The organism is Bacillus manliponensis (assembly GCF_000712595.1).
GTDB classification, from domain to species: Bacteria; Bacillota; Bacilli; order Bacillales; family Bacillaceae_G; genus Bacillus_A; species Bacillus_A manliponensis.
The window spans coordinates 1-57,671 of record NZ_JOTN01000002.1 but is presented as its reverse complement, the minus strand read 5'-3'; the positions used below and the strand labels follow the sequence as shown (position 1 = coordinate 57,671).

50 protein-coding genes, 1 pseudogene and 1 riboswitch (1 of these 52 running past the window's edge) are annotated in these 57,671 nt (G+C 37.0%); all 51 genes and pseudogenes read left to right on the top strand.

Annotated elements, in window-relative coordinates; genetic code table 11:
• Positions 1–1,584, top strand: the 3' end of a protein-coding gene (locus BAMA_RS02190) for a PolC-type DNA polymerase III (protein ID WP_034635700.1). 2,721 nt of this gene lie to the left of the window's left edge; the window shows 1,584 of its 4,305 coding nt (coding positions 2,722–4,305); the start codon falls outside the window, past its left edge; the stop codon is at positions 1,582–1,584.
• Between the two features lie 327 nt (positions 1,585–1,911).
• Positions 1,912–2,382 carry a ribosome maturation factor RimP gene (rimP, locus tag BAMA_RS02185; RefSeq protein ID WP_034635699.1) on the top strand — a complete coding sequence of 157 codons (471 nt, stop codon included), beginning with the start codon at positions 1,912–1,914 and terminating at the stop codon, positions 2,380–2,382.
• A 17-nt stretch (positions 2,383–2,399) separates the two neighbouring features.
• Positions 2,400–3,503, top strand: a complete 1,104-nt coding sequence (gene nusA, locus BAMA_RS02180; RefSeq protein ID WP_034635698.1) for a transcription termination factor NusA — start codon at positions 2,400–2,402, stop codon at positions 3,501–3,503.
• 11 nt (positions 3,504–3,514) lie between these two features.
• Positions 3,515–3,787 (top strand): RNase P modulator RnpM, encoded by a 273-nt coding sequence (gene rnpM / locus BAMA_RS02175; RefSeq protein WP_034635697.1) that lies wholly within the window; start codon positions 3,515–3,517, stop codon positions 3,785–3,787.
• Positions 3,788–4,099, top strand: coding sequence for a YlxQ family RNA-binding protein (locus tag BAMA_RS02170; RefSeq protein ID WP_034635696.1), 312 nt, complete (start codon positions 3,788–3,790; stop codon positions 4,097–4,099).
• A gap of 4 nt (positions 4,100–4,103) precedes the next feature.
• A complete protein-coding gene (infB, locus tag BAMA_RS02165; RefSeq protein ID WP_034635695.1) occupies positions 4,104–6,170 on the top strand; it encodes a translation initiation factor IF-2 in 2,067 nt (688 codons plus the stop codon).
• Positions 6,167–6,448 carry a DUF503 domain-containing protein gene (locus BAMA_RS02160; RefSeq protein ID WP_034635694.1) on the top strand — a complete coding sequence of 94 codons (282 nt, stop codon included), beginning with the start codon at positions 6,167–6,169 and terminating at the stop codon, positions 6,446–6,448. Before infB ends, BAMA_RS02160 begins: the two co-directional genes overlap by 4 nt.
• Before the next feature lie 13 nt (positions 6,449–6,461).
• Positions 6,462–6,818, top strand: a complete 357-nt coding sequence (gene rbfA, locus BAMA_RS02155) for a 30S ribosome-binding factor RbfA (protein ID WP_034635693.1) — start codon at positions 6,462–6,464, stop codon at positions 6,816–6,818.
• 78 nt (positions 6,819–6,896) lie between these two features.
• Positions 6,897–7,820, top strand: coding sequence for a tRNA pseudouridine(55) synthase TruB (gene truB, locus BAMA_RS02150; RefSeq protein ID WP_034635692.1), 924 nt, complete (start codon positions 6,897–6,899; stop codon positions 7,818–7,820).
• Positions 7,821–7,863: 43 nt separating this feature from the next.
• Positions 7,864–8,835 carry a bifunctional riboflavin kinase/FAD synthetase gene (ribF, locus tag BAMA_RS02145; protein WP_034635691.1) on the top strand — a complete coding sequence of 324 codons (972 nt, stop codon included), beginning with the start codon at positions 7,864–7,866 and terminating at the stop codon, positions 8,833–8,835.
• A gap of 99 nt (positions 8,836–8,934) precedes the next feature.
• A complete protein-coding gene (gene rpsO / locus BAMA_RS02140; RefSeq protein ID WP_034635690.1) occupies positions 8,935–9,204 on the top strand; it encodes a 30S ribosomal protein S15 in 270 nt (89 codons plus the stop codon).
• Positions 9,205–9,362: 158 nt separating this feature from the next.
• Entirely contained in the window at positions 9,363–11,507 is a 2,145-nt protein-coding gene (pnp, locus tag BAMA_RS02135; protein ID WP_034635689.1) for a polyribonucleotide nucleotidyltransferase, read from the top strand.
• 161 nt (positions 11,508–11,668) lie between these two features.
• Positions 11,669–12,565, top strand: coding sequence for a polysaccharide deacetylase family protein (locus BAMA_RS02130; protein WP_034635688.1), 897 nt, complete (start codon positions 11,669–11,671; stop codon positions 12,563–12,565).
• An 86-nt stretch (positions 12,566–12,651) separates the two neighbouring features.
• Positions 12,652–13,896, top strand: a complete 1,245-nt coding sequence (locus BAMA_RS02125; RefSeq protein ID WP_034635687.1) for a M16 family metallopeptidase — start codon at positions 12,652–12,654, stop codon at positions 13,894–13,896.
• A 301-nt stretch (positions 13,897–14,197) separates the two neighbouring features.
• Positions 14,198–15,100, top strand: coding sequence for a dipicolinic acid synthetase subunit A (dpaA, locus tag BAMA_RS02120; RefSeq protein WP_034635686.1), 903 nt, complete (start codon positions 14,198–14,200; stop codon positions 15,098–15,100).
• The gene (locus tag BAMA_RS02115; RefSeq protein ID WP_034635685.1) at positions 15,097–15,696 is read left to right on the top strand and encodes a dipicolinate synthase subunit B; all 600 of its coding nucleotides are present in this window, start codon (positions 15,097–15,099) and stop codon (positions 15,694–15,696) included. Before dpaA ends, BAMA_RS02115 begins: the two co-directional genes overlap by 4 nt.
• A gap of 150 nt (positions 15,697–15,846) precedes the next feature.
• Positions 15,847–16,893: an aspartate-semialdehyde dehydrogenase gene (gene asd / locus BAMA_RS02110; protein ID WP_034635684.1), complete on the top strand. Its 1,047-nt coding sequence runs from the start codon at positions 15,847–15,849 to the stop codon at positions 16,891–16,893.
• A gap of 22 nt (positions 16,894–16,915) precedes the next feature.
• Positions 16,916–18,148 carry an aspartate kinase gene (gene dapG, locus BAMA_RS02105; protein WP_034635683.1) on the top strand — a complete coding sequence of 411 codons (1,233 nt, stop codon included), beginning with the start codon at positions 16,916–16,918 and terminating at the stop codon, positions 18,146–18,148.
• 11 nt (positions 18,149–18,159) lie between these two features.
• Positions 18,160–19,038 carry a 4-hydroxy-tetrahydrodipicolinate synthase gene (gene dapA / locus BAMA_RS02100; protein ID WP_034635682.1) on the top strand — a complete coding sequence of 293 codons (879 nt, stop codon included), beginning with the start codon at positions 18,160–18,162 and terminating at the stop codon, positions 19,036–19,038.
• A 481-nt stretch (positions 19,039–19,519) separates the two neighbouring features.
• Complete coding sequence (locus tag BAMA_RS02095) at positions 19,520–21,190, top strand: ribonuclease J (protein WP_034635681.1); 1,671 nt, start codon at positions 19,520–19,522, stop codon at positions 21,188–21,190.
• A 120-nt stretch (positions 21,191–21,310) separates the two neighbouring features.
• Positions 21,311–22,033, top strand: a complete 723-nt coding sequence (locus tag BAMA_RS02090; RefSeq protein WP_415782850.1) for a ClpP family protease — start codon at positions 21,311–21,313, stop codon at positions 22,031–22,033.
• Entirely contained in the window at positions 22,030–22,257 is a 228-nt protein-coding gene (locus tag BAMA_RS02085) for a YlzJ-like family protein (protein ID WP_034635679.1), read from the top strand. The genes BAMA_RS02090 and BAMA_RS02085 overlap by 4 nt, the downstream gene beginning before the upstream one ends.
• Before the next feature lie 205 nt (positions 22,258–22,462).
• Positions 22,463–24,838: a DNA translocase FtsK gene (locus BAMA_RS02080; protein WP_034635678.1), complete on the top strand. Its 2,376-nt coding sequence runs from the start codon at positions 22,463–22,465 to the stop codon at positions 24,836–24,838.
• Positions 24,839–25,057: 219 nt separating this feature from the next.
• Positions 25,058–25,159: riboswitch (purine riboswitch) on the top strand.
• A gap of 236 nt (positions 25,160–25,395) precedes the next feature.
• A complete protein-coding gene (locus tag BAMA_RS02075) occupies positions 25,396–26,121 on the top strand; it encodes a GntR family transcriptional regulator (protein ID WP_034635677.1) in 726 nt (241 codons plus the stop codon).
• Between the two features lie 87 nt (positions 26,122–26,208).
• Positions 26,209–27,282 carry a BMP family lipoprotein gene (locus BAMA_RS02070; RefSeq protein ID WP_034636207.1) on the top strand — a complete coding sequence of 358 codons (1,074 nt, stop codon included), beginning with the start codon at positions 26,209–26,211 and terminating at the stop codon, positions 27,280–27,282.
• A 77-nt stretch (positions 27,283–27,359) separates the two neighbouring features.
• Positions 27,360–28,892 (top strand): ABC transporter ATP-binding protein, encoded by a 1,533-nt coding sequence (locus BAMA_RS02065; RefSeq protein WP_034635676.1) that lies wholly within the window; start codon positions 27,360–27,362, stop codon positions 28,890–28,892.
• Positions 28,885–29,943, top strand: coding sequence for an ABC transporter permease (locus tag BAMA_RS02060; protein ID WP_034635675.1), 1,059 nt, complete (start codon positions 28,885–28,887; stop codon positions 29,941–29,943). Before BAMA_RS02065 ends, BAMA_RS02060 begins: the two co-directional genes overlap by 8 nt.
• Positions 29,944–30,903, top strand: coding sequence for an ABC transporter permease (locus tag BAMA_RS02055; RefSeq protein ID WP_034635674.1), 960 nt, complete (start codon positions 29,944–29,946; stop codon positions 30,901–30,903).
• A 195-nt stretch (positions 30,904–31,098) separates the two neighbouring features.
• The gene (gene yfmF / locus BAMA_RS02050; RefSeq protein WP_034635673.1) at positions 31,099–32,373 is read left to right on the top strand and encodes an EF-P 5-aminopentanol modification-associated protein YfmF; all 1,275 of its coding nucleotides are present in this window, start codon (positions 31,099–31,101) and stop codon (positions 32,371–32,373) included.
• A gap of 1 nt (position 32,374) precedes the next feature.
• Positions 32,375–33,661 (top strand): EF-P 5-aminopentanol modification-associated protein YfmH, encoded by a 1,287-nt coding sequence (gene yfmH, locus BAMA_RS02045; protein WP_034635672.1) that lies wholly within the window; start codon positions 32,375–32,377, stop codon positions 33,659–33,661.
• Between the two features lie 21 nt (positions 33,662–33,682).
• Positions 33,683–34,396: an elongation factor P 5-aminopentanone reductase gene (gene ymfI, locus BAMA_RS02040; RefSeq protein WP_034635671.1), complete on the top strand. Its 714-nt coding sequence runs from the start codon at positions 33,683–33,685 to the stop codon at positions 34,394–34,396.
• Positions 34,397–34,496: 100 nt separating this feature from the next.
• Positions 34,497–34,745 carry a DUF3243 domain-containing protein gene (locus BAMA_RS02035; RefSeq protein WP_034635670.1) on the top strand — a complete coding sequence of 83 codons (249 nt, stop codon included), beginning with the start codon at positions 34,497–34,499 and terminating at the stop codon, positions 34,743–34,745.
• A 137-nt stretch (positions 34,746–34,882) separates the two neighbouring features.
• Positions 34,883–35,668, top strand: a complete 786-nt coding sequence (locus BAMA_RS02030; RefSeq protein WP_034636204.1) for a DUF3388 domain-containing protein — start codon at positions 34,883–34,885, stop codon at positions 35,666–35,668.
• Positions 35,669–35,689: 21 nt separating this feature from the next.
• On the top strand, positions 35,690–36,685 hold the full coding sequence (locus BAMA_RS02025; RefSeq protein WP_034635669.1) for a helix-turn-helix domain-containing protein: 996 nt from the start codon (positions 35,690–35,692) through the stop codon (positions 36,683–36,685).
• A 63-nt stretch (positions 36,686–36,748) separates the two neighbouring features.
• Complete coding sequence (pgsA, locus tag BAMA_RS02020; RefSeq protein WP_034635668.1) at positions 36,749–37,327, top strand: CDP-diacylglycerol--glycerol-3-phosphate 3-phosphatidyltransferase; 579 nt, start codon at positions 36,749–36,751, stop codon at positions 37,325–37,327.
• Positions 37,328–37,348: 21 nt separating this feature from the next.
• Complete coding sequence (locus tag BAMA_RS02015) at positions 37,349–38,587, top strand: competence/damage-inducible protein A (RefSeq protein ID WP_034635665.1); 1,239 nt, start codon at positions 37,349–37,351, stop codon at positions 38,585–38,587.
• Between the two features lie 149 nt (positions 38,588–38,736).
• On the top strand, positions 38,737–39,762 hold the full coding sequence (gene recA, locus BAMA_RS02010) for a recombinase RecA (protein WP_034635663.1): 1,026 nt from the start codon (positions 38,737–38,739) through the stop codon (positions 39,760–39,762).
• A gap of 311 nt (positions 39,763–40,073) precedes the next feature.
• Positions 40,074–41,636: a ribonuclease Y gene (gene rny / locus BAMA_RS02005; RefSeq protein ID WP_034635662.1), complete on the top strand. Its 1,563-nt coding sequence runs from the start codon at positions 40,074–40,076 to the stop codon at positions 41,634–41,636.
• A 135-nt stretch (positions 41,637–41,771) separates the two neighbouring features.
• Positions 41,772–42,566 carry a TIGR00282 family metallophosphoesterase gene (locus tag BAMA_RS02000; RefSeq protein WP_034635660.1) on the top strand — a complete coding sequence of 265 codons (795 nt, stop codon included), beginning with the start codon at positions 41,772–41,774 and terminating at the stop codon, positions 42,564–42,566.
• Positions 42,567–42,715: 149 nt separating this feature from the next.
• Positions 42,716–42,976, top strand: a complete 261-nt coding sequence (spoVS, locus tag BAMA_RS01995) for a stage V sporulation protein SpoVS (RefSeq protein WP_034635659.1) — start codon at positions 42,716–42,718, stop codon at positions 42,974–42,976.
• Between the two features lie 21 nt (positions 42,977–42,997).
• Positions 42,998–43,960, top strand: coding sequence for a dipeptidase (locus tag BAMA_RS01990; protein WP_200874660.1), 963 nt, complete (start codon positions 42,998–43,000; stop codon positions 43,958–43,960).
• Positions 43,961–44,215: 255 nt separating this feature from the next.
• Entirely contained in the window at positions 44,216–45,973 is a 1,758-nt protein-coding gene (locus BAMA_RS01985; RefSeq protein ID WP_034635657.1) for a 2-oxoacid:acceptor oxidoreductase subunit alpha, read from the top strand.
• Positions 45,960–46,826 carry a 2-oxoacid:ferredoxin oxidoreductase subunit beta gene (locus BAMA_RS01980; protein WP_034635656.1) on the top strand — a complete coding sequence of 289 codons (867 nt, stop codon included), beginning with the start codon at positions 45,960–45,962 and terminating at the stop codon, positions 46,824–46,826. Before BAMA_RS01985 ends, BAMA_RS01980 begins: the two co-directional genes overlap by 14 nt.
• A gap of 350 nt (positions 46,827–47,176) precedes the next feature.
• Positions 47,177–48,706: a tRNA (N6-isopentenyl adenosine(37)-C2)-methylthiotransferase MiaB gene (gene miaB / locus BAMA_RS01975; RefSeq protein ID WP_034635654.1), complete on the top strand. Its 1,530-nt coding sequence runs from the start codon at positions 47,177–47,179 to the stop codon at positions 48,704–48,706.
• Positions 48,707–48,709: 3 nt separating this feature from the next.
• On the top strand, positions 48,710–49,141 hold the full coding sequence (locus tag BAMA_RS01970; protein WP_034635652.1) for a YlbF/YmcA family competence regulator: 432 nt from the start codon (positions 48,710–48,712) through the stop codon (positions 49,139–49,141).
• Positions 49,142–49,311: 170 nt separating this feature from the next.
• Positions 49,312–49,854, top strand: a complete 543-nt coding sequence (gene cotE / locus BAMA_RS01965; RefSeq protein WP_034635650.1) for an outer spore coat protein CotE — start codon at positions 49,312–49,314, stop codon at positions 49,852–49,854.
• Between the two features lie 468 nt (positions 49,855–50,322).
• Complete coding sequence (mutS, locus tag BAMA_RS01960) at positions 50,323–52,980, top strand: DNA mismatch repair protein MutS (protein WP_034635649.1); 2,658 nt, start codon at positions 50,323–50,325, stop codon at positions 52,978–52,980.
• Between the two features lie 4 nt (positions 52,981–52,984).
• Entirely contained in the window at positions 52,985–54,940 is a 1,956-nt protein-coding gene (gene mutL / locus BAMA_RS01955; protein ID WP_034635648.1) for a DNA mismatch repair endonuclease MutL, read from the top strand.
• A gap of 152 nt (positions 54,941–55,092) precedes the next feature.
• Positions 55,093–55,863 carry a class I SAM-dependent methyltransferase gene (locus BAMA_RS01950; protein WP_034635647.1) on the top strand — a complete coding sequence of 257 codons (771 nt, stop codon included), beginning with the start codon at positions 55,093–55,095 and terminating at the stop codon, positions 55,861–55,863.
• A 133-nt stretch (positions 55,864–55,996) separates the two neighbouring features.
• Positions 55,997–56,275, top strand: coding sequence for a restriction endonuclease (locus tag BAMA_RS25600; RefSeq protein WP_084157851.1), 279 nt, complete (start codon positions 55,997–55,999; stop codon positions 56,273–56,275).
• 356 nt (positions 56,276–56,631) lie between these two features.
• Positions 56,632–57,671, top strand: a pseudogene (locus BAMA_RS01945) (hypothetical protein); the annotation flags it as partial.

Sequence of the window (57,671 nt, the reverse complement as noted above, 5' to 3'; positions counted from 1 at the left end):
GTTTGTCCAATTTGTAAACAGTCAGAGTTCTTTAATGATGGATCGGTTGGTTCTGGATTCGATTTACCGGATAAAGACTGCCCGACCTGTCATGTTGCTTATAAAAAAGACGGACATGATATTCCGTTTGAAACGTTCCTTGGATTTAAAGGGGATAAGGTACCGGATATCGATTTGAACTTCTCCGGAGAATATCAACCGCGTGCACATAACTATACGAAAGTGCTGTTTGGTGAAGAGTATGTATATCGTGCTGGAACAATTGGTACAGTTGCAGAAAAAACAGCGTATGGATATGTGAAAGGATATGCATCTGATCATAACTTAACGATACGAGGCGCGGAAGTGGATCGTCTTGTAGCAGGTTGTACTGGTGTAAAACGTACAACCGGTCAGCATCCAGGTGGAATTATCGTTGTGCCAGATTACATGGATGTATTTGATTTTACCCCTATTCAGTTTCCCGCAGATTCTTTAGGAGCTGAATGGAAAACGACACACTTTGATTTCCATTCTATTCATGATAATTTATTAAAGCTTGATATACTCGGACATGATGATCCGACCGTTATTCGTATGCTTCAAGATTTGAGTGGAGTTGATCCGAAGACAATTCCGACTGATGATCCAGAAGTAATGAAAATCTTTTCAGGACCAGAATCACTTGGTGTAACAGAAGAACAAATTAACTGTAAAACAGGTACGCTAGGTATCCCGGAGTTTGGGACGAAATTCGTTCGTCAAATGTTAGAAGAAACAAAGCCGACTACATTCTCGGAACTTGTCCAAATTTCAGGATTATCTCACGGTACAGACGTATGGCTTGGAAATGCAAATGAACTCATTTATAACGGTACATGTACGTTAAGTGAAGTTATCGGTTGTCGTGATGACATAATGGTTTACTTAATTTATCAAGGATTAGAACCGTCGCTTGCGTTCAAAATTATGGAGTCTGTTCGTAAAGGTAAAGGTGTTCCTGAAGAATGGGAAGAAGAAATGCGTAAAAACAATGTACCTGGTTGGTATATTGATTCATGTAAGAAAATTAAGTATATGTTCCCGAAGGCACACGCCGCTGCATATGTATTAATGGCCGTTCGTATTGCTTATTTTAAAGTCCATTTTGCGTTGTTGTTCTACGCAGCGTACTTCACGGTTCGTGCTGATGATTTCGATTTAGAATCAATGGTAAAAGGATCGGCGACAATTCGTGTGAAAATTGATGAGATTGCACAAAAAGGGTTGGATGCTTCGCCAAAAGAGAAGAGTTTATTAACGGTGTTAGAAATGTCTCTTGAGATGTGTGAACGAGGTTATTCCTTCCAAAAGGTGGATTTATACCGATCTAGTGCAACGGAGTTTATTATTGATGGAGATACGCTTATTCCGCCATTTAACGCAGTACCTGGACTTGGAACAAATGCGGCTATCAGTATTGTTGAAGCACGTGAAAATGGTGAGTTTTTATCAAAAGAGGACTTACAGCAACGTAGTAAAGTTTCAAAGACAATTATTGAGTATTTAGATAGTCAAGGTTGTTTAGGAGACTTACCTGATCAAAACCAGTTATCACTGTTTTAGAGGACAGTAAAAGTCTTTGCAAAACAATGTTTGCTATGCTATACTAATAAGCGAGATAACCATGTCATGTATATTTTTTGAAAAAAAGAGTGGGGAAACCCACTCTTTCGTGTTACTATCTACGTTTCTGCGTCTCAAATTTATGTAGACGCTTCTGTCGTATATACATATTTTGTTACAAGTTTTACTTCTTAAATTTGGTAATACTAAGACAGATATTCCCTGCTATATGGCAGGGGCTTTTGTTAGCTAACGAGAAAGAATAATGAAGAAATGATTAAAACATATTCTTTCAAATGGTACATGGCGGCAGAAAGGAGGCTGTTTATGGATAAGAAAGTTACAGAAATTGTTGAAGCACTTGCGCAGCCAATTGTCGAAGAATTAAATCTCGAACTAGTTGATGTGGAATATGTAAAAGAAGGAAAAGACTGGTTCTTACGCATATTTATCGACTCTGAGAAAGGTGTAGACATTGAAGAGTGTGGTGCAGTAAGTGAACGTCTAAGCGAAGTTTTAGATAAAGAGGATCCAATTCCTCATCTTTACTTTTTGGATGTTTCGTCCCCAGGGGCAGAGCGTCCTTTAAAGAAAGAAAAAGACTTTGAACAAGCAATAGATAAGCAAGTTGCACTGAAAACATATGAGCCGATTGATGGTGAAAAGATGTTTGAAGGAAAACTACTCGCATACGATGGAACAACAATTACATTATTATTAACAATTAAAACGCGTAAAAAAGAAATCCAAATTCCAATGGATAAAGTTGCAAATGCGCGACTTGCAGTTACGTTTTAGTAAGAAGGGGGATCTTCATGAGCACTGAATTGCTAGATGCTTTGCTCGTATTAGAACAAGAAAAAGGTATTAGCAAAGATATTATTATTGATGCGATTGAAGCAGCTTTAATCTCTGCTTATAAACGCAATTTTAACCAGGCACAAAACGTACGTGTTAGCTTTAACCCTGAAGTAGGCTCAATTCAAGTGTTAGCACGTAAAGACGTTGTTGAAAATGTGTTTGACCCACGTCTTGAAATTTCTGTTGAAGAAGCAAGACAAATTCATCCGAACTATCAAGAAGGCGATGTACTAGAAATTGAAGTAACGCCAAAAGACTTTGGACGCATTGCTGCACAAACTGCAAAACAGGTTGTGACGCAACGTGTGCGTGAAGCAGAGCGAGGCATTATTTATTCTGAGTTTAGTGACCGTGAAGAGGACATCATGGTGGGAATCGTACAACGTCAAGATGCACGCTTCATTTACGTAAGCTTAGGGAAAGTAGAAGCGCTTTTACCTGTAAGTGAGCAAATGCCAAATGAGCAGTACAAACCACATGATCGTATTCGCGTCTTTATTACAAAGGTAGAAAAGACAACAAAAGGGCCACAAATTTACGTATCTCGTACACATCCGGGCCTTTTAAAACGTCTATTTGAAATGGAAGTTCCTGAAATTTATGATGGAACTGTAGAGATTCGTTCTGTGGCACGTGAAGCTGGAGATCGTTCAAAAATCTCTGTATATGCTGAAAACATTGATGTTGATCCAGTTGGCTCTTGTGTAGGCCCGAAAGGACAACGTGTACAACGTATTGTTGATGAGCTAAAAGGTGAGAAGATTGACATTGTAAACTGGTCTAATGATCCAGTGGAATATGTAGCAAATGCACTTAGTCCATCACAAGTTGTAAAAGTTCTTGTAAATGAAGAAGAAAAAGCAACAACTGTTATTGTTCCAGATCACCAACTTTCATTAGCAATTGGTAAGCGTGGACAAAACGCACGCCTTGCAGCGAAATTAACAGGCTGGAAAATTGATATTAAAAGCGAGTCTGATGCGAACCAACTAGGACTTTTAGCAGAAGAAGAAGATAACATGATCGCATTCGATTCAGTTGAAGACGAAATCGAATAGAGGTGATGATTGTGAGCAATCGAAAAGTTCCGTTACGAAAATGTATTGCGACGCAAGAGATGAAATCAAAACGCGAGCTCATTCGCATTGTTCGTTCCAAAGAGGGCGAAGTGTCCATTGATGTAACAGGAAAAAAATCAGGACGCGGTGCATATTTGTCGAGAGATAAAGAATGCATTTTACAAGCGCAAAAGAAAAACGTTTTGGAACATCACTTAAAGGCGAAAATTGATGACTCCCTTTACGAAGAGCTACTTGAACTTGTAGAGAAGGAGTCGAAGTAAGTGTCCAATTGGAAATCGTTTTTAGGACTAGCAAATCGAGCACGAAAGATTACATCGGGTGAAGAACTCGTATTAAAAGAAGTTCGAAGTGGCAAGGCAAAACTTGTGTTACTTGCAGAAGACGCCTCAGCAAATACAACGAAGCGTATTACAGACAAGACTACCTACTACAACGTACCAATGAGAAAAGTCGAAAATCGACAACAGTTAGGGCATGCGATTGGGAGAGAAGAACGCGTCGTTGTAGCGGTGTTAGATGACGGTTTTGCGAAAAAGCTGCAAAGCATGCTCGATACAACTTACCGGGGGTGAAGGTATGAGTAAAATTCGAGTATACGAATATGCGAAGAATCAAAACGTATCTAGTAAAGAGATTATTACAAAACTAAAAGAAATGAATATCGAGGTTTCTAATCATATGGCGATGTTAGATGATGAAGTAGTAAACAAATTAGATAGTCAATATAATGAAAGCACAGAAAAAACTTCTGTTGCAGATGAGTTTGAAGTAGAAGAAAAAGTTGTACGCAGTAAAAAGAATAGTAATAAAAAGAAAAAGAAAGGCAAAGGAAATCAAGACAAACGTCAAGATAACTTTGCTGGAAGACAACAAGCTCCTGCTGTAGAAACTCCAGATAAAATTACATTTGTTGGATCTCTTACAGTAAGTGAACTTGCAAAAAAACTTGGCAAAGAGCCATCAGAAATTATTAAAAAGCTCTTCATGCTAGGTATTATGGCAACAATTAACCAAGACTTAGATAAAGATACAATCGAGTTAATTGCTGGTGATTATGGTATTGAAGTAGAAGAAGAAATTGTTGTTAGTGAAACAGAGTTTGAAACATTCATGGATGAGCAAGAAAGTGAAGAAAACTTACAAGAGCGTCCAGCAGTTGTTACAATTATGGGTCACGTTGACCATGGTAAAACGACGTTACTTGACTCTATTCGTAACTCAAAAGTAACTGCAGGAGAAGCGGGTGGAATCACGCAGCATATTGGTGCATACCAAGTTGATGTAGCTGATAAAAAGATTACATTCTTAGATACACCTGGTCACGCAGCATTTACAACAATGCGTGCTCGTGGTGCTCAAGTTACAGATATTACAATTCTTGTTGTAGCGGCTGATGACGGTGTTATGCCACAAACAGTAGAGGCAATTAGCCATGCGAAAGCGGCAGGCGTACCAATTATCGTTGCTGTAAACAAAATGGACAAACCGTCAGCAAATCCAGACCGTGTAATGCAAGAGTTAACAGAATACGAACTAGTACCAGAAGCATGGGGCGGAGATACAATCTTTGTACCGATTTCAGCAATTAAAGGCGAAGGTATCGATAACTTACTAGAGATGATTATTCTTGTAAGTGAGGTAGAAGAATTTAAAGCAAATCCAGATCGTTATGCAACTGGTACTGTAATTGAAGCTCAGCTTGATAAAGGTAAAGGAACAATTGCAACATTACTTGTTCAAAACGGTACGTTACGTGTTGGTGATCCAATTGTTGTTGGAACATCATATGGACGTGTTCGTGCAATGGTAAATGACATTGGACGCCGCGTAAAAGTGGCTGGACCTTCTACACCAGTTGAAATCACTGGTTTAAATGAAGTACCACAAGCTGGAGATCGTTTCATGGCATTTGCTGATGAGAAGAAAGCTCGTCAAATTGGTGAATCTCGTGCGCAGGAAGCATTACTTGCACAGCGTGGTGAGAAGTCTAAATTAAGCCTTGAAGATTTATTCCAACAAATTAAAGAAGGCGACGTAAAAGAGATTAACTTAATTGTGAAAGCAGACGTACAAGGTTCTGTAGAAGCAATGGCTGCGTCACTTCGTAAAATTGATGTTGAAGGCGTAAAAGTGAAAATTATCCATACAGGCGTAGGTGCAATCACAGAGTCTGATATTATTTTAGCTTCTGCATCGAATGCAATTGTAATTGGATTTAACGTGCGTCCAGATGTGAATGCGAAGCGTACAGCAGAAGTAGAAAATGTTGATGTTCGTCTGCATCGTATCATTTACAAAGTAATTGAAGAGATTGAAGCGGCAATGCAAGGTATGCTTGATCCTGAATTCGAAGAAAAAGTAATCGGCCAAGCTGAAGTTCGTCAAACATTTAAAGTTTCAAAAGTTGGAACAATTGCAGGATGTTACGTAACTGATGGTAAAATCACACGCGACAGCGGCGTGCGTATTATCCGTGATGGTGTTGTAGTCTTCGAAGGTCAACTTGATACGTTAAAGCGTTTTAAAGATGATGTGAAAGAAGTTGCACAAAACTACGAGTGTGGTATTACAATCGAGAGATATAATGATCTTAAAGAGGGAGACGTTATTGAAGCTTACGTTATGGAAGAAGTGAAGCGATGATTGTCGCTTCGCTCTCCTGCGAATGCATCATATACGATGTACACTCTTTAAAAGAAAAACGAGCAATTTTACAGCGCGTGTTAACTCGCTTAAAACAAAGGTACAATGTAGCTGTTAGTGAAGTTGGTCACCAGGACTTATGGCAACGCGCTGAAATTGCAATCGTTTCTGTATCCTCAAATCGTGTCGTATGTGAGAAAGAAATGAATCGTGTGCTAGAATACATAGACTCTTTTCCTGAAATTGAACGTACGATCACACGACTGGAATGGTATTGAATGAGGTGATAGTATGAAACAACGTGCAAACCGTGTGGGTGAGCAAATGAAAAAAGAATTAGGCGACATTATTAGTCGTAAAATTAAAGACCCACGTGTTGGTTTTGTTACAGTAACAGATGTAAGAGTAAGTGGAGACTTACAACTTGCAACAGTATATATTTCTGTTTTAGGAGACGAAGAGCAGAAAGAAAATACGTTAAAAGGGTTAGCGAAGGCAAAAGGATTTATCCGTTCTGAAATCGGACAGCGTATCCGCCTTCGTAAAACACCAGAAATCTCGTTTGAGTTTGATGAGTCTATCGGGTATGGACACAGAATTGATACTCTGTTACATCAAATAAATAAAGAAAGCAAAAGCGAGGAATAATGGATAGACAATTGTCTATCCATTTTTTTCAGGTATGAGAGGATTTTTACATAGTAAGAAATTGATGAGGTGAATAAGATGGAAGGTGTATTACTTTTACATAAACCAAAAGGGATGACTTCACATGATTGTGTGTTTAAATTGCGAAAAATACTAAAGGAAAAGCGCATCGGTCATACAGGAACATTAGATCCAGATGTAACAGGTGTATTGCCAATTTGCGTAGGGCGTGCAACAAAAATTGCTCAATTTTTAACGAGTGAAACGAAAACATATGAAGGTGAAGTTACACTTGGTTTTTCAACGACAACAGAAGACTCTTCTGGTGAGGTTGTTGACAAAAGAACTGTAGATCGTACGATTACACGTGAAGAGATTGAAAAAGTATTTGCCGAATTAACTGGAACGATTGAGCAAGTTCCACCAATGTATTCAGCTGTAAAAATAAACGGTAAAAAGTTATATGAATATGCGAGAGCGGGAATTGAAGTAGAGCGCCCTGTTCGTACAATTACAGTTCAAGAGTTTGCTTTATTAGATAATCGTGAAACGTATGAAGGAGAAACGATTTCATTTCGTTTCCGCGTAACGTGTAGTAAAGGAACATATGTAAGAACATTAGCGGTGATGATTGGTGAAAAGTTAGGATTTCCTGCACATATGTCTCATTTAGTGCGAACAGCGTCGGGAGAATTTCTGTTGAATGATTGCATATCATTTGAAGAAGTTGAACAAAACATGCAAAATGGAACAGTACAGTCTATTTTAATTTCAATTGATGAAGCATTAGGACAGTTTCCAAAAATCGTTGTAAGTGAAGAGCAAGCAGAAAAAGTAAAAAATGGTATGTTTTTACCGAATACAGAAAATTTGACGGCACCTTTTATTATGGTGTTTAATGAAAAGAATCGTTGCTTAGCAATTTATGAACATCACCCAAAACGTCCTGGTATGCTAAAACCGATGAAAGTACTTGTGAATAATCAAGAATTGAAGCTATAATGAATAATTAGAAGCATTATTACAGAAAAAGGTGAATTCAAGCATGAAAGTCATTCATTTAACGCATCCCCACGGACTAAATAAAATAGAATTAGCGCCTACTGTAATGGCATTAGGTTACTTTGATGGTATTCATGTAGGGCATCAACGTGTCATTCAAACTGCAAAACAAATAGCAGATGAACAAGGATATAAGAGTGCTGTTATGACGTTTCATCCGCATCCGTCTGTTGTACTTGGAAAGAAAGAAGCGCATGTAAAGTATATTACTCCTTTACGTATAAAGGAGAAAGTTATTGCGAACTTAGGAATTGATACGTTATATGTTGTGAAATTTGATCTAACATTAGCAAATTTATTACCACAGCAATTTGTAGATGATTATATTATTGGTTTGCATGTAAAACATGTTGTTGCAGGCTTTGACTATTCATATGGACGTTTAGGAAAAGGAACGATGGAAACTTTGCCATTTCATGCAAGAGGGGAGTTTACACAAACTGTGATTGAAAAAGTACAATTTCAAGAGGAGAAGGTAAGTTCCACTTTATTACGTAAACATATCCGTAATGGAGAAATGGAACAAATTCCGTCTGTTTTAGGAAGGTTTTATACAGTGGAAGGTATAGTTGTTCACGGGGATAAACGAGGGCGTCAAATCGGATTCCCAACAGCAAATGTTGCTTTGCAAGATGAGTATTTATTGCCGCCTACTGGTGTATATGCAGTGAAAATGAAGGTGAATAACGAGTGGTATGAAGGTGTATGTAATATTGGATATAAACCGACCTTTAAAGAAAATGAAAAACAACTTTCTATTGAAGTCCACTTATTTGCATTCCAGCGTGATATATATGATGAGCTTGTTGAAATTGAATGGCATATGCGTATTCGAGAAGAGAAGAAGTTTAATGGTATTGACGAATTAGTTACTCAAATTACGAAAGATAAAAAAACAGCAGAAGATTATTTCAATCAAGCAAAGAATGTACTTGCTTTTTCTAATGAAAAGTAGTATTCTATGTTATGTACTTTATAACAACCATTGCTTGGCATTGCGACTCACCGACGCTTGCTAGGTAATTGGGGTTTATTATTTAGGAGGTGAAATAGGATGGCTTTAACACAAGAGCGTAAAAATGAGATTATTGCACAATTTAGAACTCACGAGGCTGATACTGGTTCTCCAGAGGTTCAAATTGCTGTCCTAACAGAGCAAATTAACACTCTAAACGAGCACTTACGTACTCACAAGAAAGATCATCATTCACGTCGCGGTCTTTTAAAGATGGTTGGTAAACGTCGTAACTTACTTACTTACCTTCGTAACAAAGACATCACACGCTACCGTGAAGTAATCACTAAGCTTGGATTACGTCGATAGTCAAAAAAGCGGGAATATTCCCGCTTTTTTGTTAGGTAAAAATATATCTTCTCTTGATAGCTCTCATATATTTTGGGAATACTGAGGGAAGAGTATAATGATATAATCATCCGTTTACATAGAAGAATGATATATTTTAAATTGAGAGGGGTACTTAAATGACTCAAGAAAAGCAAGTCTTCTCGATAGATTTAGCTGGTCGCCAGCTTACAGTTGAAACAGGTCAGCTTGCAAAGCAAGCGAACGGAGCAGTATTAGTAAGATACGGCGATACGGCAGTTCTATCTACAGCAACTGCATCGAAAGAAGCGAAAGATGTAGATTTTTTCCCGTTAACAGTAAACTACGAAGAGCGTTTATATGCAGTAGGTAAAATCCCAGGCGGTTTTATTAAGCGTGAAGGACGCCCAAGTGAAAAAGCAATTTTGGCAAGCCGTTTAATCGATCGTCCAATTCGTCCGCTGTTTGCTGATGGATTCCGTAACGAAGTACAAGTTGTGAGTATCGTGATGAGCGTTGATCAAAACTGCTCTTCAGAGATGGCAGCAATGCTTGGCTCTTCATTAGCGTTATCGATTTCAGATATTCCATTTGAAGGTCCAATTGCTGGTGCAACAGTTGGACGTATCGATGGCGAGTTTATTATTAACCCGACAGTTGAACAACAAGAAAAGAGTGATATTCACCTTGTTGTTGCTGGTACGAAAGATGCAATTAACATGGTAGAAGCAGGAGCAGATCAAGTACCTGAAGAAACGATGTTAGAAGCAATTATGTTTGGTCATGAAGAGATTAAGCGTTTAATTGCATTCCAAGAGGAAATTGTACAAGCTGTTGGTAAAGAAAAAGCAGACATTCAATTATATGAAGTGGATGTAACGTTAAACAAAGAAGTACGTGAAATGGCAGAAGTGGATATGCACGCTGCAATTCAAGTTCATGAGAAACATGCTCGTGAAGATGCAATTAATGAAGTGAAAAAGCGTGTTATTGCACATTATGAAGAAAAAGAAGCAGATGCATCAACATTAGGACAAGTAAAAGAAATATTATCTAAAATTGTAAAAGAAGAAGTACGTCGTCTTATTACAGTTGAAAAAGTTCGCCCTGATGGACGTAAGAGTGATGAAATTCGTCCTTTAGCGTCAGAGGTAGGATTGTTACCTCGTACGCATGGATCTGGACTATTTACACGTGGACAAACACAAGCGCTTAGCATTTGTACTTTAGGTGCATTAGGTGATGTGCAAATTTTAGATGGCTTAGGTGTGGAAGAATCGAAACGTTTCATGCATCATTACAATTTCCCATCCTTTAGTGTAGGGGAAACAAGACCGATGCGTGGACCAGGCCGTCGTGAAATTGGTCACGGTGCATTAGGAGAGCGTGCTCTTGAGCCTGTTATTCCAGCTGAAACAGACTTCCCATATACAGTTCGTCTTGTATCTGAAGTATTAGAATCAAATGGTTCAACTTCACAAGCAAGTATTTGTGCAAGTACATTAGCGATGATGGATGCAGGGGTACCGCTTAAAGCGCCAGTTGCGGGTATTGCAATGGGACTTGTAAAATCTAATGAACATTACACAATCTTAACAGATATTCAAGGTATGGAAGATCACTTAGGTGATATGGACTTTAAAGTAGCAGGTACAGCTAAAGGTGTAACGGCATTACAAATGGATATTAAAATTGAAGGTCTATCTCGTGAAATTTTAGAAGAAGCTCTTCAACAAGCAAAAGTTGGTCGTATGCACATTTTAGAACATATGCTATCTGTTATTGCTGAGCCACGTACAGAGTTATCTGAATATGCTCCGAAAATTATCACAATGACAATTAATCCGGATAAGATTCGCGATGTAATTGGACCAAGTGGTAAACAAATTAACAAGATTATTGAAGAGACGGGCGTAAAAATCGATATCGAACAAGACGGTACAGTGTTCATTTCATCTATTAACCAAGAAATGAACGAAAAGGCGAAGAAGATTATCGAAGATATCGTTCGTGAAGTTCAAGTAGATGAAATTTATGTAGGAAAAGTAAAACGAATTGAAAAGTTCGGTGCTTTCGTTGAGTTATTTAGTGGTAAAGATGGTCTAGTTCATATTTCTGAACTTGCGCTTGAGCGAGTAGGAAAAGTAGAAGATGTTGTGAAGATTGGTGACGAAATTGAAGTAAAAGTTATCGAAATCGATAAGCAAGGTCGTGTAAACTTATCTCGTAAAGTATTACTAAAAGCTGAGCAAGAAAAAGAAGCAGCAAAAGCTGAAGCAAAACAGGAAGCAACACAAGAATAATAAAAGAACTGACATATACGTCTGTATGAAAACCTTGGGATTCCCCGAGGTTTTTTTATATGGGATAATGTATAGTTTTAACGAGAACGTTCAAATTAACTATGATAAGGAGAAATTAAGATTTTTTGTTATTTATGAGTTATAACAGGAGGATTTTTTATATGAAAAGGCGTATAGTCTTGCTATTAGTTCTTTTATTATCAATAACTTCTTTTTTCTATGTAGTAAATGCGAAAGATGTACTATATGAGGAAATTCGTGAAAAGTCGAAGTCCTACACAATTGCTCCGAAAAATGCTGTGATAGACAGAGTGTGGAAGGCAGTACCGGGTTATAATGGGAAAGAAGTAGATGTGAAAATGTCGTACATGAATATGAAAAAGAGAGGGGTGTTTAACGAAAATCTTCTTGTATATAAGGAAGTCTCACCGAAAGTCCATTTGAAAGACTTACCACCAGCACCAATCTATAGAGGAAATGCAAATAAAAAAATGGTTGCGCTTACAATTAATGTTGCATGGGGGAACGAATATCTCCCGCGTATGTTAGAAACGTTACATAAACATAATGTAACAGCCACGTTTTTTCTTGAAGGGCGCTGGGTGAAAGAAAATGTAAGGTTCGCTAAAATGATTGTTGATGCAAAACAAGAAGTGGGGAATCATTCCTATACACATCCTGATATGAAAACTTTATCTGTAGGTTCCATTCATGAACAACTTCAAAAAACGAATGAAATCATTGAAGCTGCAACAAATAAAAAAGTAAAATGGTTTGCTCCCCCAAGCGGTAGTTTTCGTGATGATGTAGTGGATATAGCATCTAAATTACAGATGCGAACAATTATGTGGACTGTAGATACAATTGATTGGCAAAGACCTGAACCATCCGTAATCATCGAGCGTGTAATGGGAAAAGTGCACCCGGGCGCTATTATATTAATGCATCCAACCGCACCTACTGCTGAATCGTTACATACTCTTATCACGAAGTTGAAAGAACAAGGTTATGAGGTTGGGAGTGTATCTGCTTTAATGGATGAAAAGCGTTTGGATTAAATCATTTACATGACATTCATTCTTAAACTTGTTATGATTAAATAATAGAAATTATTATATATAAATTGGCATTAGGAGGAAAGTTTTTGATTAAAAAATATACTTGTAAAAATGGTGTGCGAATTGTAACAGAACATATTCCGACAGTTCGTTCTGTCGCCATTGGAATATGGATTCATGCTGGATCAAGAAATGAAAATGAAAAAAATAATGGTATTTCTCACTTTTTAGAGCACATGTTCTTCAAAGGAACGAAAACACGTAGCGCAAGGGAAATTGCAGAGTCATTTGATAGTATTGGTGGTCAAGTAAATGCTTTCACATCGAAAGAATATACATGCTATTATGCAAAAGTATTAGATGAGCACGCTAATTATGCGCTTGATGTTTTAGCGGATATGTTCTTTAATTCTACATTTGTTGAAGAAGAATTAAAGAAAGAAAAAAATGTTGTATTTGAAGAAATTAAAATGTATGAAGATACGCCGGATGATATTGTACATGATATGTTGACGAAAGCAACGTATGAGACGCATCCACTTGGTTATCCGATTTTAGGAACGGAGCAAACACTTGAAACCTTTACAGGCGATACACTTCGTCAATATATAAAAGATCATTATACACCGGAAAATATCGTTGTTTCGATTGCTGGAAATATTGATGAAATGTTTGTCCAAACAGTAGAGAAATATTTTGGAAATTACGAAGGAACAACAAATCGTGAACAAGTACATAGCCCAATCTTCCATCCAAACAAAGTTGCTCGTAAGAAAGAAACGGAACAAGCGCATCTTTGTCTAGGTTTTCAAGGATTACAAATGGGTAACAAGGACATTTATAACTTAATCGTATTAAACAATGTATTAGGTGGTAGTATGAGTAGTCGTTTATTCCAAGAAGTACGTGAACAACGCGGTTTAGCATATTCTGTTTTCTCCTACCATTCTTCTTATGAAGATACGGGGATGTTAACAATTTATGGTGGTACAGGAAGTCAGCAATTAGACACACTGTATGAAACAATTCAACAAACGTTACAATCATTAAAAGATACGGGTATTACAGAAAAAGAGCTTATGAATAGTAAAGAACAATTAAAAGGAAATTTAATGTTAAGTTTAGAAAGTACAAATAGCCGTATGAGTCGTAACGGTAAAAACGAACTGCTTCTAAAAAAACATCGCTCCTTGGATGAAATTATTGAAAGTGTTAATGCTGTAACAAAAGCTGATGTAGATACTTTAATTCATAATATATTTACAGATGAGTTCTCGGCAGCCTTAATTAGCCCAACTGGAGAGCTACCAAAAGGAATCATTCAGAAATAAAGTGAAGTTTCAAGCAATAGGGTTTATCCATCATTAATGGTTAGCCTAGCCAATCATTTTTTCAGATAGCTTGTTAATGCGTGATAACGTATGTTTGAAAAGGCCTACAAGGAAAACTTGTAGGTCTTTTTGTATTGTGTACATTTCATTTATTGTTTCCTAAAACTTTAATTAAGAGATTAACGAAAAGCTTTCCTAGAAAATTCAATCACCCAAAGCTCATACGTTACATATGATGTGGAGGAAAAAGAAAAAGTAGGCGTTTTTATTAGAATGAGAGAAAAAGAAGGTGAAGTAAGGAATGTTGACTGATATCCATATCGCTGTCATTGGAGGAGATGCGCGGCAGCTAGAGGTGATTCGTAAGCTAGTCGAGCTTGATGCAAAATTGTCATTAGTAGGATTTGAGCAGCTGGATCATGGATTCACTGGTGCTGCAAAAGAAAGCATGCAAAACCTAGATTTCACTTCTTTAGATGCGATTATTTTACCAGTAGCAGGAACGAACCCACAAGGAGAGGTCGATACACTTTTCTCAAATGAAAAAGTTGTTCTTACGAAGGAGCAGATTGAAAAAACACCATCGCACTTTACAATTTACTCAGGTATTAGTAACTCTTACTTAGATACGATTATTTCTGCTACGAATCGAAAACTTGTGAAATTATTCGACCGTGATGATGTGGCAATTTACAATTCTATTCCTACAGTCGAAGGTACAATTATGATGGTAATTCAACACACTGATTATACCATTCACGGTTCGAAAGTGATGGTTCTTGGTTTTGGTAGAACAGGAATGAGTGTAGCGAGAGCGTTTCAAGCGCTTGGGGCAACTGTAAAAGTAGGTGCACGTCGTTCGGAACATATTGCACGTATTACTGAAATGACATTTTCACCTTTTCATATGAAGGATATAGAAGAAGAAGTGGAAGATATTGATATCGTGATTAATACAATCCCACACCAAATTGTCACTGCAAACGTTATTGCAAAGATGCCAGCACACACACTAATTATTGATTTAGCTTCTAAGCCTGGAGGAACGGATTTTAGATACGCAGAAAAGCGTGGAATAAAGGCATTGCTTGCACCGGGGCTTCCTGGCATTGTTGCTCCGAAAACGGCAGGGCAAATTCTTGCGAACGTCCTTTCTAACTTATTAATAGCTGATATCCAAACAGGAAAGGAGAAGAAAAAATGAGTTTAAAAGGGAAACGAATTGGTTTTGGATTGACAGGTTCTCATTGTACGTATGCAGAGGTTATGCCGTATTTAGAAAAAATTGTAGCAGAAGGAGCAGAAGTGTTACCGGTTGTTTCTTATACATTGCAAACAACAAATACAAGATTTGGTGAAGGAGAAGAATGGGTTGAAAGAATCGAATCTATTACAGGTCATAAAGTAATTGATTCGATTGTAAAAGCAGAACCATTAGGACCGAAAATCCCACTTGATTGTATGGTTATCGCTCCGCTAACAGGAAATTCAATGAGTAAATTTGCGAATGCAATGACAGATTCTCCAGTTTTAATGGCAGCGAAAGCAACACTTAGAAACTGTAAACCTGTTGTACTCGCTGTTTCAACAAACGATGCCCTTGGTTTGAATGGGGTTAACCTTATGCGCTTAATGGCAACGAAAAACATTTACTTTGTCCCGTTTGGGCAAGATGCACCGCAAAGTAAGCCGAATTCAATGGTGGCACGGATGGAACTTCTTCAAGATACAATTACAGAAGCGATAGAAGGTAAGCAACTGCAACCTGTTGTAGTAGAGAAATTTCGATATATGAGCTGAAAGTGAAAAAACAGACAAAATTTTTTCTGAAACCATCAAACTTGTTGCAGAATATGATAGAATTAATGCTATTAAGAATTTTGAGGAGTAATACTTTACTCCTTTTCATTCTCATTATAGAAGGATTGGTATGTAGAAAGGGGCATAGTGATGGAAAAGAAAAAATCTTTTCATGTCGCTGTAGTTGGAGCAACCGGCGCAGTTGGTGAACAAATGTTAAATACTTTAGAACAAAGGGACTTTCCGATTGGAAAGTTAACGTTACTTTCTTCTAAACGTTCAGCAGGTAAAAAACTTGTATATAAAGGTGAAGAAGTAGTTGTGCAAGAAGCAACACCTGAAAGCTTTGAAGGAGTCGACATTGCACTCTTCAGTGCGGGTGGATCTGTATCAAAACAATTGGCGCCAGAAGCAGCAAAGCGAGGAGCAATTGTTGTTGATAACACAAGTGCATTCCGTATGACAGAAAATGTTCCACTTGTTGTACCAGAAGTAAATGAGAAGGACTTATTAGAGCATAACGGGATTATCGCTAATCCAAACTGTTCGACAATTCAAATGGTAGTAGCTCTTGAGCCGATTCGTCAGCAATTTGGTTTAACACGAGTAATCGTTTCCACATATCAGGCTGTATCAGGAGCAGGTGCTGCTGCAATTGACGAACTTCACGAACAATCTCAAGCAATTTTAAATGGTGAAGAAGTAAAGGCAGCTGTATTGCCTGTAAAAGGTGATGAAAAACATTATCAAATTGCTTTTAATGCAATTCCGCAAATTGATAAGTTTGAAGAAAATGGTTTTACATTCGAAGAGATGAAAATGATTAATGAAACGAAAAAAATTATGCATATGCCAGAGCTTGAAGTAGCAGCGACATGTGTTCGTTTGCCAATCGTATCTGGTCACTCTGAATCTGTTTATATGGAAGTCGGAAAAGAAGGTGTAACAGTAGAAGAGATGCGTAGTTTATTAGCAAATGCAGAAGGGGTTGTCCTGCAAGATAATCCAGCGGAACAACTATACCCAATGCCAGCTAATGCGGTAGGAAAAAATGAAGTATTTGTTGGACGCATTCGTAAAGATTTGAATAATGATAAAGGATTCCATCTTTGGGTCGTATCTGACAATTTATTAAAAGGTGCCGCGTGGAACTCTGTTCAAATCGCAGAACGATTAGTAAAATTACAATTAGTGTAAACGGCTAAAAGAAGGTGCGAAAATGAAAATTATTGTCCAAAAATTTGGTGGTACATCTGTACGTGATGAAAATGGAAGGCAGCATGCGCTTCACCATATTCAAAAATCATTAAAAGATGACTATAAAGTAGTAATTGTTGTATCTGCAATGGGCCGTAAAGGAGAACCATATGCAACAGATACGTTATTAAATCTTGTGAATGAAAAGGAATGTCATATTTCAAAACGTGAACAAGATTTACTGCTATCTTGTGGTGAGTTAATCTCAGCGATTGTATTTTCAAACATGTTAAATGAAAATGGTATAAAAGCGGCAGCTCTAACTGGAGCACAAGCTGGTTTTGTAACAAATGATGATTTTACAAATGCGAAAATTATCGAAATGAATTGTGATCGCCTATTGAAAGAATTAGAAGAAGTAGATGTTGTCGTTGTAACTGGATTCCAAGGTCAGACGAAAGACGGCGATACGACAACACTTGGGCGCGGTGGTAGTGATACATCTGCTTCAGCATTAGGTGTTGCTCTTGGAGCAGAGTATATTGATATTTTTACAGATGTGGAAGGTGTTATGACTGCTGACCCACGCATTGTAAAAGATGCACGTCATTTAGAAAATGTAACATACAATGAAATTTGTAATATGGCATATCAAGGTGCAAAAGTAGTACACCCACGTGCTGTTGAAATTGCGATGCATGCAAAAGTACCTCTTCGTGTGCGTTCAACATACTCAGATAGCCTTGGTACACTTATTACTGCATATGACGGTGCTACAAAAGGGCGTGATGTTGAAGAACGTCCTGTAACAGGAATTGCACATGTTTCTGGCGTCACGCAAATTAAAGTGTTGGCAAAAGAAGGAACATATGATTTACAAGCACAAGTATTTAAAGAGATGGCAAATGAAAAGATAAGTGTAGACCTTATTAATATTTCGCCAACTGGTGTGGCTTACACTGTAAGTGATGATGTAGCAAGCCGAGCAGTTGAAGTCCTTCGACAACTTGGCTATGAGCCAATTGTAACAGAGCATTGTGCGAAAGTTTCTATTGTTGGTGCTGGTATGGCAGGTATTCCAGGTGTGACTGCGAAAATTGTTACAGCACTAGCAGAGAAAGGTGTACAAATTTTACAATCTGCCGATAGTCATACGACAATTTGGGTGCTTGTGAAAGAAGAAGATTTAGTAGGGGCTGTAAATGCACTTCATGGTGCATTTGATCTTTCAAAAGAAAAGCAGCTGGAACAATAAGGAGTGAGAGCATGATAGATTTTGGGACAATTGCAACAGCAATGGTGACTCCGTTTGACATCAATGGAAACATTGATTTTGCAAAGACAACAAAATTGGTAAACTATTTAATTGATAACGGTACAACATCAATCGTTGTAGGTGGAACAACAGGTGAATCTCCTACATTAACATCTGAAGAAAAGGTAGCGTTATATCGCCATGTCGTATCTGTTGTCGATAAAAGGGTGCCCGTAATCGCTGGAACTGGTAGCAATAATACACATGCGTCAATTGAGTTGACAAAGAAAGCAGCAGAAGCGGGTGTGGATGCTGTTATGTTAGTTGCGCCGTACTATAATAAGCCAAATCAAGAAGGTCTATATCAGCATTTTAAAGCAATTGCTGAAAGTACAGAATTGCCGGTTATGTTATATAATGTTCCAGGTCGATCTATTGTACAAATTTCTGTTGATACAGTTGTTCGTTTGTCAAAAATACCAAATATCGTGGCTTTAAAAGATGCAGGTGGCGATGTATTAACAATGACTGAAATCATTGAACAAACAGCAGATGATTTTGCTGTATATAGCGGTGATGATGGTTTAACATTACCAGCAATGGCAATTGGTGCAAAAGGAATTGTTTCTGTTTCTTCTCATGTAATGGGAAATGAAATGCAAGAAATGATTACTGCGTTTGAAGAAGGTGACATGAAGAAAGCACAAAAACTTCATCAATTACTTGTAAAAGTAACAAACGTGCTCTTTATGGCACCAAGTCCAACACCTGTAAAAACAGCGCTGCAAATAGTAGGACTTGATGTAGGTTCTGTTCGTCTTCCTCTATTACCATTAACAGAAGACGAGAGAAAGCAACTACTTACTGTTATACAATCTATTTCGCGTTAATAAATATAAGGAAGAGCTATTAGAGAAGGCTTTTCAACATAAAACCGACAGAGACTATGTTACTCTGTCGGTTTTATGTTGTGAGATAATGTTTAATGCTGATGAATAAATGGTTTTTCGTTGTATATAACAATGAATTGGCTAACATGTAAAAATGTATTTCTCTCTTTCTAAATAAATTAACTTGTGTTCTATTTCTCGTATCAGTTATAATATGGCTAAGTAGCTTAGTACGGGTATGCTTAGCAAATATGGTAAATTTATGATGTGGAGAATATTATAATATATTGCATAAATATTTGATGTATATAACGAAAGAGAGGTGAAACCTGGTTTAAAAAACGAAAAGGAACATAATATCGCATGTAAGAGCATTCATTACGGATGGTGAAAATATATAGTGATGGTAGAGTTTCCCCTGGTTTCTCTGCGTTGGTAGTAGGAAATCAGCGTTTGCAAGGTTTTTAAACCAGGCAACAACATGAAGAAAAAAGAGATAGACGTTGTAAAAGTATTTGCGCTCGGTGGGGTGGGCGAAATAGGAAAGAATATGTATTGTGTAGAAATTGATTCTGAAATTTTCATTGTTGATGCAGGTCTTATGTTTCCAGAAGATGAAATGTTCGGAATTGACATTGTAATCCCTGATATTACATATTTAGAAGAGAATAAAGATCGAGTGAAAGGTTTATTTATAACACATGGACATGAGGATCACATTGGTGGAATCTCTTATGTGTTACGTAAATTATCGATTCCGGTTTATGCGACAAAATTAACAATCGGATTAATTCAAGAGAAATTAAGCGAAGCGGGTATGTTAGGTCGTGTGGAATTAAAGCAAATTGATTCTAATTCGACAGTTGAATTTAATACAACGACAGTTTCATTCTTTGGAACAACACATAGTATACCGGATTCAGTAGGTGTTTGCTTCCATACTTCTAAAGGTGCAATTGTGTATACAGGAGATTTTAAGTTTGACCAAACTCCAATTGGAAATAGTGGAGCTGATATTGGTAAAATGGCCCAAATTGGTAACGAAGGGGTTCTGTGCTTATTATCTGACAGTACAAATGCTGAAAGACCAGGATATACAGGATCTGAGAGGGAAGTTGGTTTAGAAATCTCTAAAGTTTTCCATAAAGCAGAAGGCCGTTTAATTGTTGCATCATTTGCATCTAACGTTCATCGTATTCAACAAGTTTTTGATGCTGCATATGAAACAGGGCGCAAAGTAGCTGTTGTTGGTCGTAGCATGGTGAAAGTTGTAGATATTGCGCGTCGACTCGGTTACTTACATATTCCAGAAGGGATGTTTATTTCTTTACAAGATGTAGATAACTATCCGGAAAAACAAGTTACAATTTTAACAACAGGTAGTCAAGGGGAACCGATGGCAGCTTTATCGCGTATGGCGAAAAATGCGCACAAACAAGTGTCGATTCGTAAAGGTGATACAGTTATTATTGCAGCATCACCAATCCCTGGAAATGAGATGTCTGTTTCTAAAACAATTGATTTACTGTTTCGAGCAGGTGCGGATGTTGTATATTATGGTGAAAGAAAAGTTCACGTTTCTGGGCATGGTGCTCAGGAAGAATTAAAGCTTATGTTGAATTTAATGAAACCAAAGTATTTTATACCTGTACATGGTGAGTTTCGTATGCAAAAAGCACATGCACACTTAGCAGAAGAAGTTGGGGTAGGACGAAACAATATTTTCATTGTAGAAAAAGGTGACGTTGTTGCTTTTGAAGGTGAAGAAGCGAAATTAGCTGGTAAAGTACAAGCAGGAAATGTGTTAATTGATGGTTTAGGTATCGGTGATGTAGGGAACATCGTATTGCGTGATCGAAAAATGTTATCGCAAGATGGTATCTTAGTTGTTGTTGTTACATTAGGAAAAGATGAGAAAAAGATTATTTCAGGGCCAGAAATCATTTCACGAGGATTTGTTTATGTTCGTGAATCAGAACAGTTAATTGAGAAATCGACAGAAATTGTTCGTACAATTGTAGAACAGTCTATTAAAGAATATTCAATTGAATGGTCTATGTTAAAACAAAATATTCGTGAGCTACTTGGTCAATATTTATTTGAAGAAACAAAGAGAAAACCGATGATTTTACCAATTATTATGGAAGTATAATGTGAAACCGCCTATATAGGCGGTTTTTCTTTTTTCTCATTCGCATGAATTTTATCACATAAGAAATAATAGTGGTATACGAGAGAAAGGGGATGCAATATGACAGAACGTGATCATGTAATGAATGAAGAACAAGAGAGTGAAAAAAAAGAAGGATCAAAGGAAGCGTCGGTACTTGAAAAAATTCAGCAGTTAGGACAAACAAATGTGCCGCAAATGAATGAATCGCGTATTCATTGCTTAACAATTGTAGGACAAATTGAAGGGCATGTTCAGTTGCCTCCGCAAAATAAAACGACGAAATATGAACATATCATTCCACAAATTGTTGCGATTGAACAAAATCCTAAAATTGAAGGATTACTGATTTTATTAAATACAGTTGGCGGAGATGTTGAGGCAGGGCTTGCTATTTCAGAAATGGTCGCTTCACTTTCAAAACCAACTGTTTCTCTTGTGCTTGGTGGTGGGCATTCGATTGGTGTGCCAATCGCTGTATCTACAAATTATTCATACATTGCAGAAACAGCGACAATGACGATTCATCCAATTCGCCTTACTGGTCTTGTAATCGGTGTTCCGCAAACATTTGAGTATTTAGATAAAATGCAAGAGCGTGTTGTCCGTTTCGTAACAAAACATTCAAAAGTAACAGAAGATCGTTTTAAAGAGTTAATGTTTGCAAAGGGGAATTTAACACGCGATATTGGTACAAATGTTGTTGGTGGAGATGCTGTGAAATACGGTTTGATTGATGATGTTGGTGGGATAGGACAAGCGATTCAAAAGTTAAACGAGTTGATTGATGCGAAAATGAAAACGGATGGGGATTTATTACAATGATTTTATATACGGTTATGCCAGAAGAGCTCATTTATCCAATTGACCATTCTCAAATTGCTCAGCAAAAAGTAGTAAATATTAACGGAGTTGAAATGCTTGTTTCAGTAGGAAGTGAATACGATTATTCTATCTTGCGTGTACTAAGTACAAACCCAGAACATTTTTTGCTTTATGAGCCAGGTCAAAAAATCTCAGTGCAGCAAAAAGAAGGATTTTCCTTATAGGCTATGGTATAATATAAAAAACAAGACGGTGGAGCAGCCATGTATATATAGGCTGCTTTCTTCTGTTTTTCCGCTATTTGGAATAGCGAAAGTTTCATCTCTTTCATGTAGGAATAGCAGGGTGAAAATAATGGTGATAGGATGATATACTGGGAACGCTTTAATGATAACGTTCTACTTTTATTGAGAAATTTGAGGTGAAGAAATGGTAAAACAAAAGCAAAGAGGGAAGAAAACGAAAGAAAGACGGACTATAAAACCAACTTTGCATTACGAAATCGTCGGTTTGACTCTTTTTGCGCTTTCCATTATTACAATTTTACAACTTGGTGTAGTTGGGAATGCATTTGTGTTATTTTTTAGATTCTTCTTTGGAGAATGGTACATACTTGGAGTGATTGGTGTTATTGCACTTTCTATCGCATTTGTTATAAAACGAGAGTGGCCAGATTTATTAAATAAGCGGCTAATTGGTGTGTATTTAATTGTATTTGCAATTTTAATGTTTAGTCATATTACCTTGTTTCAATTGCTTACGAAAGATGGAGCGGTAGAAAGTCCATCTGTTATTGTAAGTACAAAAGATTTATTCTTTGTGGAAATGAAAAAAGGTATCGATTCTGTTCATTTAGGCGGCGGGATGTTTGGTGCCATTATGTTTGCGACATGTTACTTTTTATTTGATGAAGTAGGAGCATATATTATTGGTATTATCTTTGTTATACTCGGCCTTTTATGTATTACAAACAAACATATTGGAGAAGTACTTGAACCAATTGGAAGGTTTTTAAGGAATCAATTTCAAGTGTTTCAAGAAGATTATAAAGATTGGCGTGCAAGGCGAAAAGCTGAGAAAACAGAAAAGAAAAAGCCTGCGCGTAAACGAAGTGTAGAGCCAATACAAGAACAAGATTTAATAGAAGTGGACGAGCGTGTAGAAGAAGTAGATGTTGGACCACCAATCATTTCAAACTTTGCAGAACATTACTCTATACCAGAGCAAAAAGAAGAGAAAGAAATTATATCTGAAATAAGTGAAGAAGAGTTGCCTCCTGTGAAAGAAGAGAATCCAAAAAGAAGAAAAGGTGAGAAGATAGTAGAATCTTTAGAGGGAGATATTGTAGCACCACCTATGCATTTTGCTGACGTGGAAAATAAAGATTATAAACTACCACCTTTAGATATATTAAAGTTACCTAAAAATAAGACGTTTACAAACGAGAATGAGAAAATTTATGAAAATGCTCGTAAGTTAGAACGAACGTTTCAAAGTTTTGGTGTGAAAGCGAAAGTAACAAAGGTGCATAAAGGACCAGCTGTTACGAAGTATGAAGTGTACCCTGATATGGGCGTGAAAGTAAGTAAAATTGTTAGTTTAAGTGATGACTTAGCGCTTGCTTTAGCGGCGAAAGATATTCGGATTGAAGCGCCAATTCCTGGGAAATCTGCAGTCGGCATCGAAGTGCCAAACTCAGAGGTTGCGATTGTAACACTTCGTGAAGTATTAGATTCGAAAGCGAACAATCATCCAGAAGAAAAATTATTGATTGGCCTTGGACGTGATATTACTGGTGAAGCAGTATTAGCACGTTTAAATAAGATGCCCCATTTACTTGTAGCAGGTGCGACTGGTAGTGGAAAAAGTGTATGTATTAATGGTATTATTACAAGCATTTTAATGCGTGCGAAGCCTCATGAAGTAAAGCTTATGATGATTGACCCGAAGATGGTTGAGTTAAATGTATATAATGGTGTACCCCATTTGTTGACACCAGTTGTAACAGATCCGAAAAAAGCATCACAAGCATTGAAAAAAGTAGTAAGTGAGATGGAGCGTCGTTATGAATTATTTGCTCATACAGGGACTCGTAATATAGAGGGATATAATGAATATATAAAGCAACATAATGAACAGTCAGAAGCGAAACAACCAGAATTACCATATATCGTAGTAATTGTTGATGAGTTGGCAGATTTAATGATGGTTGCATCCTCTGATGTTGAAGATGCGATTATGCGTCTTGCTCAAATGGCTCGTGCTGCTGGTATTCATTTAATTATTGCAACGCAGCGCCCATCTGTTGATGTCATTACAGGTGTCATTAAAGCGAATATTCCATCGCGTATCGCGTTTGCAGTTTCTTCCCAAACAGACTCGAGAACGATTTTAGATACAGGTGGTGCTGAAAAACTATTAGGACGTGGAGATATGCTATTCGTACCAATTGGTGCTTCAAAGCCTGTTCGTGTACAAGGAGCATTCTTATCTGACGAAGAAGTAGAGAGTATTGTAGAGTATGTTGTAGCGCAGCAAAAAGCACAGTACCAAGAAGATATGATTCCACAAGATGTACCGGAAACAAAACAGGAAGTAGAAGATGATTTATACGATGAGGCTGTACAGCTTGTTGTTGAGATGCAAACAGCTTCTGTGTCTATGCTTCAGCGTCGTTTTAGAGTTGGTTATACAAGGGCAGCAAGATTAATTGATGCTATGGAGATGAATGGTGTAGTGGGTCCTTATGAAGGAAGTAAACCACGTGAAGTATTGATTAAAGATACACAAGAAAAGAGTTCATAAAAAGGTCGGTTAGATGATAATCTAACCGACCTTTTTTATATGCAGATAATAAAATGGATAGTAGAATAGGTATGACAACTAAAAAGAAAGGGTTTACATTTTGGTTGTTAGAAACAGAATACGAATACTTTATTTTGTATGTTGCATAATGTTCGATTTTTTAAAAATAAAGTTGTCGAATTCTGTTGACACTTATTGGTACAAGTGATAAGATAACTTCGAAAACAATGAATATTACCTCATATAATCTTGGAAGTATGGTCCATAAGTTTCTACCTAGCAGCCATAAAATGCTAGACTATGGGGAGAAAATGCAGAAGGCAAAGGATGTAGGAACTTTGTACGTAATATTTTCTCCTTGTGAGAAATGTTAACGTGCAAGTTTTTTTTATAGGTTGAATATAGAAAATTTAATCTTAAAAAATTATTAACATTTATTCGACAAATTGCAATATTTTTATTTCTGTTTCCGCTAATTCATGTTATATTTATTTTGGAAAAAACGAGAAAAGATGTCTTACATCAGAAGTCGAATAAGTGAGATGTGGGGGAATCTTATGTCAGTAAAATCGGACAGTCGGCACTTATATTTAAGAGTGATCGATTACATTAAAGAGAAGATTAAAAGTGGGGTATATAAAGAAAAACAAAAATTACCTTCAGAATTTGATCTGGCAAAAGAGCTTGGTGTAAGCAGAGCGACGTTACGAGAGGCGCTTCGTATTTTAGAAGAAGAAAACGTTGTCATTCGTAGACACGGTGTAGGTACATTTGTGAATGGGAAGCCACTATTCTCTTCTGGAATTGAACAGCTGTCTAGCATTACCGATATGATTACAAGTGCTGGCAAGAAGCCAGGAACAGTGTTTTTATCCTCGTCTACAACGAGTTTAACAGAAGAAGAAAAAGAGAAGTTTCGTAGTAAAGAAGGTTTTGAAGCATTAACGATTGAACGCGTTCGTACAGCAGATGGGGAACCTGTTGTATATTGTGTGGACAAGTTAGCAAAAGAAGTATTGACTGATTTATCGGAATACACAGAAGAGTCGTTGTTGACAGTTATTCATAATAACACACATAAACGTATTACATATGCAGTTGCTCACATTGAACCAATTGGGTATCATGCGAAAATTTCACCAATTTTGCAATGTGAACCTGAAACAGCGTTACTTGTTTTAAAACAAATGCACTACGATCAAAATGATGAACCAATCTTATACTCTATTAATTATTTTAGAGCAGATAAGTTTAGTTTCCATGTCCTAAGAAAACGTATGTAAGACTTACCTTTTAGGGGGGTGACAGCAAGATATTTGGACATGGTGGTTTATAAAAAAGATATGTATATTTCAGGAGGGGTTTCTAGTATGAAGAAAAAAGCGGGTATTTTATTATCATTAACATTAGCAGCGAGCACGATGTTAGGAGCTTGTGGCAACTCAGAGAAAGCAAGCGGGGACAAAGCAAATAAAGATTTTAAAGTTGGTATGGTTACAGACGTAGGTGGTGTAGATGATAAATCATTTAACCAATCTGCATGGGAAGGTTTGACGAAATTCGGTAAAGATAATGGTTTGAAAGAAAATGAAGGATATCGTTATCTTTTATCTACAAAAGAAGCTGATTACATTCCGAACTTAACAAAATTTGCAAAAGCAGATTATGACGTAACGTTTGGGATTGGATATATTATGAATAAATCTATTACTGAAATGGCAGATAAGTTTCCAGATAAACAGTTTGCAATCGTTGATACAGTAGTAGACAAAGATAATGTAACAAGTATTACATTTAAAGACCATGAAGGTTCTTTCTTAGTTGGAGTTGCTGCAGCAATGACAACAAAATCAAATAAAGTTGGTTTCATTGGCGGAGCAAAGGCACCATTAATTGAGAAGTTCGAATATGGATTTAAAGCAGGGGTAAAAGCTGTAAATCCTGACATTGAAGTTGTATCTCAATACGCTGAAGCTTTTGACAAGCCAGAAAAAGGTTCTGTATTAGCATCTGCTATGTATGGACAAGGTGTAGACGTAATTTATCATGCGTCTGGTGCAACAGGTAACGGTGTATTCACAGAAGCGAAAAACCGTAAGAAAAAAGGTGAAGATGTATGGGTAATTGGTGTTGACCGTGATCAACATCAAGAAGGTATGCCAGAGAATGTAACATTAACATCTATGGTAAAACGTGTTGACATTGCAGTAGCGAAAGTAGCAGAAGAAGCAATGGACGGTAAATTAAAAGGTGGAAAAACAGAAGAATTTGGTTTGAAAGATGACGGTATTATGATTGCATCAACACAGGATAATATTAAAAAAGTAAATCCAGAGATTTTAACAAAAGTAGAAGAGTTTGAGAAACAAATCGTTGATGGGAAAATTAAAGTACCAGCTACTCCAGATGAGTACAAAACATATGAGGCTTCTTTAGCAAAATAATGCTAAAGGAATGACAAAGGTTAGTTCGTAGAACTAACCTTTGTATATATCATTGTCCTATTAAGGAGGAAAAGAGTATGGAATACGTAATTGAGATGAATAACATTACAAAAGTATTCCCCGGAATTGTTGCGAATGACGATATTACGCTGCAAGTAAAACAAGGAGAAATTCATGCGTTACTTGGAGAAAATGGTGCTGGGAAATCAACATTAATGAATGTTTTGTTCGGCTTATACCAGCCTGAACAAGGTGAAATTAAAATTAAAGGGAAACCTGTAAACATTACGAATCCAAATGTCGCAAACGACCTTGGAATCGGCATGGTACATCAGCACTTTATGCTTGTTCATAATTTTACAGTTACCGAAAATATTATTCTAGGAAATGAACCGAAAAAAAACGGCAAAGTGGCGATCGATAAAGCTGCAAAAGAAATACAAGAATTGTCGGAGCGCTACGGATTAGCGGTTGATCCATATGCAAAGATAGAAGATATATCTGTTGGGATGCAGCAACGTGTTGAAATTTTAAAAACGCTGTACCGAGGTGCGGATATATTAATTTTTGATGAACCAACAGCCGTATTAACGCCTCAAGAAATTCAAGAGCTTATTGCTATTATGAAAAAGCTTGTACAAGAAGGAAAGTCTATCGTTCTTATTACTCATAAACTAAAAGAAATTATGGAAGTGTGTGACCGTTGCACAATTATTCGTAAAGGAAAAGGAATTGGAACAGTAGATGTTGCAACTACAAATGAAGATCAATTGGCAGAATTGATGGTCGGACGTCAAGTGAATTTCAAGACAGAAAAGTCAGACGCCAAACCATGTGAAGACGTACTAAAGATCTCAAATCTAGTTGTGCACGATGCTAGAAATTTACCTGCTGTAAAAGGGTTAGATTTAACAGTACGTGCTGGGGAAATTGTTGGTATTGCTGGAATTGATGGTAACGGTCAAAGTGAGCTTATTGAAGCGATTACTGGCCTTAGAAAGATAGAATCTGGTTCTATTAAACTTCGAGGAAAAGAGATTACAAACTGGCCAGTAAGGAAGATTACGGAAGAAGGCGTTGGGCATATTCCAGAAGATCGCCATAAACACGGGCTTGTTCTTGATTTTTCAATTGGAGATAATATTGTTCTGCAAACATACTATCAAACTCCATTTTCAAATAAAGGTGTTTTAAACTTCTCGAAAATCTATGAAAAAGCAAAAGCGTTAATTGAACAGTTTGACGTACGTACACCAAGTGAACATACAGCAGCAAGAGCTCTATCTGGCGGGAACCAACAGAAGGCGATTATCGCTCGTGAAGTAGATCGCAACCCAGATATGTTAATTGCAGCACAACCAACACGTGGTTTAGATGTTGGGGCGATTGAATTTATTCATCAAAAGCTAGTTGAACAGCGTGATAACGGAAAAGCTGTATTGTTATTATCGTTAGAACTATCTGAGATTTTAAATGTAAGTGATCGCGTTGCTGTAATTTATGAAGGGAAAATTGTTGCTATTGTGGATGCAAAAGAAACAAATGAACAACAATTAGGTCTTTTAATGGCTGGCGGCAAACAGAAAGAGAAGGTGAAAGAAAATGGCTAAAAAGCTTTTAACAGATCGTACAATTCACATACTAGTACCGGTCTTATCTGTTATATTTGGCTTGTTTGTTGGAGCCATTATTATGCTTGTAGGTGGATATGATCCAATTGCTGGTTATGCTGCTCTTTGGGAAGGAATGGTTGGAAATCCAAATGCAATGGGAGAAACGTTAAGAACAATGATCCCGCTTGTACTTGCTGGATTATCTGTTGCATTTGCATTTCGAACAGGGTTGTTTAATATTGGGGTGGAAGGTCAATTGTTAGTTGGTTGGCTTGCATCGGTATGGTTTGGATATGCAGTTTCTCTACCTTCATTTCTTCACATTCCACTATCAATATTAGTGGCGGCGATTGCTGGAGGGATTTGGGGATTTGTTCCGGGTTATTTAAAAGGAAAATATCAAGTAAACGAAGTTATTGTAACAATTATGATGAACTACATCGCCTTGTATGTAACATATGATGTTATTAGAAAGTTTATATATGCAGGAGATGAAAAATCGCATGATATTCAGCAAAGTGCTTCTTTATCTTCTGAGTGGCTATCATCAATAACAGATGGATCAAGGTTACACTGGGGAATTGCAGTAGCTATTATCGCAGCAATTATTATGTGGTTCTTGCTTGAGCGTACAACGCTTGGTTATGAGTTAAAATCAGTTGGATTTAATAGACATGCTTCTCAATATGCGGGTATGAAAGTTTCTCGTAATGTCGTACTTTCTATGACAATTGCTGGGGCATTTGCAGGGATTGCGGGTGCAATGGAAGGTCTTGGTACATTCCAAAACATGACGGCTGCAACTTCTTTTACAGGGATTGGATTTGATGGTATCGCGGTAGCTCTTCTTGGTGCGAACAATGCGTTTGGTATTATATTCGCTGCTCTTTTATTTGGTGGATTAAAAAGCGCTGCGCCGCAAATGAACTTTGATGCGAATGTGCCATCCGAGCTAATTAGTGTCATTATTGCATGTATCATTTTCTTTGTTGCATGTAGCTACGTAATACGATGGGCGCTTTCTCGTTTTAGCAAGGAGGGGAAATAAATGAGCTTCCTAGATATTATCGCAATTATTGTTACAGGAACGTTATATATGTCAGCACCACTTATTTTTACCGCACTTGGTGGGGTGTTTAGTGAACGTGCTGGGGTTGTAAATATTGCATTAGAGGGATTAATGTTATTTGGTGCTTTTATTGGTATTGTTGTTACACTATTAATGGGTGATACTTGGGGAGCGATGACGCCGTGGATTGCTATTTTAATTGCAGGTTTCGCTTCAGCGATATTTGCTCTTCTTCATGCTGTTGCGTCTGTTACGTTCCGTGCCGATCAAGTAGTAAGTGGTGTAGCTATTAACTTCTTAGCACTTGGTCTTACTGTATTTGCAATTAAAAAGATTTTTGGGAAAGGTCAAACGGATTTCATTGAATATCGTATCGAAAAGATTGATATTCCAGGACTTTCTGACATCCCGGTTATTGGAGAGATTTTCTTTTCTAACGTACCTGTAACATCTTATATTGCAATCATTTTAGCGTTTGTTGTTTCTTATGTAATATATAAAACGCCATTTGGCCTTCGTTTACGTGCTGTTGGTGAACATCCGATGGCAGCGGATACAATGGGAATTAACGTATATAAAATGCGTTACATTGCTGTTTGTTTGTCGGGGTTATTTGCTGGGATTGGTGGTGCCGTATTTGCCACATCTATCTCAAATAACTTTTCTGCAACAACAATTACAGGACAAGGTTTCTTGGCGTTAGCAGCGATGATTTTTGGAAAATGGAATCCACTTGGTGCTTTAGTAGCTGCATTATTCTTCGGTTTTGCACAATCTCTTAGTATTACGGGAGGAACAATACCAGGTTTAGATCAAATTCCAAGTGTGTTTTTAACAATTTTACCGTATGTGTTAACGATATTAGCGCTTGTTGGATTTGTTGGGAAATCAGAAGCGCCAAAAGCGCTTGGCATTCCGTATGAAAAGGGAAAACGTTAATAGGAAGTTCGTTTTTCGTATGGATATTCTTTATAAAGTATACTCTTAAAAAAAGCTTGCACATTAGTGTAAGCTTTTTTACATACACTATTTATAATTCAATGCTTTTTGTATTGAATGGAAGAAGTTGCATTTTCTTTTTTAAAAACGGTATAGTGAAGAAGAATCTTTTGAAATGATAAAGGAGGTTTACATATGGAACTTATGAAACAACATACACATGAGTTGGGTGGTTTACGAGTACATATTATTCCAACGACAAAATATAAAACAAATACGCTTGTATTACGCTTAAAGGCACCTTTATGTGAAGAAACAGTAACAGAGCGTGCTTTATTGCCATATGTTTTACAAAGTGCAACGAAGGAACATCCATCTGTCCTTAAAGTACGTCAATATTTAGAAGAGCTATATGGTGCTTCTCTTGTTGTAGATGTGAGTAAAAAGGGAGAAGAGCATGTTATCTCCCTTTATATGGATGTTGCCAATGAAGTATATTTACAAGATAGTACACCACTTTTTGAAAAGGCACTGGCAATGTTAGCGAAAGTTTTGTTACAGCCAGCTGCAGAAGGCGAAGCGTTTTTACAATCTATTGTTGAAAGTGAAAAGCGTGCGCTTGTGCAGCGAATTGAAGCGACACTTGATGATAAAATGCGTTATGCGAATGAACGGTTAATTGAAGAAATGTGTAAAGTAGAGGCATATCGCTTTAGTGCAAACGGCCAAAAAGAGAAGGTTTCATCTATAACGAAGGATTCTTTATATGCGTGTTATAAGCGAGTATTAGCTGAAGATGAAATGGACCTTTATATTATTGGGGATGTAGCTGAAAATACTGCGGATCTTGTGCGTCAATATTTTTCAATTTCACCGCGTCAGCCGAGAGAAAAAAAGGTACTGCTTCATAAAAGAAGTGAAAAAGAACAAGAGATTGTGGAAAAACAAGAGTTAAAGCAAAGTAAATTAAATATTGGTTATCGTACATATATTACATATCGCGATGAAGATTACTTTGCTTTACAGTTGTTTAATGGTTTATTTGGTGGGTTTTCACATTCGAAATTATTTGTAAATGTACGTGAGAAAAATAGTTTAGCGTACTATGCGGCATCGCGCTATGAAAGTCATAAAGGTTTGCTTTTTGTTATGTCGGGTATTGAAGCGAAAAATTATGAAAAAGCAGTTACCATTATTAAGGAGCAAATGAAAGCGATGCAAGATGGTGAATTTTCAGAAGATGACATGAGTCAAACGAAAAGTATGATTAAAAATCAAATTTTAGAGACGATTGATACACCACGTGGTTTAATGGAACTATTATATCATGGAGTTGTAGCAGGATATGACCGTCCGGTGGAGGAATGGGTGACAAAAGTAGATTCGGTTACGAAAGAAGAAGTTATAAAAGTTGCGAATCATATTGAATTAGATACCATTTACTTCTTACATGGAACGGAGGGAGCTTAAGATGGAAAAAATCGTATACGATCAGTTGAAAGAAACGTTATATTATGAAAAGCTTTCAAATGGTTTAGAGGTATATATTTTACCGAAGCAAGGTTTTAATAAGACATATGCAACGTTTACAACAAAATATGGCTCGATTGATAATACGTTTGTGCCCCTTCAAAAAGAAGAGATGCTTAGAGTTCCAGATGGAATTGCTCACTTTTTAGAGCATAAATTGTTTGAAAAAGAAGACCATGATGCATTTCAGTTGTTTAGCAAGCAAGGTGCGTCTTCAAATGCGTTCACTTCTTTCACACGAACAGCATATTTATTTTCATGTACATCAAATGTGGAAACAAATTTAGAAACGTTATTAAATTTCGTGCAAGAGCCATACTTTTCAGAGAAAACAGTAGAGAAGGAAAAAGGGATTATCGGACAAGAGATTCAAATGTATCAAGATAATCCAGATTGGCGTTTATACTTTGGTCTGATTGATAGCTTATATGTGAACCATCCTGTGAAAATTGACATCGCTGGGACTATTGAATCCATTAGCCCAATTACGAAAGATCTATTATATGAATGCTACAATACATTTTATCATCCGAGCAATATGTTATTCTTTGTTGTTGGTCCAGTTGACCCAGAAGCTACGATGACATTGATTCGTGAAAATCAAGGGAAGAAAAGTTACACAGACCAACTTGAAATTGTTCGGTCTATTGAAGAAGAGCCGAATGAAGTAAATGAGAAAAAGAAAGTAATTCATATGCCAGTGCAAACGCCAAAATGTTTACTAGGTGTAAAAACGTGTGATCTAAAAGGAGAAGGCGAAGAATTACTAAAGCAAGAAATAGCTTTTACACTTCTGCTAGATTATTTATTTGGAAAAAGTTCTACCCATTATGAGAACTTGTATAATGAGGGGCTTATTGATGACACGTTTTCGTATGATTATACAGAAGAGAATACTTTTGGTTTTGCGGTTGTTGGTGGTGACACGAAACAGCCTGATGAGCTAGCTGAACGTTTAAAACAAATTCTACTGGAAACGAACTATGATGGGTTATGTGCAGAATCATTAGAGCGGGTAAAGAAAAAGAAAATTGGAGGGTTTTTACGTTCGTTAAATTCTCCAGAATATATTGCAAACCAGTTTACACGTTATGCATTTAACGGCTCAAGTTTGTTCGATGCATTATCTATTTTAGAAGGGCTATCAGTAAAAGATTTACAAGCGGTAGCGCAGAGTATATTACATGAAGAGCGCATTACAGTGTGTCAAGTATTGCCAAAGAAATAATGTATTAAAGAGAGGAATTCCATGAAGAAGTATGCATTGGTTACAGGAGGAAGCGGTGGCATTGGTTCCGCTACTGTAAAGCGGTTGGTGAACGACGGATATACAGTATATGTCCATTATTACAAAAATAAAAATGGTACGTTACTTTTGCAAGAGCAGTTAGGGAATATTATCCCTATTCAAGCAGATTTATCGAGTGAAGAAGGCGCAAAGGCGCTTTGGGAGAAAATTCATCATCCAATTGATGTTATCGTTTATGCTGCTGGAAAGAGTATATTTGGCTTAGTTACAGATGTAACAGATGAGCAGTTAAATGGAATGATGAATTTGCAAGTGAAAAGCTTATATCAAGTTGTTTCTTTTGCACTTCCGGAAATGATTCGAAAACGTGAAGGGAACATTATTGTTATCTCTTCTATATGGGGACAAATTGGAGCTTCTTGCGAGGTACTGTATTCAATGGTTAAAGGGGCACAAAACTCTTATGTAAAGGCGCTCGCTAAAGAGGTTGCTTTAAGTGGGGTACGTGTAAATGCAATTGCTCCTGGAGCGATTGAAACAGAGATGCTTCATGTGTTTTCAGAAGAGGACAAACAAAATATAGCTGAAGAAATTCCAGTCGGAAGATTAGGCACATCAGAAGAAGTAGCAAATACAGTGTCGTTTTTAGTTTCACAAGCATCATCTTATATAACGGGGCAAGTTATCGGAGTGAACGGTGGTTGGCATTGCTAGTATATGAAAAAGTAATGGGGCGTTTGAAGTTGATACATAAAACAATGTAAAACGGTAAATAGTAATGATGATTCCATTACTTATAGCGAGGTGTAAAGCAATGTCAGTATTAGATAATTTTGATCAGTGGAAAGGTTTTTTAGGTGAACGATTAGAACAGGCACAAGGTAAGGGGTTAGATGGTGCTGCTGTGTCTGAGATGGCGTTTCGTATTGGTGATTATTTAGCAAACGAAGTAGAAGCGCATAACGACCAAGAAAAGTTGTTAGCTGAACTATGGAAAACAGCAGATGAGCAAGAGAAACATATCATTGCAAACTTAATGATAAAATTTGTGCAAAATAAGTAAAAAAAAGGGAGGAATAGATCCTCTCTTTTTTTTAATTTGTAAAAATCAATTCATTGTATTGACATTTCACTTTCCTAATAACATAAAATCAGATATTATAGTACGTAGGTGTAAAGTAGGCAGGGGAGTGGTGTATGATGATCGAATGGTACTTTGAATATGAAATACATAAAAACCGACCTGGCTTGCTTGGTGACGTTTCTTCGTTAATCGGTATGCTAGGTATTAATATTGTGACAATTAACGGTGTAGACAATGCTCGTCGAGGTCTATTGTTAATGTGTGAGAATCAAGAACAAATTTCTAGACTTGAATCGATTTTAAATACAATGGATAATATAACGGTAACGAAATATCGTCCACCAAAGCTTCGTGATCGATTAGCTGTCCGTCATGGGAGATACATACAACGAGATGCAGACGATAAGAAAACATTTCGTTTTGTCCGAGATGAATTAGGATTACTGGTTGACTTTATGGCTGAAATTATGAAAAAAGATGGTCATAAGCTAATTGGTATTCGTGGTATGCCGCGTGTTGGAAAAACAGAGTCCATTGTAGCTGCAAGTGTTTGTGCAAATAAACGATGGTTATTTGTATCGTCTACGTTAATTAAGCAAACAGTAAGAAGTCAGCTAATCGAGGATGAGTATAATGATGATAATATTTTTATTTTAGACGGAATTGTTTCAACAAAACGTGCAAATGAAAAGCATTGGCAGCTTGTCCGCGAAATTATGAGATTACCAGCAACAAAGGTTGTTGAGCACCCAGATATATTTGTCACACAATCGGAATATACGCTTGATGATTTTGATTATATTATTGAATTACGAAATGATTATGATGAAGAAATTCAATACGATTTAGTGGACGAAATGGATCGGGGCAATGACAATCATTTTTCTATGTTTGATTTTTAAAGAAATATTGAGGTGTTAGCAGTGATGGAATTAGGACAAAAACTGAGAGAAGCAAGAGAGGCAAAAGGCCTTTCACTCGATCAGCTACAAGAAATGACAAAGATTCAAAAGCGTTATTTAGTGACTATTGAAGAAGGTGACTACAGTATATTACCAGGAAGCTTTTATACGCGTGCTTTTATTAAACAATACGCTGAAGCTGTTGGGTTAAATGGAGAAGAAATATTAGAAGAGTACAAGCATGATTTGCCGCAATCTGTTTCTCACGATGTACCGCAAGTTTCGACGGGACAGAAAACACAAGAAACAATGAAAAAAGCGGCTAATTTACCAATTGCAGATCATATGCCAAAAATCTTAATTGGACTTGGGGTTCTAGCTTTCGGTTTCATCATTTGGATAGTGTTACAGTTATTCACTGGAAATGATGATACGCAAGTGAAAACAAATCAACAAACGCAAATTAAAGTAGATAAAGCGGAAGATTCACCTCTTGATAAAAAACAAGAAGAAGTGACACAAGAAGAAGTGGCGCAAGAAGATAAAGTAGAAGAAACGAAAAAAGACAAAGAAGATAAAAAAGACAAAGAAGACAAAGAAGACAAAGAAGATAAAGAAGATAAAAAAGATAAAAAAGACAAAGAAGATAAAAAAGATAAAGAAGAAACACAAGCACAAGCTACAACGGAAGAAATTGCAGTTGTAGAGACAAAAGGGAAAATCTCTACGTTAGAAGTCCGTAATAACAAAGCACTTCAGTTAGAGATTACAGCAGGCGGAACGAGCTATGTGGATATTAAAACGGATAGCGGAGAAGTGTATAGTGGCACATTAAAGCAAGGCCAAACACAAGCTCATGATTTATGGACAGCAAATGAAATTCGTCTAAATATCGGTAGTACGCCAAATGTTGAAATTAAAATTAATGGGCAAGTTGTGGAATATCCGCTAGAGCCAACGCAAGAATTTCATCAGCGATTGGTGATTAAAAACCTAGGGGAACAACCTGCGCAATAATGGTCATCGATTCGATGACTTTTTTCAATGAACAAACTGTTTGGACATGATGGAGGAATAGCTGTGAATTTGCCAAATAAAATTACTATATCAAGAATCTTATTAATTCCAATCTTTTTAATCATCATGCTTGGTGATTTTAATTGGGGAGCATATACAATTGGAGATGCAACGTTACCAATTCAGCACTTAGTGGGAGCGATTATTTTTATTGTTGCATCTGCAACAGATTGGATTGATGGTCACTATGCAAGAAAATACAACCTTGTTACAAACCTTGGGAAATTTTTAGATCCATTAGCAGATAAGTTACTTGTTTCTGCTGCGTTGATTACGTTAGTAGAATTAAGTTATGTACCAGCATGGATGGTTATTGTGATTATTAGTCGTGAATTTGCGATTACAGGTTTACGTCTAGTATTAGCTGGAACTGGGGAAGTGGTTGCAGCTAACATGCTTGGGAAAATTAAAACGTGGACACAAATCGTTGCCATATCTGCATATTTACTGCATGATGTACCGTTAAACTTACTTCATATACCAGTAGCAGATATTTCAATTTGGATTGCATTAATCTTTACAGTAGTCTCTGGATGGGACTATTTCTGGAAAAATAGAGCTGCTTTTGTAAATTCAAAATAACAGCTTATGGGGGATTGGGAGATGAATGCAGAAATTATTGCGGTTGGTACAGAACTTTTGCTTGGACAGATTACAAATACAAATGCGAAATTTTTATCAGAGAAGTTAGCTGAAATCGGAATTCACGTGTACTATCATACGGTTGTAGGTGACAACAACCATCGTTTACAGCAAGCGATTGAAATTGCTGAAAAACGAGCTGATATTTTAATCTTTACAGGTGGATTAGGGCCAACGAAAGATGATTTAACAAAAGAAACAATTGCGCGATCTCTCGGTGAAGAATTGACATATGATGAAGCTGCGCTCGCTTCAATTGCTAATTATTTTCAAAAAACAGGTCGTGAGTTTACAGAAAATAATAAGAAACAAGCACTTGTGTTAAATGGATCTACTGTATTTACAAATGATCACGGTATGGCGCCTGGGATGGGGTTATGTAAAAATGAAAAAGTGTACATTTTACTACCAGGACCGCCAAAAGAAATGAATCCGATGTATATACAGTACGTTGAGCCATTTTTACGTAATGTAACAACTGGGGAAAACTTGTATTCACGTGTTCTTCGCTTTTTTGGAATTGGAGAATCACAATTGGAAGATAAACTTCAAGATATTATTGATAACCAAACAAATCCAACGATTGCACCGCTTGCATCGGAAGGAGAAGTGACACTTCGTTTAACGGCTCGGCATAATGATGAGAAAGAAGCAGAGAAACTTATTAATGAAGTAGAAGGATTGGTTTTACAAAGGGTAGGTCAATTTTTCTATGGATATAATCAAGAGTTCCTTCATCATAAAGTCATTACGTTATTGAAACAAAAGAATATAACTCTTTCTTGTGCAGAAAGCTTAACTGGCGGCTTGTTTGGAAATCAAATTGTAGAGAATAACGGTGTTTCCTCTATATTTAACGGTGGAATCATCTGTTATAGCAATGATATAAAAGAACGCATTCTGAACGTATCAAAAGAGTTATTACAATCAAATGGTGCTGTTAGTGAAGAATGTGCCGTTGTTCTTGCTGAAAATGTAAGAAAGCTAATGGGCTCACATATTGGTATAAGTTTTACAGGCGTAGCAGGGCCCGGACCTTCGGAAGGGAAGGATGCTGGGACGGTTTATATTGGACTGGCAATAGAAGGTGTGGAAACAAAAGTTTTCCCACTTGTATTAAGTGGGAGTCGCCAACAAATACGTGAGCGTGCAGTGAAGTATGGATTTTATCATTTATATAAAAAGCTAGAAGAGATGTGATTCTCCTCTAGCTTTTTATTTTCCCTTTGAAAATAAAGGGTTTTATGTAGTAGAAAATAAAAAAACGAATAAATGTTCGATTTTTGTTGGCAAATTGCAATGAAAATAGGTATAATAAGATTAGCATTTAAGTTAAGGAGGAATTTTGAATGAGTGATCGTCAAGCGGCATTAGATATGGCCTTAAAACAAATAGAAAAGCAATTCGGTAAAGGTTCAATTATGAAGTTAGGAGAACAAGCGGAACGTAAAGTATCCACTGTACCAAGTGGTTCACTAGCTCTAGATGTAGCTCTTGGAGTAGGTGGCTACCCTCGCGGCCGTATTATTGAAATTTATGGACCAGAGAGTTCTGGTAAAACGACGGTTTCTTTACACGCTATTGCAGAAGTACAACGCCAGGGCGGACAAGCGGCATTTATTGATGCAGAGCATGCTATGGATCCTGTATATGCACAAAAGCTTGGTGTTAACATAGATGAGTTATTATTATCACAACCAGACACAGGGGAGCAAGGTTTAGAAATTGCAGAGGCACTAGTACGAAGCGGTGCAATCGATATCATCGTAATTGACTCTGTAGCAGCACTTGTTCCAAAAGCGGAAATTGAAGGAGAAATGGGTGACTCACACGTTGGTTTACAAGCACGTTTAATGTCACAAGCTCTTCGTAAACTTTCTGGCGCGATTAACAAATCAAAAACAATTGCAATCTTTATTAACCAAATTCGTGAAAAAGTTGGGGTTATGTTCGGGAACCCAGAAACAACTCCTGGTGGACGTGCATTAAAGTTCTATTCAACTGTACGTCTTGAGGTGCGTCGTGCTGAGCAATTAAAACAAGGTAACGACATCGTTGGTAATAAAACAAAAATAAAAGTAGTGAAAAATAAAGTAGCACCACCATTCCGCGTTGCAGAAGTGGATATTATGTACGGGGAAGGAATTTCAAAAGAGGGCGAAATTTTAGATATGGCGTCTGAGCTTGATATTGTCCAAAAAAGTGGTGCATGGTACTCTTACAACGAAGAGCGCCTAGGACAAGGACGAGAAAATGCGAAGCAATTCTTAAAAGAAAATCCTGAATTAACAGATGAAATTGCATTCTTCATTCGTGAACATTACGGTATTAGTGGAGAAGATGCAACGGTAAGTCAAGAAGGTATGGAAGATTAAAAGACACGATTTCGTGTCTTTTTTTTCTCAGGTAAAGAAAGTAAAAGTAGACAACGCTTGACAATGAAATTTGCGGTATATACAATAATATTGTATATTTTTTCTTGTATACGAAACACTTTTCTCTAAAAAGGGAAGTGCCTTCGGATAAAATGAGAAATTTTTTCCGAAATAATAATATGACAATTTTATTGTGAAATGAAGAAAGTCCCTTAAAAAGGCGGGACGACGGTGTTTGCTGTATGTTGCACACGTAAGTAATATACTTGCCGGTAGTCTTTTTTTCATTCATAGCAAGAGGAGGTGAAATCATGAGCACTATAGTTTGGGTACTCATCTCCATTTTGCTTGCAATATTCGGTGCCGTTGTTGGATTTTTTGTTCGAAAGTCCATTGCAGAAGCGAAGATTAATGGGGCAGCTAATGAAGCAAAGCGTATTCTAGAAGATGCAAACCGTGAAGCGGAAGCATTAAAGAAGGAAGCGCTTTTAGAAGCAAAGGATGAAATTCACACACTTCGTACAGGAGCGGAATTAGAAGTTCGTGAACGTAGAAGCGAACTGCAAAAACAAGAAAATCGTTTAATGCAGAAAGAAGAGAATCTCGATCGTAAAGACGAATCGCTTGATAAGCGTGAGCAAATGTTAGAAAAGAAAGAGAATTCTCTTGTGTCAAGACAACAGCAGATTGAAGAGTTGGAAAGCAAAGTTGGAGAGCTAGTACAAAAGCAGCAAGATGAGTTAGAACGCATTTCCAGCCTAACACGCGACCAAGCAAGAGCAATCATTCTAGAAAAAGTTGAAAGTGAAATTTCTCATGAAATCGCATTAATGGTGAAGGAAACTGAAGTTCGTGCGAAAGAGGAAGCGGATAAGAAAGCAAAAGATATTTTATCTTTAGCAATTCAACGATGTGCCGCTGATCATGTTGCAGAAACAACGGTTTCAGTTGTAAATCTTCCAAACGATGAAATGAAAGGACGTATTATCGGTCGTGAAGGTCGTAATATTCGTACGTTAGAAACGTTAACGGGTATTGATTTAATCATCGATGATACGCCAGAAGCTGTAATCTTATCAGGGTTTGATCCAATTCGTCGTGAAACGGCTCGGATTGCTCTTGATAAGCTTGTACAAGATGGACGTATTCACCCTGCACGTATTGAGGAAATGGTTGAGAAATCAAGACGTGAAGTGGATGAGTATATTCGTGAAGTAGGGGAGCAGACGACATTTGAAGTTGGTGTACATGGTTTACATCCAGACTTAATTAAAATTTTAGGTCGTTTGAAATTCCGTACAAGTTATGGTCAGAATGTTCTAAAGCACTCTATGGAGGTAGCTTATTTAGCAGGACTTATGGCGGCAGAACTTGGAGAAGACGAAAAGCTTGCAAGACGTGCTGGTTTATTGCATGATATCGGAAAAGCAATCGACCATGAAGTTGAAGGTAGTCACGTTGAAATTGGTGTTGAGCTTGCTACGAAATATAAAGAGCATCCTGTTGTTATTAACAGTATTGCATCTCACCATGGTGACACGGAGCCTACTTCAATTATTGCTGTTCTTGTTGCCGCAGCGGATGCGTTATCAGCTGCAAGACCGGGCGCTCGAAGTGAAACGCTTGAAAACTATATTCGACGACTTGAGAAACTGGAAGAGATTTCTGAATCCTATGAAGGTGTAGAGAAATCTTATGCAATTCAAGCGGGACGTGAAGTTCGTATTTTGGTAAAACCAGATACAATTGACGATCTCGAAGCTCATCGTCTAGCGCGTGACATTCGAAAACGTATCGAAAGTGAACTGGATTATCCAGGACATATTAAAGTTACTGTTATTCGTGAAACACGTGCAGTAGAATATGCGAAATAAAGTGGTGTAACGCCACTTTATTTTTTTGTGTTATCATTGGGTAATATAAGGACATAGTTTATGATGCTGAGATATGCAAAAACTGTGATGTCGAAAAATGAAACAATATAAGGTACATAGGAAGGGTAAGACAATATGAGAATTTTATTTGTTGGAGATGTAGTAGGATCACCTGGAAGACGTATGATCCAAGATTACGTACCAGCTTTGAAAAAGAAATATACACCAACTGTTACAATTATTAATGGAGAAAATGCAGCTGGTGGACGCGGAATTACAGAGAAAATTTATCGTAACTTTTTAGAATGTGGTGCGCAAGCTGTCACACTAGGGAACCATGCGTGGGATAATCGTGAAATTTTCGAGTTTATTGAGGATGCGAAATATTTAGCAAGACCAGCCAATTTTCCTGAAGGAACACCAGGAACGGGTCTTGTGTTTGTAAATTGTAATGGAACAGAAGTTGCAATTATTAATTTACAAGGCCGTACGTTTTTAACGCCAATTGATTGTCCGTTCCGAAAAGTGGATGAATTAATTGCCATTGCAAAAAAACGTACAAATATTATTTTTATTGATTTCCATGCTGAAACAACAAGTGAAAAGCAAGCGCTTGGTTGGTATGTAGATGGAAGAGCAACTGCAGTTGTAGGCACACATACACACGTTCCTACAGCTGATAAGCGCATTTTACCAAATGGAACAGCGTATATTACGGATGTAGGTATGACAGGTCCATACGATGGGATTTTAGGTATGGATCGTGAAGCGGTTCTGAAGAAATTCTTGACAACGATGCCTGTAAGATTTGAAGTAACAAATGGTAGAACGCAGTTAAGTGCAGTATTAATTGATGTAGATACAAGCACGGGGAAAGCGAAAAAGATTCAACAAGTTTTAATTAACGACGATCAGCCATTTTTTGAGTAAATATTTAACAAAGTCAGAAAAGAAAATATATTTTAAGTTTTTAGAAAAATTGATGAAATTTAGCAGGAATACAACCCATTACTCGTGAATATAAGTTAAAGTGAAATTAATCGCTAATACTTTTTTAAGAAACGAGGAGGAAACGAGTAATGGAAATATTAAAAGTTAAAGCAACTTCGGTCCCTAACTCTGTAGCTGGTGCACTTGCTGGGGTGATTCGCGAACGTGGATCAGCAGAAATCCAAGCAATTGGCGCAGGTGCATTGAATCAAGCCGTGAAGGCAGTAGCAATTGCAAGAGGATTTGTAGCGCCTAGTGGTGTGGACTTAATTTGTATCCCCGCTTTCACAGACATTATGATTGATGGTGAAGAACGCACAGCAATTAAATTAATTGTAGAACCTCGTTAAGTTTTGACAACCTGTTTGCATGTGCAAACAGGTTGTTTTTATACGAGAGGAGTGAAATTTGTGAAAGTTTTTGATGCGCATTGTGATGTATTGTGGCAGTTATGGCGGACAGAAGGAAAAAGAAGCTTTGAAAATGACGAAGATTTACATATTTCATTTGAGCAGTTGCAGAAAAAGAAAGGTAGTATTCAATGCTTTGCGATATATGTTCCAGAAGGAGTACTATACTCACAGCGTTTTGAAGCGGCGCTAGAAATGGCCAACATCTTTCATGAACAAGTTTTAAGGTTACCTCATATGAAATGGATTCAAACGAAAGAAGATGTTCATAACTTAACGAATGAGGAAATCGGGGCTATTTTAACATTAGAGGGATGTGAAGCAGTTGGTAAAGAAATTTCTAAATTGCACACATTGTATAACTTAGGTGTTCGCTCGGTAGGGCTAACATGGAACTATGCAAATTTAGTAGCTGATGGAGCTTTAGAAACGAGAGGGGCAGGGTTATCTCTTTTTGGTAAGGAAGTTGTGTCATCACTTAATCATCACCGAATGTGGACAGATGTATCTCACTTGTCAGAAAAGGGATTTTGGGATGTGATGGAAATAGGGGAATATCCAATTGCATCACATTCGAATTGTTATCATCTATGTCAGCACCCGCGAAATTTGAAGGATGAGCAAATAAAAGCACTTATTAAAAAAGATGGTATGATAGGTGTAACGTTTGTTCCCGGATTTTTAACAGAAAAACAGGTAGCATCCATTGATGATATACTACGTCATGTGGAACACATTTGTATGCTTGGCGGTGAAAAAAACGTTGGATTTGGGTCTGATTTTGATGGTATTGTAACGATGGTTAAAAATATAAAAAAATATGAAGACTATAACCGTATAATAGAGGTTTTATTAAAGTATTATACAGAGGCACAAGTAAAAAATTTTACATACAATAATTTCATCAATCACATACTTTTTTAAACATTTTTTATGCATATTTCAAAGTAAAGCGGTTTCAAAACAAGGAATTTGAAAATATATGACGAAATTCGCTTAAAATGTTGATTTTTTTGTAGAGTGCGTCTAGAATTGAAAGGAAATTAAGAATATATAAAATATTCTAGTTAATCTGAAAAGGTATAATTCGCGTCCATTGTAGTTTCTTTTCTGAAAAAGTGCTAAACTATTACTGTAAAAAAATACACTACAATGAATGCAGCCAAAGGGGTGTAGGAGATGATTAGTCAACTTTCATGGAAAGTTGGAGGCCAACAAGGTGAAGGAATTGAAAGTACAGGAGAAATCTTCTGTATTGCATTAAACCGATTAGGATACTATTTATATGGCTATCGCCATTTTTCATCACGTATTAAAGGTGGCCATACCAATAATAAAATTCGTGTGAGCACGACAGAAGTACGTGCAGTATCGGATGATTTAGATATTTTAATTGCATTTGATCAAGAAACAATTGATTTTAACTTCCACGAATTGCGTTCTGGCGGCATTGTTGTTGCTGATGCAAAGTTTAATCCAACCATTCCAGAAGGAACAAATGTAACACTTTATGCAATTCCATTTACAGAGATTGCTTCTGAGTTAGGTACATCCTTAATGAAAAACATGGTTGCTGTTGGGGCATCTAGTGCAGTTTTAGGCTTAGATGAGAATGTTTATCTAGAAGTTGTAAATGAAATTTTCGGCCGCAAAGGTGAACAAATTGTTGAAAAGAACATGGAAGCAATTAAGCGCGGCTCTCAATATATGAAGGAACTACTTGGTGAGAACGTAAACATGATGCAGCTTGAAAAAGCAGATGGACAGAAACGTATGTTTATGATCGGAAACGATGCGATTGCTTTTGGTGCAGTAGCTGGTGGTTGCCGTTTTATGAGTGCGTATCCGATTACACCGGCATCTGAAATTATGGAGTATTTAATTAAAAAACTTCCGAAAGTCGGTGGAACAGTTATCCAAACGGAAGATGAAATCGCTGCTTGTACGATGGCGATTGGTGCAAACTATGCGGGAGTTCGTACATTAACAGCTTCAGCCGGTCCGGGTCTTTCTCTTATGATGGAGGCAATTGGCTTAGCTGGTATGACAGAAATTCCACTTGTCATTGTTGACACGCAGCGTGGTGGACCAAGTACAGGTTTACCAACAAAGCAAGAGCAATCAGATTTACTAGCTATGATTTACGGTACGCATGGCGAAATTCCGAAAATTGTAATGGCGCCAAGTACGGTAGAAGAAGCGTTTTATGATGCGATAGAAGCATTTAATTTAGCTGAAGAATATCAAGTTCCAGTTATTTTATTAACAGACTTACAGCTTTCATTAGGAAAACAAACGGTAGAACCATTGAAATTAGATAAAGTAGAAATTCGCCGTGGTAAGCTTGATTTACAAGCTGAATTACCAGAACAAGAAAATAAGGCATACTTTAAGCGTTATGAAGTAACGGAAGATGGTATATCGCCTCGTATTCTACCTGGTACAAAAAATGGTATCCATCATGTGACAGGTGTTGAGCACGATGAGACAGGAAAACCATCTGAATCGGCATTAAATCGTAAGCAGCAAATGGATAAGCGTTTCCGTAAGATGGAAAACTTAAAATTCAATACCCCTATTTATAAAAATGCCAAGCATGATGAGGCGGATGTCTTGTTAGTAGGGTTTAACTCGACGCGTGGTGCAATAGAGGAAGCGATGGGCCGCTTAGAGCAAGATGGATTAAAGGTAAACCATGCTCACATACGTTTAATTCATCCGTTCCCAACAAATGAGTTGTTGCCACTTGTGCAACATGCAAAGCGTGTTGTAGTTGTTGAGAACAATGCGACAGGGCAGCTTGCTAATATTATGAAAATGAATCTTGGCAGTGGTGAGAAAATTTCTAGCCTATTGAAATACGATGGAAATCCGTTCTTACCGAAAGAAATTTACAACGAATGTAAAGAAGGGGTTGTTTTAAATGGCAACATTTAAGGATTTTCGCAATAGCGTAAAGCCAAACTGGTGTCCAGGTTGCGGTGACTTTTCAGTACAAGCAGCAATTCAGCGTGCTGCTGCAAACGTCGGTTTACAACCTGAAGAGTTAGCTGTAATTTCCGGTATTGGATGTTCGGGTCGTATTTCAGGTTATATTAATTCTTACGGTGTGCATAGTATTCACGGGCGTGCTCTTCCGATTGCACAAGGTGTAAAAATGGCAAACCGTGATTTAACTGTTATCGCTTCTGGTGGAGATGGTGACGGTTTTGCGATTGGTATGGGGCATACAATTCATTCCATTCGTCGTAATATTGACGTTACGTACATCGTTATGGATAACCAAATTTATGGGTTAACAAAAGGGCAAACGTCACCGCGTAGTGAAGCGGGCTTTAAAACGAAAAGTACACCGCAAGGTTCTATTGAACCAGCGTTATCTGTTATGGAAATGGCGTTAACAGCAGGTGCGACATTTGTGGCACAAAGCTTCTCAAGTGATTTGAAAGAACTAACACAACTCATTGAGGCTGGAATTAAACATAAAGGATTCTCGCTTATTAACGTATTCAGTCCATGTGTTACTTATAATAAAGTAAATACGTATGATTGGTTTAAAGAGAATTTAACGAAGCTAAGTGAAGTAGAAGAATATGATGCATCAAATCGTATGATGGCGATGCAAACATTAATGGAGAATAAAGGCTTAGTAACAGGCCTTATTTATCAAAATACAGAACAACCATCTTATCAAGAGCTTGTAAGTGGTTATAGTGAGAAACCATTAACTCACGCAAATCTGCAAATGGATCAAAAAATGTTTGACGATCTCGTTGCAGAATTTATGTAACAAAAAAGGTTACCGGAATATCGGTAACCTTTTTTGTTGGAATTAAGAAACATGCAACATAGATAGAAATAGATCATGTTTGTAAAAAGAAAACAAAGGGTAGATTCCTATTGTTATCTTTACTTAGAAAATTCTGAATGATAAAATAATATATAAGAGTTATATCATATAAGAGCTCTTTTTTATCCCCCGTTCAAAAGAGAATCGTTCATGAATATTGTTTAATTAGAGTAAACACTTTATACTATAGTAATGTGTATAGGAGTGAAGCGATATGCTTCTCACAAGGAAAAAAGGTAAATAAAAAAGGTGAAATACTGTGTGTATGCAAGGTTGAAAGGAGATTATTCATGAACGAAGAGCAACGATTAGCAGGTCAACAAACAGCTTCTACAAAAGTGAAGGAAGCGAAAGATTACAGCCAATACTTTGAGCGTGTATATCAGCCACCGTCTTTAAAAGATGCAAAAAAGCGTGGAAAAGAAGAAATTAAGATTGAACGCGACTTCGGTTTGCCAGAAGAATTTCGTAACTTTGGAGAAAGAAGGAAATTCTATATTCGTACGTATGGATGTCAAATGAATGAGCATGATACAGAAGTAATGGCAGGTATTTTTACAACGCTTGGATATGAAGCAACGTTTACAGTAGAGGACGCAGATGTTGTATTATTAAACACATGTGCCATCCGTGAAAATGCAGAAAATAAAGTGTTTGGAGAGATTGGCCATTTAAAAGCGCTTAAGAGGAAGAACCCAGATCTTTTAATTGGCGTATGTGGTTGTATGTCTCAAGAAGAGTCTGTTGTAAATAAAATTATGCAAAAATATCAATATGTAGACATGGTGTTTGGTACGCACAACATTCACCGTCTGCCATATATTTTAAAAGATGCAATGTTTGCGAAAGAAACAGTTGTTGAAGTATGGTCAAAAGAAGGTGACGTAATTGAGAACCTCCCGCGAGTACGCCGCGGCGATATTAAAGCGTGGGTAAATATTATGTACGGGTGCGATAAGTTTTGTACGTATTGTATTGTACCGTATACACGTGGAAAAGAGCGTAGCCGTAGACCAGAAGATATTATTCAGGAAGTGCGCCACTTAGCAGCAAATGGTTACAAGGAGATTACTCTTCTTGGACAAAATGTAAATGCATATGGGAAAGACTTTGAAGATATGGCGTATGGACTAGGTGATTTAATGGATGAACTTCGTAAAATCGATGTAGCTCGTATTCGCTTTACGACGAGTCATCCGCGTGATTTTGATGATCGTTTAATTGAAGTACTTGCAAAAGGCGGGAACTTAGTAGAACATATACATTTACCAGTCCAATCTGGTAGCTCAGAAGTTTTGAAAATTATGGCTCGTAAATATTCACGTGAACATTACTTAGAGCTTGTAAGAAAAATTAAAGTGGCAATTCCAAACGCAATGTTTACGACAGACATTATCGTTGGTTTCCCAAATGAAACAGATGAACAATTTGAGGAAACGTTATCGTTATACCGCGAAGTTGGTTTTGATACTGCTTATACGTTTATTTATTCACCGCGCGAAGGTACACCGGCTGCGAAGATGAAGGATAATGTTCCGATGGAAGTGAAGAAGGAGCGTTTGCAGCGTTTAAATGCAATTGTAAATGAGCTTGCTGCAAAGAAAAACAAAGCGTATGAAGGACAAGTTGTTGAAGTGCTTGTAGATGGAGAAAGTAAAAATAATCCTGAAGTACTTGCAGGATATACACGTACAAATAAACTTGTAAACTTCAAGGGGCCGGAATCTGTAATTGGTAAGCTTGTGAAAATAAGAGTGATGGAAGCAAAAACTTGGTCTCTGAACGGGGAATTGGTTGAGGAGCCAATCGAGGTGAAATAATAGATGACAACTTTTACAAAAGATGAAATTGTTGAACGTGCTAAAGAACTAGCAAAAATGATTTCAGAAACAGAAGAAGTCGATTTCTTTAAACGTGCTGAAGCACAAATTCATAAAAATGATAATGTGAAGCGCACAATTGAAGAAATTAAAGCTTTGCAAAAACAAGCTGTAAATTTACAACATTACGGTAAATGGGAAGCATTAAAAAAAGTAGAAGCTGAAATTGATGGATTGCAAGATAAGTTAGATGGAATTCCCGTTGTTCAGCAATTTAAGTCTTCTCAAGTTTATGTGAATGATTTATTGCAGCTTGTCGCAAGTACCATTTCTAATACAGTAACGGATGAGGTATTACTCTCAACTGGTGGCGATGTATTAAAAGGGAAAACAGGTGCTGAGTTAGAAAATAATAAAGGAACATGTGGTTTTTAAGAGAGGTGTCTATATGGCATCTCTTTTTTTAGTTATGTACATTATAGTTATTCCTCATAAGTACATGTTTCATGTAATCATAAAGCTCCCTTTGTCAAAAAAAGAATGGCACATTCCGCACTTATCACGCATATGATTAAATGAATATTGTTTGAGGAGGTTTTTTGTATATGTCTGAGTTTAGAGAGATTATTACAAAAGCGGTAGTCGGCAAAGGGCGTCAATATATGAAAACGACTCATAATTGTGCACCAAATCATAATCCAACGAGTATTCTAGGGTGCTGGGTCATTAATCATTCATATGAAGCGAGAAAGAACGGCAAATTTGTAACGGTTGACGGTTATTATGACATTAATACATGGTATTCATTTGATGACAACACGAAAACAGAAGTTGTCACAGAACGTGTTAATTATTCTGATAATGTGAAGGTTGGATATCGTGATAAAAACTTTTCTGGAGAAGATTTGGAAATTATTGCACGTGTAGTTCAACATCCAAACTGTTTAGAAGCGGCAATTTCCCCAAGCGGAACAGACTTAGTTGTAACAGTAGAACGTGAATTTTTAACAGAGGTTGTTGGAGAGACAAAAATTTGTGTAAATGTGAATCCAGATGGCTGCGAAGAAGATGATAGCACATTTGAAGTAGATGATGATGAGTTTGAAGAGTTAGACCCTCATTTTATTGTTGATATAGAGGAGGAGTAAGTGTAAGCTAGGGAGAATTTCTTCCTAGCTTTTTTTTATGCATGATGTAGCTTCTATGTTATGGAAGTAAATGAAGCGTTTATCCCGCTATTTGCGGGATGTAAGACTCCCACCTCAAAACTTAGGAGATTTAAAGGAGTTTAGGTGGAGATAAACAGCCTGAATCTAGCTACGACTCCTAAGCACTCGAGCCACAAGCTAATCCTTTCTGTGGCAAACTTCGCCACGCCAAGGCTTATCTTGTGCTTTTCGTACTTGAACAGTCGTCTTCGCTTTTGAATGTAAAAGCCCGATTGGTCGGGCTAACAATCAGTGGGGATGGAGAAAACCCCCACTGATTGAAGTTTCACTTTATCTACAATAGACCTATTATCCTTCTCTCAATTTGTATGTCTACACAAATCGTTCGTGTTATAATTATGATATAATATATATTTAATGAATAAGGGAAGTAGGTTAGAGATACCAATGGCACAGTACACGCCGATGATCCAACAATATTTAAAAATCAAGGCAGATTATGAAGATGCCTTTTTATTTTTCCGTTTAGGTGACTTTTATGAAATGTTCTTTGAGGATGCAGTAAAAGCAGCTCATGAACTTGAAATTACATTAACGAGCCGAGAGGGAGGCAGCAGTGATCGTATCCCGATGTGTGGTGTTCCGTATCATGCTGCAAAAAACTATATTGAGCAGCTTGTTGAAAAAGGATATAAAGTAGCAGTTTGTGAACAAGTAGAAGACCCAAAAGCCACAAAAGGTGTTGTACGCCGCGAAGTTGTACAATTAATCACGCCAGGTACGATGATGGAAGGGCGTAATATTGATGAAAAAGAAAATAACTTTCTTGCAGCGTTAACACATTTTGAAGATGGCTCATATGCATTAGCTTGTAATGATTTAACGACAGGGCAAAATACAGTTACCCTTTTAACAGGCTCTTTGGAAGATGTTTTATTAGAAGTGCATGCAACGGGGGCGAAAGAAATTGTTGTTGCATCTAATTTTTCAAAAGAAGAGCTAAAGAAGCTAACAGAAACGTTAAAAATGACAGTTTCCTATGAAGATGAAACGAGCATGCCGGAAGGGTTGAATCATCTTGTCAAAAATGTAGCGCAAACGAAATTGATTACAGCGGTAGGGCGTTTATTCCACTATGTACTTCGTACACAAAAGCGCTCGCTAGATCATTTACAACCAGTTGAAATTTACTATACAAATCAATTTATGAAAATTGATGTGCATTCAAAACGCAATCTAGAACTTACAGAAACAATTCGTACGAAAGAAAAAAACGGCTCACTTTTATGGCTGTTAGACAAAACGAAAACAGCAATGGGCGGTCGTATGTTAAAACAATGGATGGAACGTCCACTTGTGACGAAAGAAAAAGTAGAAGAACGTTTACAGATGGTTGAAACGTTTGTGAATGATTATTTCTTACGTGAAGATTTAAAAGAAAAGTTAAAAGAAGTATATGACTTAGAGCGCTTAGCAGGAAAAGTTGCATACGGAAATGTGAACGCGAGAGATTTGCAGCAATTAAAACGATCGTTACTACAAATTCCTGACATTTTAAATATGGTAAATCGTATTGATAATGAGTATGCCGCGAAGCTAATTCAAGACGTTGACCCATGTGAAAGTTTAGCCGCTTTACTTGAACGTAGCATTCAAGAAAACCCGCCGCTGTCTATTAAAGATGGTGACATTATTAAAGATGGATACAATGAAAAGTTAGACCAGTATCGTTACGTAAGTAAAAACGGGAAAACATGGATTGCGGAACTTGAAAAACGTGAGCGTGACATTACAGGCATTAAATCGCTTAAAATCGGTTATAACCGTATTTTTGGTTACTATATTGAAGTGACAAAGGCAAACTTAGCGGCGCTTCCAGAAGGTCGTTATGAGAGGAAACAAACGCTTGCAAATGCGGAACGTTTTATTACAGATGAATTAAAAGAAAAAGAAACAATGATTTTAGAAGCAGAAGAAAAAATTGTACAACTTGAGTATGATTTATTTACGATGCTTCGTGAAGAAGTGAAAGTCTATATTCCAAAGCTTCAGCAATTAGCAAAAGTAATTAGTGAACTCGATGTATTGCAAAGCTTTGCAACAGTAAGTGAAGAAGAGCAGTTTGTGAAACCGATGTTAACAGATAAGCGTGAAATCTTTATTAAAGATGGTCGTCATCCTGTTGTCGAAAAAGTGTTAGAAGGAAAGCTATACGTACCTAATGATTGCGTCATGCCAGAGAAAATGGACGTCTTTTTAATTACTGGTCCAAACATGTCCGGTAAGAGTACGTATATGCGTCAGCTTGCATTAATTAGTGTCATGTCGCAAATTGGTTGCTTTGTACCAGCAACAGAAGCAGTACTTCCTGTATTTGATCAAGTGTTCACACGTATTGGGGCTGCTGATGATTTAATCTCTGGTCAAAGTACATTTATGGTTGAAATGTTAGAAGCGAAAAATGCAATTGCGAATGCATCAGAAAGAAGCTTAATTTTATTTGATGAAATTGGGCGCGGGACGTCAACGTATGATGGTATGGCGCTTGCACAAGCAATCATTGAACATATTCACGATCATATTGGAGCGAAAACACTATTTTCTACGCACTATCATGAATTAACAGTGCTTGAGGATAGTTTAGAGCAGCTAAAAAATGTACACGTATCAGCAATTGAAGAAAATGGGAAAGTAGTCTTCCTTCATAAAATTCAAGAAGGGGCTGCTGATAAAAGTTATGGTATTCACGTTGCTGAATTAGCAGAGCTTCCGGAAAGCTTAATTTCACGTGCGAAAGAAGTATTAGCACAGCTAGAAGGGCAAGAAGAGGTTGTCATTCCGAAGCGGATAGAACGTGTGGTTTCAGAGCCAGTGCAGCAGCAAGACGTCGTGAAAGAGGAACCGTCAGTTGTTTCAAAAGATGAGGAAGCGCAGCTATCATTCTTTACTACAGAAGAACCGAAGAAAAAAGAAGAAAAGGCAGCGCTAGATTCAAAAGAAAAAGAAGTACTTGGGAAAATTAAAAAAATTGATTTACTTGATATGACACCATTAGAAGCGTTAAATGAACTGTATCGTTTACAGAAACAGTTAAAGAAAGGATGAGTAGATGGGGAAAATTCGCAAACTCGATGATCAACTCTCTAACTTAATTGCAGCAGGAGAGGTTGTTGAACGTCCCGCATCCGTTGTAAAAGAACTTGTTGAAAATTCCATCGATGCGAATAGTACATCTATTGAAATTCATTTAGAAGAAGCTGGACTTTCAAAAATTCGCATTATTGATAATGGAGATGGAATTGCTGAAGATGATTGTATCGTTGCTTTTGAGCGTCATGCAACGAGTAAAATTAAAGATGAGAATGATTTATTTAGGATTCGTACGCTCGGTTTCCGCGGTGAGGCACTGCCGAGTATCTCATCTGTTAGTGAGTTAGAGCTTATTACAAGTACAGGTGATGCTCCCGGAACACATATTGTCATTAAAGGCGGCGACATTATAAAGAAAGAAAAAACAGCGAGCCGTAAAGGGACAGACATCACGGTGCAAAACTTGTTCTTTAACACACCAGCCCGCTTAAAATATATGAAGACAGTTCATACAGAGCTTGGAAATATTACAGACATTGTATATCGTATTGCGATGTCACATCCAGAAGTGGCAATTCGTTTGTTCCATAATGGAAAAAAACTTCTTCATACGTCTGGTAATGGTGACGTAAGACAAGTGCTTGCGGCTATTTACGGTATGCAAGTTGCGAAAAAATTAATTCCGATTGAAGCAGAGTCGTTAGATTTTACGATAAAAGGATATGTGACATTACCTGAAGTGACGAGAGCTTCTCGCAATTACATGTCAACGATTGTAAATGGTCGTTATGTTCGCAACTACGTTTTAATGAAAGCTGTACAAGCAGGCTATCATACGTTACTTCCGATAGGACGCTATCCAATTGGTTTTTTATCAATTGAAATGGATCCGATGCTTGTTGACGTGAACGTTCACCCAGCGAAATTAGAGGTTCGTTTTAGTAAAGAACAAGAACTGTTGCAGCTCATTGAACAAACGTTGCAAGAAGCATTCCGTAAAGTGCAGCTCATCCCGGATGCAGCTGTAGCAACAAAGAAAAAAGAACAAGATGCAAGTGTACAAGAACAGTTTCAGTTTGAACATACGAAGAAGCAAGAATCATCGTTGCCAGAGATTATTCTTCCGACAGGTATGATGGAGATGAAAGATGAGAAGTCAAAAACGGAAGTTCCTGTTTGGACTGAGCCAAAACAAGAGTGGAAGGCGCCAGTTGTAAAGGAAGAACGGACGTGGACACCGCCTCAACCTGTGAAGGAAGAACAAGCATGGCTGCCACCACAGTCTGTAAAAGAAGAAGGAACATATGATGATGTAGCTATAGACGAAGAAGAGTATGAGCTAGAAGAGATGGAAGAAACGGAAGTAATCGAACAAGTTGAAATGAACGGCAACGATTTACCACCGTTATATCCAATTGGTCAAATGCATGGCACATATATTTTAGCGCAAAATGATAAAGGACTTTATTTAATAGACCAACATGCTGCGCAGGAACGGATTAACTACGAATATTTCCGTGAAAAAGTAGGAAGAGTCGCAAATGAAGTACAAGAATTGCTTGTTCCGTACCGCATTGATCTTTCCTTAAACGAATATTTGCGAGTAGAAGAACAAATTGAAGAGCTGAAAAAAGTAGGCTTATTCCTTGAATCATTCGGTCACCAGTCGTTCATTATTCGTTCTCACCCAGCATGGTTCCCAAAAGGACAAGAATTAGAAATCATTGAAGAAATGATTCAGCAAGTGTTAAAACTAAAAAAGGTCGACATAAAAAAACTACGAGAAGAAGCAGCAATTATGATGAGCTGTAAAGCATCTATTAAAGCAAATCAATATTTAACACACGAACAAATCTTTGCTCTTCTTGAAGAATTACGCACAACAACAAATCCGTATACGTGTCCGCACGGAAGGCCGATACTAGTTCATCATTCGACTTATGAATTGGAGAAGATGTTTAAGCGAGTGATGTGAATGCTATTGTTTAAAGGGGAACATCTTAAGAAGTTCAGAGGAATATTTTAAATCGTTCATTGGAATGGATCCTTTATTATATAGGATTCATTCTTTTTTAGCTTTATCTTTATAATGATAACAAAAAATGATTACTTAAGGATGGCGGTTATTTGAAAACAAAAGCTAAATATCAAACATGGATTCGAATTTACAAACTCGTTATTTTTTTAGTTATTTCATTTATTCTTCTTTTGGTAGCATTATTACCTGTTCATGTATATTTAAGAGTGCTGTCAGGAATCTCAGCAGTGCCTTTTCTTTATATAACATTTATACTTTTTTACTCCGTTTATCAATTTGCACCATTTGGAGGGGATTATCAGTCTAAAATACATAATTTAATTGTTGCTAAAGTGAATTGGGATGGAAAAGGAAAAGTATTAGATATAGGGACAGGGAGTGGTTCATTAATTATTAAATTAGCAGGTGCTTTCCCGAAGTCTTTTTTAACAGGAATTGATTATTGGGGAGAGAATTGGGAATATTCGAAAGCGCAGTGTCAGCGGAATGCTGAAATAGAAGGAGTTTCTGATAGGGTTGATTTTCTGAAAGCAAGTGCTGCAGAACTTCCTTTTCATGATAGTGAATTTGATGTAGTTGTAAGTTGTTTAACATTTCATGAAGTAAAAGATAAAAGAAATAAAATTGAAGTAATGACAGAGGCATTAAGGGTTCTAAAACCTGGTGGTACATTTGTCTTCTTAGATTTGTTTATGGATGAGAAAGTATTTGGGGATGAAAAAGAGTTCTTACGTGCTTTAAAGAAACATGGTGTATGTGAATTGAAGAGCAATGAGCTTGCTAAAGAAATAAAATTACCAAAGTTATTATTGAACAAGAAAGTATTAGGAAATGCAATGATTTTGAGTGGAAGGAAATAAGTGTGTGTGAATTGATTTGTGAAGTTAGTATCGGAATTTCTATTGTATAAACAATAGGTTATTAAATGTAAAGGTAATTGTTGATTTTAAATAAAGTCACGATTTTTATAAAAAGATGTGATCAAAATATTGGATTTCAGGAGATTATGGTATTGATGTTATTGCTAGAAGAAAAGGGTTAACTATTGGAATACAGGCAAAGAGATATAGTGATAAAGTTCCAAATAAGGCTGTACAAGAAGTAATTGCTGGTATCGCTTATTATAAATTAGACCAAGGTTTGGTTATCACAAATAACTATTTTACTAAACAAGCGCAAAACCAGGCGAAGGGTACCAATGTATTGTTATGGGACCGTGATATGCTACAGCAAAAGTTACATGAAATGTATGGAAATATAGAGAATTACTGATAAAAAACTCCCCGGATCATTAAACTGATACGGGGAGTTTTTTATTTGAATTATCATTGGTGTAGATTTGAAATAAGGTTGTACTGTTTTGAAGAAAGTAATACCGTTTGCAAAAAAAAGTTACATTGTTTTATTCCTTTTTAATTAAAGAGTTCTAAGTTAGTTTAAATCAATCTTTTTTCAAAATGGATTCCTTTTGTTTCTTATCAAATAAGGGTTTGTAAACCATTTCTGATTAAACTTTTTTCCAAACTAATAGTAATTTTTATCAATTTATTTCGTAAAGTAATACATAATAAATTCAGAATTTTGGTGCAATGTTTTTTGTAGAATATGTTAGGAGGGAGATAGAAAGAATGGATGTCCGTTATAAGCCAGAAGAGTGGAAAGAAATGAAAGAAGGCATCGATAAGGTAACAAAAGAGGCAATTCCGAAATTAAAAGATATGAATGATATGTTAAAAGAAATTGAGGCAACAATTAAAGAACTTGATTCAGATCGTAGTATTCACTTTGAACCACGTAACAAGGATAAGGAATTAAATGAGTTACTTGATGATTATACAGAGTTAGGTAACTACTGTACAAACGTAGGTGAAGTAGAAAAAAGACACTTTGATAAACCTTTCTTAGAAGACATTGATAAATTTGCTGGGAAAATACGCGATTTATCATTGAAAAACTACAAAACAGAAAACCGCATCGGTTCCACAACAACGACAACCACACCAGCCGCACACCGCTCTGGACAAGTACAAACAACTACCACAAAAAAAGATGAAATTACAGTAGAAGATATATTTAAAGATTCTGTTGCTTTTGATGAAGTTCTTCAGGCACAGTACAAAGAAATTAAAATGCAAAATCCAGATTTAGAGCTGAATTATGAAAAATACCGAGAATTGGCACCATCCATGCGAGGATTCGAGTATGAAACGATTGCAGAGGGCCAACAAAAGCTAGAGTTTTGGCGTGACCTTGCAATTGCAGGAGCATTAATCATTTTAACAATCACAGTTCCACCTCTTGGAATTGCGGCTTCTGTCGCTTTTGGCGGATTAGAATTAAAAAGTGCAATAGAAGGGAAAGACTGGGGTACTGGTCGTGAATTAAACACAACAGAACGGGTAGGAAGAGGTGCATTTGGTGCGCTAGACATGATTCCACTTGTAGGACCAGCTGCAAAATCCTTCCGTGCAATGGATAGCTTTATATCTATGTCAAGGCTTTCAAAAGTACAAGGTGGAGGAGTAAAATTCAATCCAAGTAAGGTAGAAAATGTGGTACAATCAATGCGTAATAGTAAAAACTATTTATTTGGAAAATTGAGACTGAGAACTTTAGAAGCTGAAAAATACGGTAACAATAAAATGTATGATACCGTTGAAAAGATTGC

Bases quoted from the DNA above. Each gene is read 5' to 3' on its own strand.
- rimP (WP_034635699.1), top strand. From the start codon at position 1,912: ATGGATAAGAAAGTTACAGAAATTGTTGAAGCACTTGCGCAGCCAATT.
- nusA (WP_034635698.1), top strand. From the start codon at position 2,400: ATGAGCACTGAATTGCTAGATGCTTTGCTCGTATTAGAACAAGAAAAA.
- infB (WP_034635695.1), top strand. From the start codon at position 4,104: ATGAGTAAAATTCGAGTATACGAATATGCGAAGAATCAAAACGTATCT.
- BAMA_RS02160 (WP_034635694.1), top strand. From the start codon at position 6,167: ATGATTGTCGCTTCGCTCTCCTGCGAATGCATCATATACGATGTACAC.
- rbfA (WP_034635693.1), top strand. From the start codon at position 6,462: ATGAAACAACGTGCAAACCGTGTGGGTGAGCAAATGAAAAAAGAATTA.
- truB (WP_034635692.1), top strand. From the start codon at position 6,897: ATGGAAGGTGTATTACTTTTACATAAACCAAAAGGGATGACTTCACAT.
- ribF (WP_034635691.1), top strand. From the start codon at position 7,864: ATGAAAGTCATTCATTTAACGCATCCCCACGGACTAAATAAAATAGAA.
- rpsO (WP_034635690.1), top strand. From the start codon at position 8,935: ATGGCTTTAACACAAGAGCGTAAAAATGAGATTATTGCACAATTTAGA.
- pnp (WP_034635689.1), top strand. From the start codon at position 9,363: ATGACTCAAGAAAAGCAAGTCTTCTCGATAGATTTAGCTGGTCGCCAG.
- BAMA_RS02130 (WP_034635688.1), top strand. From the start codon at position 11,669: ATGAAAAGGCGTATAGTCTTGCTATTAGTTCTTTTATTATCAATAACT.
- dpaA (WP_034635686.1), top strand. From the start codon at position 14,198: ATGTTGACTGATATCCATATCGCTGTCATTGGAGGAGATGCGCGGCAG.
- BAMA_RS02115 (WP_034635685.1), top strand. From the start codon at position 15,097: ATGAGTTTAAAAGGGAAACGAATTGGTTTTGGATTGACAGGTTCTCAT.
- asd (WP_034635684.1), top strand. From the start codon at position 15,847: ATGGAAAAGAAAAAATCTTTTCATGTCGCTGTAGTTGGAGCAACCGGC.
- dapG (WP_034635683.1), top strand. From the start codon at position 16,916: ATGAAAATTATTGTCCAAAAATTTGGTGGTACATCTGTACGTGATGAA.
- dapA (WP_034635682.1), top strand. From the start codon at position 18,160: ATGATAGATTTTGGGACAATTGCAACAGCAATGGTGACTCCGTTTGAC.
- BAMA_RS02095 (WP_034635681.1), top strand. From the start codon at position 19,520: ATGAAGAAAAAAGAGATAGACGTTGTAAAAGTATTTGCGCTCGGTGGG.
- BAMA_RS02090 (WP_415782850.1), top strand. From the start codon at position 21,311: ATGAATGAAGAACAAGAGAGTGAAAAAAAAGAAGGATCAAAGGAAGCG.
- BAMA_RS02085 (WP_034635679.1), top strand. From the start codon at position 22,030: ATGATTTTATATACGGTTATGCCAGAAGAGCTCATTTATCCAATTGAC.
- BAMA_RS02080 (WP_034635678.1), top strand. From the start codon at position 22,463: ATGGTAAAACAAAAGCAAAGAGGGAAGAAAACGAAAGAAAGACGGACT.
- BAMA_RS02075 (WP_034635677.1), top strand. From the start codon at position 25,396: ATGTCAGTAAAATCGGACAGTCGGCACTTATATTTAAGAGTGATCGAT.
- BAMA_RS02070 (WP_034636207.1), top strand. From the start codon at position 26,209: ATGAAGAAAAAAGCGGGTATTTTATTATCATTAACATTAGCAGCGAGC.
- BAMA_RS02065 (WP_034635676.1), top strand. From the start codon at position 27,360: ATGGAATACGTAATTGAGATGAATAACATTACAAAAGTATTCCCCGGA.
- BAMA_RS02060 (WP_034635675.1), top strand. From the start codon at position 28,885: ATGGCTAAAAAGCTTTTAACAGATCGTACAATTCACATACTAGTACCG.
- BAMA_RS02055 (WP_034635674.1), top strand. From the start codon at position 29,944: ATGAGCTTCCTAGATATTATCGCAATTATTGTTACAGGAACGTTATAT.
- yfmF (WP_034635673.1), top strand. From the start codon at position 31,099: ATGGAACTTATGAAACAACATACACATGAGTTGGGTGGTTTACGAGTA.
- yfmH (WP_034635672.1), top strand. From the start codon at position 32,375: ATGGAAAAAATCGTATACGATCAGTTGAAAGAAACGTTATATTATGAA.
- ymfI (WP_034635671.1), top strand. From the start codon at position 33,683: ATGAAGAAGTATGCATTGGTTACAGGAGGAAGCGGTGGCATTGGTTCC.
- BAMA_RS02035 (WP_034635670.1), top strand. From the start codon at position 34,497: ATGTCAGTATTAGATAATTTTGATCAGTGGAAAGGTTTTTTAGGTGAA.
- BAMA_RS02030 (WP_034636204.1), top strand. From the start codon at position 34,883: ATGATCGAATGGTACTTTGAATATGAAATACATAAAAACCGACCTGGC.
- BAMA_RS02015 (WP_034635665.1), top strand. From the start codon at position 37,349: ATGAATGCAGAAATTATTGCGGTTGGTACAGAACTTTTGCTTGGACAG.
- recA (WP_034635663.1), top strand. From the start codon at position 38,737: ATGAGTGATCGTCAAGCGGCATTAGATATGGCCTTAAAACAAATAGAA.
- rny (WP_034635662.1), top strand. From the start codon at position 40,074: ATGAGCACTATAGTTTGGGTACTCATCTCCATTTTGCTTGCAATATTC.
- BAMA_RS02000 (WP_034635660.1), top strand. From the start codon at position 41,772: ATGAGAATTTTATTTGTTGGAGATGTAGTAGGATCACCTGGAAGACGT.
- spoVS (WP_034635659.1), top strand. From the start codon at position 42,716: ATGGAAATATTAAAAGTTAAAGCAACTTCGGTCCCTAACTCTGTAGCT.
- BAMA_RS01985 (WP_034635657.1), top strand. From the start codon at position 44,216: ATGATTAGTCAACTTTCATGGAAAGTTGGAGGCCAACAAGGTGAAGGA.
- BAMA_RS01980 (WP_034635656.1), top strand. From the start codon at position 45,960: ATGGCAACATTTAAGGATTTTCGCAATAGCGTAAAGCCAAACTGGTGT.
- miaB (WP_034635654.1), top strand. From the start codon at position 47,177: ATGAACGAAGAGCAACGATTAGCAGGTCAACAAACAGCTTCTACAAAA.
- BAMA_RS01970 (WP_034635652.1), top strand. From the start codon at position 48,710: ATGACAACTTTTACAAAAGATGAAATTGTTGAACGTGCTAAAGAACTA.
- cotE (WP_034635650.1), top strand. From the start codon at position 49,312: ATGTCTGAGTTTAGAGAGATTATTACAAAAGCGGTAGTCGGCAAAGGG.
- mutS (WP_034635649.1), top strand. From the start codon at position 50,323: ATGGCACAGTACACGCCGATGATCCAACAATATTTAAAAATCAAGGCA.
- mutL (WP_034635648.1), top strand. From the start codon at position 52,985: ATGGGGAAAATTCGCAAACTCGATGATCAACTCTCTAACTTAATTGCA.